Genomic DNA, 57,546 nt, shown 5'->3' on the forward strand with positions numbered 1-57,546 from the left:
GCCATGACTGCCATCGGTAAAACCGCCAGCGTGACCGAGGGCAGAATGTAGCTTTTCCAGGAGGTTGCGCCGAGCAACGGCAGCCAGCCGAGATTGACCGAGAAGGTATTCATCGCCATCAGCCCCAGCCAGAAGTTGGCGACAGACGCACCGGCAATCGCCAGTAACATCACGCCGAAATCAGGCCAGCGGTTACGGTAAACTGCGCCTATCATGCCCGCCGGAACGCCCACCGCCACAGCCAGAAAATATGCCAGCACCGCCAGCATCAGGGTATAAGGCATCCGTTCAGCAATTTCCTGCGTGACCGGCTGCTGCGACTGCAACGAGACGCCGAGATTGCCGTGCAACACGTCACCGGCAAAATGCAGATATTGCGCCACCAGCGGCTGATCCAGACCGAGGCGAACGCGCATAGCATCCACCGCTTCCTGCGTGGCTTCAGGCCCGGCCATCAGACGCGCCGGATCGCCCGGCAGCGCACGGATGGACACAAAAATCAGCATCGACACGCCGATCAGGATGACCGGGAAGGCGATGAGTTTTTTGGCAAGATAGGCTTTCATGGCGCTTTTCCACTGTAAATGCCGGGGTTATTTTTTCTGTGCATCTTTCACCACAATCTGACCACCGGGGATCATCGTGACGCCTGAGATATTCGTACCGGTGGCGTACAAATCATTCTGGTAATACAACAGTACCTGCGGTGCCTGCTGGTTAATCTCTTTCTGCGCATCAACGTAAATCGCGTTGCGGGTGTTTTCATCCAGCGCAGAGGCGGCTTTGTCTAACATGTCGTCCAGTTTCGGATCACTGAAGAAGCCCAGATTTGCGCCGCCGGGGGCAAAGCTTTTGCTGTAGTACAGCGGACGGAGCTGCAGGTCTGCGCCGTTCGCACCGGAAGACCAGGAGGCCAGAACTGCGCCGGTGTTATCGGCTTTTTTCCCGGCCTGATCGGCAAATGCAGCCTTGGTCCACACGCCGCTTTCCATAATCCGTACGTCAAGTTTCACGCCGATTTTTGCCCACATGCTTTGCAGCACCTGACCGATACGGGCGTCCTGACCCTGTACGGCAATCGACATCGTGAAACCATCGGCCACACCGGCTTCTTTGAGCAGGGCTTTGGCTTTTGCCAGATCCAGCGGATACGGGTTCAGTGTTTTGTCATAACCGGCGGTCACCGGTGCCAGCGGAGAATTCGCCGGTTGGGCGAACCCGGACATGATGGCGCGCACCAGTCCGTCGCGGTCGGTGGCGTAGTTCAGCGCCTGACGGACACGGACGTCACTCAGGGGTTTAAGGTCGGTATTAAGCGCCACCCAGAAAACGGCAGCACCCGGACTTTCATGCAGACTGAATTTAGGATTGTTTTTCAGTACGCGGGCAAATTGCGGCGGCACCGGGTTGATGACGTCGGTTTCACCGGCCTGCAACGCCATGTTCATCACAGAAGGCTCAGCGCTCCAGGTCCATTTGATGTCGTCCGGTCCGGCGGCTTTATCGCCCCAGTAACCTGGATATTTTTCTTCCAGCACGAATTCGCCGGTTTTGTACTGAACCATTTTGTACGGGCCGGTGCCGACCGCTTTGCTGTCGAGCGTACCGGTTTTATCTGCCGCCGGGCTGACCATCAGACAGGCGCCGGTTGTCAGTAAATTGAGGAAGGCCGGATAGGGTTTTTTCAGTTTGAACACGACAGTGGAATCGTCGGTTTTGGTCACGCTGTCGAGGAAAGTGCGCAGACGTCCGCTGGCGGCCAGCCCGCGTCTGGTGTCGAGATGACGGGCAAAGTTGGCCACGACGGCGTCGGCGTTAAATGGCGTACCGTCGTGGAATGTGACGCCGCTGCGCAGTTTGAATGTCCACACCAGACCGCTTTCATCGCTGCTCCATGACGTTGCCAGTGCCGCTTCGGGTTTGAGTTGCGGCGACATGCGCAACAGGCCTTCATACATCGGATCGAGGACCGTGCCGGTAAAGGTCGCAGTCTGGTTGCCCGGGTCCATGCTGCGCGGTGCTTCGTTTTGCATCACGTTCAGCGTGGCGGCAAAAACCGGCAGCGAAAACGCGGCGAGAAGTGCGCTGCTCAGCAGCGATAACTGCACGGGACGCCGGATGTAACGGGTAATCTTCATGTTCTGCCCTCTGCGTGAAAAATCGGATTAAGTGGCTCTGGCTCAGTCTGCCGGTTCAGTAAAACGCCGGTGTTAATGACAGTTTGTTTTAACAAAGAGATTTAACAAATAGTTCATATGAAATACTTATATGCGAACATTTAGTTTAATTTGTGAACTAATTGGCATTGATATATCCATTTCTACCGTTTAATGTCAATGCAGATGAGCGAAAACTGAGAGCACCAAAACGAATATGCTAACAACTTTGCAACGTCAGATTTTAGGTGCAGTGAATGCTTCGGGCGGTTTAAGCCGTACCGAACTGGCGCAGTTCTCAGGAATGAGTAAAGCGGCTATCGGCGGTGTGGTGCGTGAAATGATCGAGGCCGGTTTTCTGCATGAAGCGGAAACGGTACCGGGCAACGGACAGGGAAGACCTTCCGTTCGCCTGATGGTGCATCCTGACGGCGCGTGGTTTGCCGGTGTTTCTTTGCTGCAAAATCCGGCACAGATGGCGCTGATCAATCTGCATGGCGAAATCCTTTCGCGGGTGTCATTTGCCACCGATACGGATCCGCAACAACTGGCGGCAAATATCGCCAGTGCATTACCGGCATTGCTCGAGCCTCATCCCGAGGCGGCGAAAAAGCTGGTCGGGCTGGGTGTGACGCTATCGGGCCTTATCGATGAACATCAGTCGACCTGCGTGCAGTCAGCACTGCTTGGCTGGCGCGATGTGCCGCTGGCGAAGCTGATTTCTCAGGCGACCGGTATGGAAGTGGCCATTGAAAATGACGCCAAAGCGCTGGCGGTGAGCGAGAAAAGTTTTGGTCAGGCGCGGGATCTGAGCAGCTTTACGCTGGTCAGCCACGGCGCGGGGATTGGCAGCGCACATTTCATCGCCGGGCAGTTGCATCGTGGTTTACACGGCGGTGCAGGGGAAATCGCGCACTGTACACTGGAGCTAAACGGTTCCCCCTGTCGCTGCGGCAAACGCGGTTGCCTCGATACGCTGGCCTCACTTAATGCCATTGCGGAAATGGCCAAAGCCGGGGGGCTGAACGCCACCACCATCGGCGGGCTGGAGCAACTGGCGATGCAGGGCCAGACGGCGGCAATTCGTATTTTGCACCGGGCCGGTTCGGCACTCGGCCTGGCGATATCGCACCTGATTCAAATCAATGACCCGGATCTGATCCTGATCGCGCATCAGGACGCCGATTTTTCCGGACTGTTCGGCACTGTCGTGCATCAGTCCGTAGAAGCCAACGTGTTGCCGGGTAATGCCGGTAAAACGCCGGTTCGCACTTTTACCCTAAACGACGACACCTGGGCGCGCGCGGCGGCGAGCATTGCCGCACACCGCTTTCTGGTGGGTCTGAAGCCTGTCTGAGGAATGAGCAACATGCGTATAGCGGTCAGCGGTATCCATATTGAATGCAGCACTTATAATCCGGTGCTTAATGAGGAAAAGGATTTCACCGTGGTGCGTGATGCGCAGTTACTGGCATCACCGCGTTTTCGTTTTTTGCAGGACTATCCTGCGACGTTTTTACCGACAATTCACGCCCGTGCTATTGCCGGTGGTCCGGTAGCGCGTGCGACGTACGATAAATTCAAAGCGGAAATGCTGGCAGGGCTGGAAGCGCAAAAACCGTTTGATGGTTTATACCTGGCGATGCATGGCGCGATGTATGTCGAAGGATTAGAAGATGCCGAAGGCGACTGGATCGCGGCTGCGCGCAAAGCTGTCGGGCCGGATTGTCCGATCAGTGTCAGTTACGATCTGCACGGTAATGTTTCGCAGCGCATTATTGACGCCATTGATATGTTTTCGACTTACCGCACCGCGCCGCATATTGATGTGGAAGAAACCATGCGCCGTTCTGTCGCCATGCTGGTGAAGCATCTGCAAACCGGCGTGAAACCGACGTTGCTGTGGGTGCCGGTGCCGGTAGTGTTACCGGGTGAGCGTACCAGTACGGAAGATGAACCGGCGAAAAGTTTATACGCCCGCCTGCCGGAAATGGACGAAGTGGAAGGAGTCTGGGACAGTTCGCTGATGGTCGGGTACGTATGGGCAGATGAGCCGCGTGCGACAGCCGCCGTGATCATGACCGGCACCGACCGCACCGTGCTGGAACAGCAGGCCAGACAACTGGCACAGGCTTACTGGGACGCGCGCGAGGACTTTGTGTTTGGCTGTGAAACCGACACTGTTGAAGCCTGTGTGAAAAAAGCGATTGCCAGTGAAACGCGGCCGGTGGTACTGGCGGATTCCGGCGATAATCCGACCGGCGGCGGTGTCGGCGACCGGGCGGACGTATTACAGGAGCTGATCAGACAGTATGCGCAGAATACCATCGTTGCTGGTATTGCCGATGCACCGGCAACCGACGCGGCATTCAATGCCGGTGTCGGGTCAACACTGACGCTGACACTTGGCGCGTCGCTTGATCATTCCAGCCCGCAGGTGAAAGGTGAATTTGAGGTCGTCTTCCTGCTCGACGCACTGGCACCGGCTGATCGTCAGGCGGTACTGCGCACTGGCGGCATTGATGTGGTCGTTTCGGCGCGTCGTCGTCCGTATCACAACATCAGCGATTTCACCGCGCTGGAACTGGATCCGCATACCGCCGATATTGTCGTCGTGAAATCCGGCTATCTGTCGCCGGAGCTGGCACCGATTGCCAGCCCGAACCTGATGGCGTTGTCTAATGGCGTGGTCGATCAGTTTGTCGAACGCCTGCCGCGCCTGCGCAAACCGCGCAAAACCTTCCCGTTTGACCGTGACTTCAGCTACGCGCCGCAGGTGCAGCTTTCTTCCAGGAGCAAATGAAATGAACCCGACCCCCGGACAACCGGAAAACCATCAGCCCGTGCTGAGCGTGAAACATCTCACTACCTCGTTTCGCGGCGAAGACGACTGGCTGCCGGTGGTACGTGATTTGTCGTTTGATGTCTATCCCGGCGAAACGCTGGCGATCGTCGGCGAATCCGGTTCGGGAAAAAGCGTGACGTCGCTGTCGGTGATGCGTTTGCTTAAAGCGCAGGGCAGCAAAATTGAAGGCGAAGTCTGGCTGAATCAGCGCAGTTTGCTGGCGCTTTCGGACAAGCAGATGCGTGATATTCGCGGCAACGACATGGCGATGATTTTCCAGGAGCCGATGACGTCGCTCAATCCGACTTTCAGTATCGGCAGGCAGATTGCCGAGAGCCTGAAGCGGCACCGGGGGATGTCATCCGCTCAGGCACGGGCGGAAACCCTGCGCTTGCTGGAGAAAGTCCGCATCCCGAATGCCAGCGCGCGTTTCGACGAGTATCCGCATCAGTTTTCCGGCGGGATGCGTCAGCGCGTAATGATTGCCATGGCACTGGCGCTGAAACCTAAATTACTGATTGCGGACGAACCCACGACCGCGCTGGACGTGACCATTCAGGGGCAGATTCTGGACCTGATTAAAACGTTGCAGGAAGAAGAAGGAATGGCGGTGTTGTTTATCACGCACGATATGGGCGTGGTGGCAGAAATCGCTGACCGCACGCTGGTGATGTATCGTGGTGAAGCGGTGGAAAGCGGGGCGACGGAGGATATTTTCCATCGCCCGCAACATCCTTATACCCGCGCTTTGCTGGCCGCCGTGCCGAAACTCGGGTCGATGCAGGGGCGTGCATGGCCGTTGCGTTTTCCGCAAATCAATCTGCAAACCGGTGAGGCAAGCGAGCCGGGGGAAGTGGCAGGAACGGTCGGTTCGGGGCTGACGCCATTGCTCTCGGTGAAAAATCTCAGTGCACGTTTCCCGGTGTATGGCGGCATATTCAGCCGTCAGGTTGGCGCGGTACATGCGGTAGAAAACATTAGCTTTGATTTATTCCAGGGGGAAACGCTGTCGCTGGTAGGGGAATCTGGCTGTGGAAAATCCACCACCGGCCGCGCGGTAACGCGACTGCTGAAACCACACAGCGGTGCGATTGATTTCGATGGTTTTGATGTGATGAATCTGGGGAGGCGCGATATTTTACAGATGCGTCAGCGTATCCAGATGATTTTTCAGGATCCATTTGCCAGCCTGAATCCGCGCATGCGAATTGGCGACGCGCTGATTGAACCGATGTTGCAACATAAACTGCATAACCGCAGCGATGCAAAAGAGAAAGCCGCGTCGTTGCTGCAAAAAGTCGGACTGTCGCCGGACATGCTGCGCCGTTTTCCACACGAGTTTTCCGGTGGTCAGCGCCAGCGAATTTGTATTGCGCGCGCCCTGACGCTTGATCCGAAAGTGATTGTCGCCGATGAATCGGTATCTGCGCTGGATGTGTCGGTGAAAGCGCAGGTGGTGAATTTGCTGCTCGATTTGCAGGAAAGCATGAATCTGTCGTACCTGTTTATTTCGCACGATATGGCGGTGGTCGAGCGGGTGAGTCATCGCGTGGCGGTGATGTATCTGGGCGAGATTGTGGAGATAGGCCCGCGCGCGGCGATATTTGACAATCCACAGCATGCGTATACACGAAAACTGATGGCCTCAGTGCCGGTACCGGATCCGTCGCGCAGAATGCTGAAACGGCAAATGCAGGTCGATGAGCTGAAAAGCCCGGTGCGTGATAACGGCTATATTCCGCCGCAACGGCAATATCAGGAAGTGTCAGCAGGACATTTTGTTCAGGTTTGATAGTTAACGGCTCAAACCTTCGGGTCGAAGGTTCTCTATCCTTCCCAGTCTGTGTTTTATTTGATTTTTGATGTTGTTGGGAAGTGAGGTGACGTCTTGAAGATGGTGGTGGGGGAAGGATTCGAACCTTCGAAGTCGATGACGGCAGATTTACAGTCTGCTCCCTTTGGCCGCTCGGGAACCCCACCACAACTTTTGTGGCATTTACTACATACTTCTTGGCCAAAACCATCATGTGCTACATGGATGATTTTTGTCGCTGCAGCGGTTAGCTGCGAACGGGGCGCATAATACCAAATGATTCGAAGGTGTAAAGCGCTGAAAGCGATAATAAAGTTCGTTTGCGGTTTTTTTGCCCTTAACGGTGTTTCTCTGAGCGAAAAACACCGTCAGGACGCGGATTACAGAATGACAGTACGGTTTCCGTAAACGAAGACACGCTGCGCCAGCACGCGGTATAACGCCCGGCTGAGCACATTTTTTTCAACGTCGCGCCCGGCGCGCATCATATCTTCTGCCGTATAAGTGTGATCGACGTTAATCACGTCCTGCATGATGATCGGACCTTCATCCAGGTTGTCGTTCACGTAGTGCGCCGTAGCACCAATCAGTTTCACGCCGCGCTCATACGCCTGATGATACGGGCGGGCACCAATAAATGCCGGCAGGAAGGAGTGGTGAATGTTGATCACCTGATGCGGATAATGCTGCACAAAGCCCGGCGTCAGAACGCGCATGTATTTAGCCAGCACCACATAATCAGGCTGATACTGGTCGATTTGCGCAATCATCGCGCTGTCGTGCTGTTCGCGGGTCAGACCGTCATGGCTGACCAGATGGAACGGAATATCAAAGCGTTCCACCAACGTTTGCAGGGTGTCGTGGTTACCGATCACTGCGGCGATTTCGACATCCAGACCGCCGTAAGCGGCTTTCATCAGCAGATCGCCCAGGCAATGCGCTTCTTTGGTCACCAGGATCACGATACGGCGGCGACCGGTGCTGTTCAGTTCGCGCACGGAACCCGCTGGCAGTGCGCTGTCGAGATCGGCCAGCAGCGTGGTGTCGTTGAAAATCCCTTCCAGCTCGGTACGCATAAAGAAGCGTCCGGTGCGGTGATCGACGAATTCGTTGTTTTGCACGATATTCAGTTCGTGCTTGTAACAAATGTTGGTGATTTTGGCGATCAGCCCTTTTGCATCAGGGCAAATGGTGCGTAATACCTTGGTTTGTACGTTCTGTTGCGGCATGAGGGTGTGGATCCTGTCCAAGACTTAAAATAGTACGGTTGAATTATTTACCGCAGCACTTCTTATATTTTTTACCCGATCCGCACGGGCAGGCGTCATTGCGACCTGTCTGCGGTTTAATTCCGTCGATATAGTACCAGCGTTCGTTCAAACGAAGAAATCGCGAACGTTCATGGATCAGCTGAATGTGTTCGTCGCCGGTTTCTGTGAATCGCGCGGCAAACTCAACAAAACCTTCATCAGCATTGCGTCCGTCTGACTGGGCGATCACCTGTAGGCCTTGCCAGTGCGTACTGGCAAAGCCGTCCTGTAAACTGTTGCGCCATTGCTCGGGGTGACAATCCGGGTGCCAGGTGGCGATCAGATAACTCGCATTTTTCAGGACGTAGGCGGTATAGCGTGAGCGCATCAGCGCAGACGGTGTCGGCGCTACTTTACGCTCAGCGATGTATGGCTGGCAGCACTCTTCGAAAGAAAGGTTGCTGCAACATGGGCAAAGTTCTGACACGGAAACTCCTGAATTGCAGGGCTTATACATTGAACAACGCAGGTTACGCTATTGAATGCACCAAACCGATATGTTACCTAACAAACTCGCCGGGTGACAACGCGCTTGCCCGCTGATTCTAACGCTATGCGCAATATAAGGTCATCAGATGAGCAGAAAAGTCACCATTGGTCTTGCCCTTGGCTCGGGAGCCGCGAAAGGGTGGGCGCACATTGGTGTGATTAATGCCCTGAAAGAAATGGATATCGAGGTCGATGTCGTCGCCGGTTGTTCGGTCGGCGCACTGGTCGGCGCGGCCTACGTCAGTAACAGATTACCGGCAATAGAAACCTGGGTCCGCTCGTTCAGTTACTGGGATGTGCTGCGGCTGATGGATTTTTCGTGGAAGCGCGGAGGATTGCTGCGCGGAGAGCGTGTGTTCAATGCCGTGGGGCAGTTGATCCGCATTGATGAGTTTGAAAAGTGCTCGAAGAAGTTTGGCGCAGTTGCCACCAATCTGAGTACCGGTCGCGAATTGTGGCTGACAGAAGGGGATTTGCATGAGGCTATCCGCGCCTCGTGCAGCATGCCCGGCCTGCTGGCACCGGTCTGGCACAACGGTTACTGGCTGGTTGACGGGGCGGTGGTGAATCCGGTGCCCATTTCGCTAACCCGCGCACTTGGTGCAGATATCGTTATCGCCGTCGATCTCCAGCACGACGCGCATCTGATGCAGCAGGATTTGCTGACAGTACAACCGACGGGGGAAGCACTGGATACTGAGAAAGAAGTGAGCTGGCGTGACAGAATACGCCAGCGTTTAACCCGGCCAAATGCCCGAAAACCCAACGTCAGCCCCTCGGCGATGGAAATTATGTCAACGTCCATTCAGGTGCTGGAAAACCGCCTCAAGCGTAACCGTATGGCAGGCGATCCGCCGGATGTGCTGATCCAGCCTTATTGTCCGCAAATCTCGACACTGGATTTCCATCGGGCAGAAGAAGCGATCGAGGCGGGCCGTCTTGCCGTTGAAAAACAGAGAGAGCAATTGCTGCCCCTGATTAAAAATAGACAGTTCTGAATGGCTTAAAATGTGTTTGGCCTAATCTGACAATTCTGCCAAGCAAAAACAGGCTTTATGAGCCACTATTAGAATAAGAAATTCTGGGGGACCCTGATGGACAAGCCACTTACAAGCAAGCATATTCTCATCGTTGAAGACGAAGCCGTTTTCCGATCCATACTTGCCGGCTATGTGAGTTCCCTGGGTGCGACATTTACTGAAGCCGAAAATGGCCTTGAGGCTTTGTCTCTGGTTGAAGATTACCCGCCTGACCTGATCCTCTGTGATTTAGCCATGCCTGAGATGGGTGGGATGGAATTTGTTGAAAACTTGCGATTACAGGGGAATAAAATCCCTGTTCTGGTGATTTCCGCCACTGATAAAATGACCGACGTTGCGTCAATGCTGCGTCTTGGCGTGGAAGATGTTCTCCTCAAACCGATCACTGATCTCAACCGGTTACGCGAGGCGCTGCTTTCTTCTTTATACCCAAAGCTTTTTTCATCACAGGCGATGGAGGAAAGTTCGCTGGTTCAGGACTGGGAAGCGCTGTGCCGTAATCCTAATGAAGCACAGCGTTTGTTGCAGGAATTACAGCCACCGGTTCAGCAGAGGCTGGCGCATTGTCGCATTAACTACCGGCAACTGACGTCAGCGGAAAGTCCGGGGCTGGTGCTGGATATCGCTGCGCTTTCCTCCAAAGATCTCGGTTTTTATTGTCTGGATGTCACCCGGGCCAACGAAAATGGCGTACTGGCTGCGCTATTGCTGCGGGCTATTTTTAACAGCTTATTACGTGAGCATTTAAGTAATCAGCATCAGCGGTTGCCGCAAATGTCGACACTGCTTAAACAAGTCAATCATTTATTCAAGCAGGCAAATCTTGACGGACAATTCCCTTTGCTGTTGGGTTATTATCATGCCGAGTATAAGAATCTCATTCTGGTTTCTGCGGGATTACATGCCAATGTGAATACCGGAACCAATATGATCCAGCTTAGCAATGGTGTGCCGCTCGGCACCACCGGCGCAACTTACTCCAATCAAATCAGTCAGAAATGTGATGCCTGGCAATGTCAGGTCTGGGGTTCGGGTGGACGTCTGAGATTAATGCTGTCTGTTGATTGAGCAAATTTATTACTATTGATAATAATTTATTAATAATCCTGAGCATTTTTTCTGCACGATTTTTTGTCTTCATACTTTATTTCAATCTTCTAAGACGTATCTCAATGCAAAATATGCCTTTGCAGGCGCACTTGCGGCTGAAACTGGTATAATCCGTTCCGGTAAATTTGGCTGTCTATTTTACATTGTTTAAAATAACAAATAGGAATTCGCTGATGAAAGTAACAGTTTTTGGTATCGGTTACGTCGGACTTGTTCAGGCGGCGGTTCTTGCTGAAGTTGGGCATGAAGTTTTGTGTATCGATGTAGATGCAAAGAAAGTAGAAAACCTGAAAAACGGGCTGATCCCAATTTTTGAGCCGGGCCTGACGCCTCTGGTTCAGAGCAACTATGAAGCAGGGCGCTTGCTGTTCAGCACCAATGCGGCTGAAGGTGTAGCGCATGCAACGGTACAATTCATCGCGGTGGGTACTCCTCCGGATGAAGATGGTTCCGCTGATTTGAAATATGTGACTGCCGTTGCCCGTACGATCGCTGAGCACATGACCGGGCCGAAAGTGGTCATTGATAAATCTACCGTTCCGGTCGGCACGGCGGACAAAGTCCGTGCCGTGATGACAGAGAAACTCAAAGAACGCGGTGTGGATATCAGCTTCGATGTCGTATCAAACCCTGAATTCCTCAAAGAAGGTGCGGCAGTCGCGGACTGTATGCGACCTGAACGTATCGTCATCGGTACTGACAATCCGGACGCCATCGATCCGATCCGTGAACTTTACGAACCTTTCAATCGTAATCACGATCGTATGATCCTGATGGATATCCGCAGTGCCGAGCTGACCAAATATGCCGCCAACTGTATGCTGGCGACCAAAATCAGTTTCATGAATGAAATGTCTAATCTGGCAGAAATGCTGGGTGCGGATATCGAAAAAGTCCGTCAGGGCATCGGTTCTGATTCACGTATTGGTTACCACTTTATCTACCCGGGCTGCGGCTACGGCGGTTCCTGTTTCCCTAAAGACGTCCAGGCGCTAATCCGCACTGCTGAGCACATTGGCTATCAGCCGAAATTGTTGCAGGCCGTGGAACAGGTCAATTACCAGCAAAAATATAAGTTGCCTGCTTTCATTCAGCGTCATTTCGGCGATAACCTGGAAGGGAAGACCTTTGCACTGTGGGGACTGTCATTCAAGCCAAATACCGATGACATGCGTGAAGCTTCGAGTCGCGTATTAATGGAACAACTTTGGGCTGCGGGTGCGAAAATCAAAGCTTATGATCCGGAAGCCATGAATGAAACGCAGCGCATCTACGGTCACCGTGATGATCTGGAGTTGATGGGAACCAAAGAATCAGCACTACATAATGCTGATGCGTTGATTATTTGTACGGAATGGCAGAATTTCCGTGCGCCGGATTTTGATGTGATCAAAAAAGCATTAAAAGAGCCGGTGATCTTTGATGGTCGTAATTTATTCGATCCTGAACGTTTGGAGAAACGCGGATTTACTTACTACGGCATAGGCCGTGGCGCATCAATCAATCCGGTTCTGTAAGGAGTTTTCATGAAATATCTGGTCACTGGCGCAGCGGGCTTTATTGGCTTCTATGTGTCACAACGTTTGTTGGCTGCAGGTCATTGCGTTATCGGCATCGATAATCTGAATGACTACTACGACGTCAATCTGAAACTTGCCCGCCTTGCTCAACTGGAAAATAAAGACGGCTTTGAATTTATTAAGCTGGATTTAGCTGATCGTGAGGGCATGTCCGCATTGTTTGCGGAACAACGGTTTGAACGCGTTATCCATTTAGCCGCGCAGGCCGGTGTCCGATATTCAATCGAAAATCCCCTGGCTTATGCTGATTCCAACCTCATAGGATTTGTTAACATTCTGGAAGGTTGTCGTCATAATAAAGTCGGGCATTTGCTTTATGCTTCCTCCAGTTCAGTTTATGGTCTGAACAAAAAACAGCCTTTTTCAACGGATGATTCTGTCGATCATCCTGTTTCGCTGTATGCTGCAACGAAAAAGGCCAATGAATTAATGGCTCATACCTACTCACATCTTTATAAAATTCCTACCACCGGATTACGTTTCTTTACCGTATATGGTCCGTGGGGACGCCCGGACATGGCATTGTTTAAGTTCACCAAAGCAATACTGGCCGGGCAGAACATAGATGTTTATAACCATGGTGAAATGCGTCGTGATTTTACTTATATCGACGATATCACCGAAGCCATTGTTCGTTTACAAGACGTGATACCACACGCGGATCCGGACTGGACTGTAGAAAACGGCTCTCCTGCCAGCAGTTCTGCACCTTATTGCGTTTATAATATTGGCAACAGCAATCCGGTGAAGCTGATGACATATATAAGTGCGCTGGAAAAGGCGTTAGGAAGGGTTGCGGGAAAAAATATGCTGCCAATGCAGCCGGGCGATGTACACGAGACCAGCGCCGATACATTACCGCTGCAGAAAGCTATTGGCTTCAAACCTGAGACGCCTGTGGAACAGGGTGTCCTGCGCTTTGTGGACTGGTATCGCGACTTTTATCAGGTCTGATGTGGTATTGTGCTGCTAAAGGCTGCTCAGGCGGCCTTTTTTATGGAATCAGTTAAATCTTATGGATATTTATACAACAGGCTGTGCCGGTTTTGTATTAACCGTATGACTGTTACCCCCTAATAAAAACAAAAAGCCCATCAGAGTGATGGGCTTTTTAGCATTAACAGTTACGTTAATTGATGCAATTACAGCAGGAAATCGTCCAGTGATTTACCTTGCTCTTCGATTGCTTTCTTGATTACAGCTGGAGTACGACCCTGGCCAGTCCAGGTTTTGTTTTCGCCGTTCTCATCAACGTATTTGTATTTAGCCGGACGTGCTGCACGTTTTGCTTTACCGGTCGCTTTAGTCGCAGCCATCGTTTGCAGCAATTCGTTAGGATCAATACCGTCAGCAATCAGCATTTCGCGGTATTGTTGCAGTTTACGGGTGCGCTCTTCAATCTCAGCAGCTGCCTGAGAATCTTCTTCGCGACGCTCGTTCACAACAACTTCTAATTTTTCCAGCATCTCTTCCAGAGTTTCCAGAGTGCATTCTCTTGCTTGCGCACGCAGAGTACGGATGTTGTTCAGAATCTTTAATGCTTCGCTCATTATACTAGTCTCGAATTATATTGGTGGGGGGCGTTTGGCTAATAATAGAATGCTCTTCTGTATTCTGCAATAGCGAATTTGTTTGCTTGACCTTAATTTACGCATTTAAAGCAAATAATGTTTATCCACTGAGAAATATAGCCAGGCCGCTTAGCGGTATTTATCTGGGGGTGATAACCCTAATTTCAATACTCTGTTGAGGATGGTTGATGCTTTGTGTAAGTAGTTTTTTAAGCCAGCGATTGTTCACAAAATTAAAGGATCTGTGAAGTCAAGTAATGTAAGGATATGGAAAAAGAGAGGGTATGAAGCACAAACTCAGGAAAATGATTGTTTGCGGGTAGCATTTCAATTGCCTTTTTTAATGTATAGACAAACTCTTGCTCTACGCAGCAGAGATATAAACTGCGCTTTCATTGCGGGTATTCTTGCCTTGTTAGCAGGGAATAATTATCTCATGCCGTTATAATTTTTCATTGTAAGTTTCTGTGATTTTTACCGGGATTGAATGTCTCGCCGTGCCAGATATCAGCGCTACTGCGCTGTTGTTATGGTCTGGCAGGCATGTGATACAATACATGCCGAAAATTTATGCCATCCATTACATTATGGGGTTACTCCTTTATGGCTCAGCTTTATTTCTATTACTCGGCGATGAATGCCGGTAAGTCTACCTCGTTGCTGCAATCTTCATATAATTATCAAGAACGTGGTATGCGTACACTGGTGTTAACGGCAGAACTCGACAACCGATATGGCTTGGGTAAAGTCAGCTCGCGAATCGGCTTGTCGTCGCCCGCAGAGCTTTACAACAGAGAGACAGAACTCTTTAATCTGGTGGCTCAGGAGAACCGCAAACAGCGTTTGAGCTGCGTTCTGATTGATGAGTGCCAGTTTCTCACTAAAGCTCAGGTAACGCAGCTGACGGACGTTGTGGACGATCTGGATGTGCCTGTACTTTGTTACGGTCTGAGAACGGATTTTCGCGGAGAACTTTTCGAAGGCAGTGAATATTTACTGGCGTGGGCGGATAAACTGGTTGAGCTTAAAACCATCTGCCATTGTGGCCGCAAGGCCAACCGCAACCTGAGACTGGATGAGAACGGTAACGCCTTACATGATGGCGCCCAGGTGGTTATTGGCGGTGATGAAAGTTATGTTTCGGTCTGCCGTAAGCATTACAAAGAAGCGATGGCTGCGTTTGATGTCAGGGACGAAAGTAAGCCTAAGCTTCTCTGAGTCCTGGGCGTTGACTAAGGCCTGCGAGTGATTGTTGAACGATAAATCGCAAATTCGGACTATAAAAAAACCCGCCTTTCAGCGGGTTTTTTACTATCAGCATCTCAGCAAGTTATTTTTTGCTGGTTTTCTTTTCAGCTTTTAGCGCTGGAGCAGCAACTTCTTCTGCTACGTCTTCACTGAATTCACGGCCGTAGTAAGTATCCATCAGAATCTGTTTCAGTTCGGCGATCAGCGGGTAACGCGGGTTAGCACCGGTACACTGGTCATCAAACGCATCTTCAGACAGTTTGTCTACTTTAGCCAGGAAGTCAGCTTCCTGAACGCCTGCTTCACGGATAGAGGTTGGGATACCCAGCTCTGCTTTGATTTCATCCAACCAGGTCAGCAGTTTCTGAATTTTCTGTGCAGTACGGTCACCAGGAGCACCCAGACCTAAATGGTCGGCAATTTCTGCGTAACGACGACGCGCTTGCGGGCGGTCATACTGACTGAAAGCCGTCTGTTTAGTTGGGTTATCGTTGGCGTTATAACGGATAACGTTTGAAATCAGCATGGCGTTAGCCAGACCGTGTGGAATGTGGAACTCTGAACCCAATTTATGAGCCATTGAGTGACAAACCCCAAGGAAGGCGTTAGCAAACGCAATGCCCGCGATAGTCGCCGCATTGTGAACGCGTTCACGGGCAACCGGGTTTTTAGCGCCATCTTTGTAGCTGGCTGGCAGGTTTTCTTTCAGCAGTTTCAATGCCTGCAGAGCCTGACCATCGGAATATTCGTTCGCCAGTACAGAAACGTAAGCTTCCAGTGCGTGAGTGACGGCATCCAGACCACCGAAGGCACACAGTGATTTCGGCATGTTCATGACGAGATTGGCATCAACGATAGCCATGTCAGGTGTCAGAGCATAGTCAGCCAGTGGGTATTTCTGACCAGTCGCATCGTCAGTAACAACCGCGAATGGTGTTACTTCTGAACCGGTACCGGAGGTAGTGGTGACGGCGATCATTTTCGCTTTCACACCCATTTTCGGGAATTTGTAGATACGTTTACGGATATCCATAAAACGCAGCGCCAAATCTTCGAACTGAGTATCCGGGTGTTCATACAGAACCCACATGATTTTCGCAGCATCCATCGGTGAACCACCACCCAGCGCGATGATAACGTCTGGTTTGAAGGAGTTCATCTGCTCAGCACCTTTACGAACAATGCTCAGTGTTGGATCAGCTTCAACTTCGAAGAACACTTCAGTTTCAATACCATGACCTTTCAGCACGCTGGTGATCTGGTCGGCATAGCCGTTATTGAACAGGTAGCGGTCAGTGACGATGAAGGCGCGTTTTGCTCCATCGGTCGCCACTTCTTCCAGTGCGATTGGCAGTGAGCCACGACGGAAGTAGATAGATTTCGGAAGTTTATGCCACAACATGTTTTCTGCTCGCTTCGCTACAGTCTTCTTGTTGATCAAGTGTTTAGGACCGACGTTTTCAGAGATGGAGTTACCACCCCATGAACCGCAACCCAGCGTCAGAGACGGAGCAAGCTTGAAGTTGTAGAGGTCACCGATACCGCCCTGTGAAGCCGGGGTGTTAATCAGAATACGGGCGGTTTTCATTTTGTTGCCAAAATAATTCACACGTTCTGGTTGGTTGTCCTGGTCTGTATAGAGGCAAGAGGTATGGCCGATACCACCCATTTCTACCAGTTTCTCTGCTTTAGCGACGGCGTCTTCGAAATTCTTAGCGCGGTACATAGCGAGGGTAGGGGACAGTTTTTCATGTGCAAATGGTTCTGATTCATCAACAACGCTGACTTCACCGATGAGCACTTTAGTATTTGCTGGCACTTTGATGCCGGCCATTTCAGCAATTTTCACTGCTGGCTGACCTACGATAGCGGCGTTGAGGCCACCATTTTTCAGAATGATATCTGAAACGGCTTTCAGTTCTTTACCCTGCAGCATGTAGCCGCCGTGAGAAGCGAAACGTTCACGCACTGCGTTATAGGCTGAATCAACCACGATAATGGACTGTTCAGAAGCACAGATGACACCGTTATCGAAGGTTTTAGACATCAGAACGGAAGCCACAACACGTTTGATATCTGCAGTTTCATCGACTACAACTGGAGTATTACCGGCACCTACACCAATGGCGGGTTTACCGGAGCTATAAGCTGCTTTAACCATGCCAGGACCACCTGTTGCCAGAATCAGGTTCAGATCCGGGTGGTGCATCAGTTGGTTGGAAAGCTCTACGCTGGGTTCATCAATCCAGCCAATGATATCTTTTGGCGCGCCGGCAGCGATAGCCGCTTGCAGAACGATATCCGCAGCCTTGTTCGTTGCATTCTTGGCACGTGGATGTGGAGAGAAGATAATACCGTTACGTGTTTTCAGGCTGATAAGCGCCTTGAAAATCGCAGTAGAAGTTGGGTTGGTAGTCGGAACGATACCGCAAATCAGACCAATCGGCTCAGCGATGGTGATGGTACCGAAAGTGTCATCCTGACCCAGGATGCCACAGGTTTTTTCATCTTTGTAAGCGTTGTAAATGTATTCAGAAGCGAAGTGGTTTTTGATCACTTTGTCTTCAACAATACCCATTCCGGATTCTTCAACAGCCAGTTTTGCCAGCAGAATTCGAGAATCGGCAGCAGCCAGAGCGGCGGCAGCGAAAATCTTATCTACCTGCTCTTGACTGAAGTTGGCATATTCGCGCTGTGCCTTCTTGACTCGAGCAACGAGTGCGTTTAGTTCAGCGACATTTGTTACAGCCATAATGCTCTCCTGATAAAGTTAAACTCTTTTAGTAAATAATCCGCCAAAGACTAGTATAGACCTGCTGTCAGTCACCGTGAGAAACTAATTAAATCTAATATTCTCAATGTGTTGTCTTTGTCTCTTTATTTGCTCAAAGAGCTTTCAGTTGTGAAGCACCGGATAAAGCAGATAACGTTTAATGCACCTTCATCACCGGACGTTTTATCTTGCCAGTAACGCTGAGTGACTATGCACAAAGATTACCTATTTGTAGGCAGTGTTCATTTGATCTGGATCACTAAATACTGATGCTGACACCTTTCAGCAACTTGATCTTGAGAATGATTATCAAAGTTGACCCTGCATAATACAGTTTTGTATGTAAAGTTATCAATAAAAAAACTGTTTTTTAACAAAAGTCGTATTCACTACTTTTATTTAGAAATCTGGTGATAAAAACTATGAAACGGCGTGGCGCCTTTACGGGGATTCCAGTACATTAGCGCCCATCAAAACCTTCATCTGCTGGCATAATTGTGCGGAGTTCTGCGTGGGCCAATCTTTATTAGATTTTTCAGGGTATATCAAATTTTTCGTCGGGCTGTTTGCGCTGGTCAACCCTGTGGGGATCTTACCGGTTTTCATCAGTATGACCAGCTATCAGGCGGCAGCGGGACGTAATAAAACCAATATGACGGCGAACCTGTCGGTTGCCATTATATTGTCGACCGCACTTTTTCTGGGTGATGCTATCTTACATCTGTTTGGTATCTCGATTGATTCATTCCGAATTGCGGGTGGGATCCTGGTGGTCACCATTGCAATGTCGATGATCAGCGGGAAACTGGGTGAAGATAAACAGAACAAGCAGGAAAAATCAGAAACAGCGATACGTGAAAATGTGGGTGTGGTTCCGCTTGCGCTCCCCCTGATGGCCGGGCCGGGTGCAATCAGTTCGACTATTGTATGGAGTTCACGTTATCACAGCTGGCCGAATCTGCTGGGGCTGACGCTTGCTATCATCTTCTTTGCATTTTGTTGCTGGTTACTGTTCAGAGCGGCACCTTTGCTGGTGCGCTTACTGGGGCAAACCGGGATTAACGTGATTACCCGTATCATGGGGCTTTTACTGATGTCTCTGGGTATCGAATTTATTGTGACAGGCATTAAAGCTATTTTCCCCGGCCTGCTTTAATCTTTTAGTCACCGAATTATCACGGAAACACTGATGAGTTTTCGTGATAATTATTACCTATCCTTATAATGCAATGCATTAATATAGTGCAGCTAATGACTTAATTAAGAGCGTTTGCACTCAAATGTGGCGTAAAGCCTCGTCTCATACTTCTTTTTAATCCAAGTCTCCATTTCTTCTAATAAACTTAGCGAATTTTTAGCTAAATACACATCTTTACTGCCCGTTTTGACGCTAATTTACCCACATCATTCTGTAAGGCTTGTGCATGCTGTATCGAGATGTTATTAGTGTTAACACCGCAGTTAACAGGTGTTTATCCTTGAAAACATCTTAATGTTAACGGATTGTGTCAGGTGAGTTCTTAAGCAGCAGGTAGCGTAAATTTCGCGACGAAAATTATCGTAATTGGCTGAAAAATAAAACGTTAATCAGCGCCCCGAAGCGCATCCTTGCGGAAGGCTCATCGAGCTTGTAACGAGTAAAAGAGAATTGCGTAACAAATTTGCAAAATTTATTGGCGCCTGTATCAGGCTTCTGATAATTTTCAAATCGCCTTCAAAAATGGAATTTTGTTAAGCGGAATGCTTTGAGTGAGAACGAATCTTGCTAGAGACAGAAAGGTTCAAGCCATTTTATTTGTTTTTGGAGAGTGTCGTGCCGCAATGCGTACCACAAAATTATCCTCAGTTGCTTTCTGCGAAAAGAAAGCCGGGCATGCGGCTGGCGAGATCACACTGTCTTTTGTTGAGTCTGCCGGTTCAGCAAAACAAACCTTCAGATCTTCTTCTTATAAACTGAATTAATTCTGGCGCTTAACTGCGAAGGACTTTCTATCGCCGTCCGTAAGGCGAATAAGAAAATAATATTGTTAAGGTTAGGAATAACAGTATGTGATTGTCTGGTGTGACGCAAAACCTTGTTTTGTTGTGCACGGGGTCAATCAAATGGGGTGGGATCATCCTTAAGGATCCCGGAAACCGTACGGCGAACCATAGCCTGGCGTTTCCAAAGTTATCGGGTAACACATGCAGTAATAGGGGACAGCCATCTGCGGGTGGTAACTACATGGGGGCCTTTCTTGAGCAATTCGTTCCTGCTTTTGAAACCCATTGACCCAGCAAGGGTTTATCTTGCACCCGGGCGTGCAAGTTCATAATAAAAACTGGAGTTGAATAAAAATGACCAACATCACAAAAAAAAATCTGCTCGCTGCCTGCATTCTGGCCGCAGTAGGATCTGTTTCAATCAATAATGCATTCGCAGCCACCGTGCCAGCAGGCGTGACTCTGGCCGCCAAACAAGAGCTGGTGCGTAACAACGGTTCTGAAGTTCAGTCCCTCGACCCGCATAAAGTCGAAGGTGTGCCGGAATCAAACGTTATCCGTGATTTGCTGGAAGGCCTGGTGAACACTGACAGCAAAAATGGCAGTGTTATTCCTGGCGTCGCTACCAGCTGGGAAAACAAAGATTTTAAAGTCTGGACCTTCCACCTGCGTCCGGAAGCTAAATGGTCTAACGGTGACCCTGTAACGGCCGAAGATTTCGTCTACAGCTGGCAACGTCTGGCAGATCCGAAAACCGCATCTCCTTACGAAAGCTACCTGCAATACGGTCATATCGAAAACATTGATGACATCATCAGCGGTAAGAAAAGCCCTGATACTTTGGGTGTGAAAGCGCTTGACGACCATACCCTGCAAGTCACGCTGACCGAGCCTGTTCCGTATTTCGTTAAAATGCTGTCTCACACCGCGATGAAGCCGGTGAACAAAAAAACAGTTGAGAAATTTGGCGACAAATGGACTCAGCCTGAAAACTACGTGAGCAACGGCGCATATACCCTGAAAACCTGGACCGTTAACGAACGTATTGTTCTGGAACGCAGCCCGACTTATTGGGATAACGCGAAAACTGTTATTAATCAGGTCACTTACCTGCCAATCTCTTCTGAAGTGACTGACGTTAACCGTTACCGTAGCGGCGAAATCGACATGACTTATAACAACATGCCGATCGAACTGTTCCAGAAACTGAAAAAAGAAATCCCTGCCGAAGTCCACGTTGACCCGTATCTGTGTACTTATTACTACGAAATCAACAACCAGAAAGCCCCATTCACGGATTCACGCGTTCGTGAAGCGCTGAAACTGGGTCTTGATCGCGACATCATCGTGAACAAAGTGAAAGCGCAGGGCGACCTGCCAGCTTATGGCTATACACCTCCTTACACTGACGGTGCAAAACTGACAGCGCCAGCCTGGTTCAAAGAGACTCAGGCACAGCGTAATGAGCAGGCTAAAAAACTGCTGGCTGAAGCGGGTTATACCCCTGCTAAGCCGCTGACGTTCGAGCTGTTGTACAACACCTCTGATTTGCACAAAAAACTGGCTATCGCCGCTGCCGCTATCTGGAAGAAAAACCTGGGTGTTGACGTGAAACTCGTTAACCAGGAATGGAAAACCTTCCTGGACAGCCGTCATCAGGGCAATTTCGATATCGCGCGTGCAGGCTGGTGCTCCGATTACAACGAACCTTCTTCCTTCCTGAATACCATGCTGTCTGACAGCAGCAACAACACGGCTCACTATAAGAGCCCGGCGTTTGATAAAGACATCGCGGACACGCTGACCGCGAAAACTGACGAAGAACGTGCAGCGCTGTATCAGAAAGCTGAAACCCAGCTGGATAAAGATTCTGCGATTGTCCCTGTTTATTACTATGTGAACGCGCGTCTGGTGAAACCATACGTTGGTGGTTACACCGGTAAGGATCCACAGGACAACGTCTACGTTAAAGACTTATACATCATCAAACACTAATTAATCAGTGTCAGAGCAAGGCATCCCCGAGCTGCCTTGCTCCTTCTTTATTGATGAAGGTAATGTTTTAGTGCCGGTTTTCGGTGCTTAAGCAAAGAGCCACCACGGCGGCCATCACCCGATAGCCGTCGTGACCAAGCCAAAACTATCAAGCTGTAGTGACAGGCTTAGAAACAGGTACGGGCAATGTTAAAGTTTATTTTACGCCGCTGTCTGGAAGCGATTCCGACGCTATTCATTCTGATCACCATTTCGTTTTTTATGATGCGTCTTGCACCTGGCAGCCCTTTTACGGGTGAGCGTAATCTTCCGCCAGAAGTGATGGCGAACATTGAGGCGAAATATCACCTCAATGACCCGATGTATAAGCAATATTTCCATTATTTAGAACAGCTGGCGAAAGGCGATTTTGGCCCGTCGTTCAAATATAAGGATTACACCGTTAATGATCTGGTTGCGGCCTCTTTCCCGGTTTCAGCGAAACTCGGTCTGGCGGCATTTATCATGGCGATTGTGTTTGGGGTGAGCGCAGGCGTTATTGCGGCACTGAACCAGAACACAAAATGGGATTACACGGTGATGGGTGTTGCGATGACCGGGGTAGTCATACCCAGTTTCGTGGTTGCGCCGTTACTGGTGCTGATATTTGCCATCACGCTTAAATGGTTGCCTGGCGGCGGCTGGAATGGCGGGGGGGCTAAATATATGATCCTGCCGATGGTGGCATTGTCACTGGCTTATATTGCCAGTATTGCGCGTATCACCCGCGGTTCAATGATCGAAATTCTGCATTCCAACTTCATCCGCACAGCACGTGCTAAAGGGTTACCGCTGCGTCGTATCATTTTGCGTCACGCGCTGAAACCCGCACTGCTGCCGGTATTGTCATACATGGGACCGGCCTTCGTTGGGATCATCACCGGTTCGATGGTCATCGAGAGCATTTTCGGATTGCCGGGCATTGGCCAGCTGTTTGTTAACGGTGCATTAAACCGTGACTACTCACTGGTACTGAGCCTGACCATTTTAGTGGGCGCATTGACCATTCTGTTCAATGCGATCGTCGACGTGCTTTATGCCGTCATCGACCCGAAAATCCGTTATTAATGCCGGAGTACGTCAATGATGTTAAGTAAGAAAAATAGCGACGTCGTGGAAAACTTCAGCGAAAAACTTGAAGTTGAAGGCCGCAGCCTGTGGCAGGATGCACGACGCCGTTTTATGCACAACCGTGCGGCGGTCACCAGCCTGGTCGTGCTGGCATTTATCGCCTTATTTGTGGCGTTTGCACCGATGTTATCCCAGTTTTCCTATGATGATACTGACTGGAATATGATGTCGGCCGCCCCTGACTTTGCTTCTCACCATTATTTCGGGACTGACTCTTCAGGTCGTGATTTACTGGTACGTGTAGCGATCGGCGGACGTATTTCCCTGATGGTCGGTGTAGCCGCAGCGTTAGTGGCCGTCATCCTTGGGACGCTTTACGGATCGTTGTCCGGCTATCTGGGCGGTAAAATTGACTCCGCAATGATGCGCCTGCTGGAAATTCTCAACTCCTTCCCGTTCATGTTCTTCGTGATCCTGCTGGTGACCTTCTTTGGACAAAACATCCTGCTGATATTCGTAGCGATCGGGATGGTTTCCTGGCTGGACATGGCGCGTATCGTGCGCGGACAGACTCTCAGCCTCAAGCGTAAAGAATTCATCGAAGCGGCGCTGGTCAGCGGTGTGAGCACGCGAAATATCGTGTTGCGCCACATTGTGCCTAACGTGCTGGGTGTCGTGGTGGTGTATGCCTCACTGCTGGTGCCAAGTATGATCCTGTTTGAATCCTTCCTGAGCTTCTTAGGATTAGGGACACAGGAGCCACTGAGCAGTTGGGGCGCGTTATTAAGCGATGGTGCCAACTCGATGGAAGTTTCACCTTGGTTACTGCTGTTCCCGGCAGGCTTCCTGGTTGTAACTCTGTTTTGTTTCAATTTTATCGGCGATGGCCTGCGTGATGCCCTCGACCCGAAAGATCGTTAAGGAGTGCAATCATGAGCACCATTGAACATTCGACATTTGCAGCATCCGCCGCGGTTGACGGCAAAGTCCCGCCAATCCTGCTTGACGTTCAGGACCTGCGTGTCACCTTCGAAACACCAGACGGTGATGTGACTGCAGTGAATGACCTGAATTTCGATCTGCGTGCCGGTGAAACGCTGGGCATTGTGGGCGAGTCCGGTTCCGGTAAATCACAAACCGCCTTTGCCCTGATGGGACTGCTGGCCAGCAATGGCCGCATCGGCGGTTCGGCGAAATTTAATGGCCGCGAAATCCTCAATCTGCCACAACAACAGCTTAACAAGCTGCGTGCAGAGCAGATTTCGATGATTTTTCAGGATCCAATGACTTCTCTCAACCCGTATATGCGCGTTGGCGAGCAGTTGATGGAAGTTCTTATCCTGCATAAAAAAATGAGCAAGCACGAAGCTTTTGAAGAATCCGTACGCATGCTGGACGCGGTGAAAATGCCGGAAGCCCGCAAGCGTATGAAAATGTTCCCGCATGAATTCTCCGGGGGGATGCGTCAGCGTGTGATGATTGCCATGGCGTTGCTGTGCCGTCCAAAATTGCTGATTGCCGATGAGCCTACCACGGCACTGGACGTTACCGTTCAGGCGCAAATCATGACATTACTCAATGAACTGAAGTCAGAGTTCAACACAGCAATCATTATGATTACGCATGACCTTGGCGTGGTGGCCGGTATCTGCGACAAAGTGCTGGTCATGTACGCCGGGCGCACCATGGAATATGGCCGTGCACGCGATGTGTTTTATGAACCTTGCCATCCTTATTCCATCGGCCTGCTCAATGCGGTTCCTCGCCTTGATGCCGAAGGTGGCGCGATGCTGACCATTCCGGGTAACCCGCCAAACTTGCTGCGTCTGCCAAAAGGCTGTCCGTTCCAGCCGCGCTGTCCGCATGCGATGGATATCTGCTCCTCGGCACCGCCGCTCGAGCGTTTCGGTGATGGCCGTTTGCGTGCATGCTACAAGCCGCTGGAGGAACTGGTATGACAGACAACACAATCATGAACAGTGCGGCAATGAATACCCATGCGCCTGAGAAAAAAGTGCTGCTTGAAGTGGCCGATCTGAAAGTCCATTTCGACATTAAAGACGGCAAACAGTGGTTCTGGCAGCCATCGAAAACTCTGAAAGCTGTCGACGGTGTGACCCTGCGTCTGTACGAAGGAGAAACACTGGGTGTGGTGGGGGAATCCGGTTGCGGTAAATCGACTTTTGCCCGTGCGCTGATTGGGCTGGTGAAAGCCACGGATGGTCGTGTTGCATGGCTGGGTAAAGACTTGCTGAATATGTCGGACAGCGAGTGGCGCCATACGCGCAGCGATATCCAGATGATTTTCCAGGATCCGCTGGCTTCCCTGAACCCGCGTATGACCATCGGTGAAATCATTGCCGAACCCTTGAAAACCTATAATCCGAAAATGCCTCGTCTTGAGGTGAAGGAAAAAGTGAAGGCAATGATGTTAAAGGTCGGGCTGCTGCCCAATCTGATTAACCGTTATCCTCACGAATTCTCCGGTGGTCAGTGTCAGCGTATCGGTATCGCGCGTGCGCTGATCCTTGAACCGAAACTGATTATCTGCGATGAACCGGTATCTGCACTGGATGTGTCTATCCAGGCGCAGGTGGTTAACCTGCTTCAGCAGTTGCAGCGCGAAATGGGCTTGTCGCTGATTTTTATCGCGCATGATCTGGCTGTGGTGAAGCACATCTCTGACCGTGTTCTGGTTATGTACCTCGGGCATGCCGTTGAGCTGGGGACTTATGATGAGGTATATAATAACCCTCAGCATCCGTATACCCGTGCCCTGATGTCTGCGGTGCCGGTGCCGGATCCGGACAAAGAGCGCAACAAAGTCATTCAGTTGCTGGAAGGGGAATTACCTTCGCCCATTAATCCGCCGTCAGGCTGCGTGTTCCGCACCCGCTGTCCGATTGCCGGACCAGAATGTGCGATAACCCGTCCGTTGCTGGAAGGCAGCTTCCGCCACGCAGTTTCCTGCCTGAAAGTCGATCCGCTCTGATCAGTCTTCTCAGACGGAAAGCATAAAAAAAACCTGCCAATGGCAGGTTTTTTTTCGTCTTCGTATCCTTCTGCTAAGTCACTCTTTCCACAAAATGTGGCAGAGTTTATGATCTTTTTCGCGGCACAGCAGAACACGGGCGAAAATATCATTAATAGGCTGGTCTTCAGCGTCAGCCAGACCAATCACCACTTCAGCAAAAAAGTCCGGATTTATGTCGAAATCCACATGCTCAACCCAGTCTTCAGCCGGGTCATATAATTCAGCGCCGCCACGTTCTTCAAATTGCAGATTGAAGATCAGGATATCTGCCGGATCAAGGTTATCTCCGGCCAGTTCCAGAAAGATGTCGTAGGCTTGTTCAAGCGTTTCGTCTTCGGTCAGGCGATTATTCAGGTCCATATCATTCTCGTTTACAGATGAGTGTATTCAGGCTGTTTCAGGCCGATATTGCGCGTATTACATCATGCCCGGCGCGGCTTTTACAGCAGCGGACTGAAAAAGTAGAACAAACGTTCGACGATGCGGTGCCAGAAAGGACGTTTAAGCCAGGCTTCCACATCCAGTAAATGCGAGCGGGCAATATAATCTTCCTGCACGCGGCCCAAGTCATCGCCAAATCCGGCGTCATCTATCACCAGCGTTATCTCAAAATTGAGCCACAGGCTGCGCATATCCAGATTCACGGTGCCGACCAGACTGAGCTGGCCGTCGACCAGAATACTTTTGGTATGCAGCAGACCGTCTTCGAACTGGTAAATTTTGACACCGGCTTCCAGCAATTCACCAAAGAATGCCTTACTTGCCCAGGCTACCATCATCGAATCGTTCTTCATCGGCAGAATAATACTGACATCCACTCCGCGCTGCGCCGCTGTGCAAATTGCATGCAGCAGATCGTCACTTGGCACAAGATAGGGCGTCGTCATAACCAGTTGTTCGCGTGCTGAATAGGTCGCGGTCAGCAGCGCCTGGTGGATCATATCCTCAGGAAAGCCAGGACCGGAAGCGATCACCTGAATGGTATGGCCGCTTTCCTGCTCGAACGGCATCTGGTTGAGATCCGGCTCCGGAGGCAGAATGCGTTTACCGGTTTCAATTTCCCAGTCGCAGGAATACACAATGCCCATCGTGGTGGCAACAGGGCCTTCCATGCGCGCCATCAAATCTATCCACTGACCGACACCTGAATCCTGTTTGAAGAAACGCGGATCGACCATATTCATGCTGCCGGTATAAGCGACATAGTTGTCGATCAGTACGACTTTACGGTGCTGGCGCAGATCCATACGGCGCAGGAACACACGGAACAGATTCACCTGCAACGCTTCAACGACTTCGATACCGGCGTTGCGCATCATTGCCGGATAAGGGCTGCGGAAAAAAGCCACGCTGCCAGCGGAATCCAGCATCAGACGGCAATGAATACCACGGCGTGAGGCTGCCATCAGGGATTCCGCGACCTGATCAACCAGACCGCCCGGCTGCCAGATATAGAACACCATTTCGATGTTGCTGCGCGCCAGCCCGATATCGCGCATCATTGCGTGAAGCACGTCATCGCTGGTCGTCAGCAGTTGCAACTGATTGCCTTTTACACCGGCAATACCCTGACGGCGCTCGCAGAGCTGGAAAAGTGAGGCGGCAATTTCACTGTTTTCAGTGGCGAAAATACGCTTACAGTCTTTGAGATCATTCAGCCAGCGGGCGGTGGAAGGCCACATGGCTTTTGCCCGCTCCGCGCGGCGTTTGCCTAAGTGCAGTTCTCCAAACGAGAGATAGGCAATAATACCGACCAGCGGAATGATGTAGATGATCAGCAGCCATGCCATGGCGGACGGAACTGCCCGGCGCTTCATCAGAATGCGCAAGGTGACGCCGGCAATCAGTAACCAGTAACCGAAAACCAGAAGACCGCTGATTACCGTATAAAATGTTGTCATAAAGGCGAAAAGTCCTGTTCGCAAGCCATCGGCATGAGTGTACGTGAAAGGGGAAACCTTTTAACTAACTTTATCCTGCTAATCAATCAGCTACCTCTGTTATCTGTATCAGGTTAATAAAACAGTCATCGCCCTGACATCAAGGTTAGCTGATAACGTGGAGCAAGGGGGAAAACAAGACTTGGATCACAACGTCATCGGCCTATAATGTCCCGCAGTTTTTCCGCTTAAGACACTTTCTGTAAAAGAAGCAGCCACGGGCTTACGGGACATAAGTGAATGAAACGCAGTAAAAATGAAGTTGGCCGCTGGCGGATGTTACGCCAGACTCAGCGCCGCAGAAGCCGCTGGCTGGAAGGACAGTCAAGGCGCTATCGCCACATTTACCGTATCCGTCAAATCCATCATCAGCAGCACCAGCGCCTTTCGCTGTATGCCGTGAACTACGAATGGAATGCCTGATTAGCGGGATTTAGGCTGAAAAAGCGCGCCACATTTTTTGCAGACCAGCGTGGAGTTTTTGCGCACTTTCGCGCTCATCTGTTCTGAAACATAACCGCATTCCGGGCAGGTGACCTTCGTAGTTGTGCTGGTTAGAAACTTCAGTCCGTCGAAGAATGACATAATGCTTACCTCATGGGCAGGGGTAAGCATTCTAACACAGAAGCGATGAATGCAATGTGACGGCATTCGGGGAATCACGCCATGAGGTGTGATGTCATGGCGCGGGATAGCAGAAATCAGTCGAAAAGCTCTGAAAGGAAGCTCTTCTTTTTATAGGGTTTTTGAGACGAGTAATGGCCGCGGTTGTCGTAATTGCCTTGTGGCCGATGATCATCCCGACGTTCACGTTCTTCATAGCGTGCCGTTGCAGGCCGTTCTGCGGTCTGTGACGCGGCAGATTTTTCGATGATTTTATCCAGCTCACCACGATCCAGCCATACACCACGACAGTCAGGACAATAATCGATTTCAATGCCCTGACGTTCGGACATCACTAACTGACTTTCTTTGCATACCGGACATTGCATATCAGGTTCTCCGCTCGGTTGTTAAAGGGAAAGGGCGCAGGTAATAGTTTGAGTAACCGGATATTTAGACAATCAACTGACGTAAGCAAAAGTAAAGTTGATTAAAGGCAGGGCAGGAAGGTGAGGAGAACAACGGGCAGCCCGAAAAACTGCCCATAAAACATCAAAATACGCGTTTGAATGGTTTGACGGTCACGGTTTTATACACCCCAGCTTTCACGTACGGATCTTCATCCGCCCACACTTTGGCGTCTTCGAGTGTTTCGAATTCGACAATCAGTACGGAGCCGGTCATTCCTGCCGCCCCCGGATCTTCACTGTCAATGGCCGGGGTCGGGCCTGCAATCAATACGCGGCCTTGTTCATGCAATTTTTTCAGGCGTTCGATGTGAGCAGGGCGGGCGGCGGCACGTTTATCCAGCGAGCCGGAAACATCTTCGGAATAAATAACGTAGAGCATGAGTCACCTTTAATGGGGGTTTATTGAGCAATTTCAGGCAGCAAGACGCTGCCTGACTATTTTGCACAATTAACATAGCTAAACCTGAAGTCCGGTGAAAGTGCTTTGCGTAGGATCAAACCAGGCGTTATTTGAGAATAGTTGTCATCTCGGTGTTGAATATGATTGCTATTTACATTTAAACTTGCGGCTTCACGGGGAAAATGAATCATTATGCCGCTAAAAAAGTTTAGATTTATCCGCAAGGTGACGGTGCCGCTCGTGCTTGCTGTCAGTTTACATGTCGCAGTCATTGCGGGCGTGTTGTATATGACGGTGGGCGAGTCAATTAAATTGCCAAGCCAGGATCAGAAGGTGATGAGTGTAACGATGGTCAATCCGGCCGACTTTGCACCCCCGCCGCCACCGCCACAACCTGAACCGACACCGCCGGCCCCTGAGCCGGAGCCGGAAGTCGTGCCAGAACCACCGCCACCGCCTGAAGCTGTTGTTATCCCGGAGCCCCCAAAGCCCAAGCCTAAACCGGTGAAAAAGCCTGTCGTTAAACCGAAGGTGAAACCGGTTGAACGCCGGGTCGAAAAACCGACGCAAACGGTTCAAAATGCGCCCGTCACCAGCAATCAGCCGGTCACGAAACCCGTTAGCCAGCCGTCAGCGTCTACCAATGCGCAGAGCAATACCGGCCCGCGGCCTCTGCAACGTGGCGAACCTGCTTATCCGGCGCGTGCTCTGGCTTTACGTATCGAAGGGCGTGTCCGTGTGCAGTTTGATGTAGACAGCGATGGCCGTGTGCAAAACATACGTGTTCTGTCAGCTGAGCCGCGCAACATGTTTGAGCGTGAAGTGAAACAGGCGATGAACAAATGGCGCTATGAACCGAAGGCTGCCAGCAATCTTGTTGTGAACCTGGTGTTCCGAATCAAAGGCGGTTCTGCTGTCGAATAAGCCAGTATCTCGCATTACCTGTGATTTCCACGCAAAAAAGGTCGCCCTGAGAGGCGACCTTTTTATTGTGAGTTTTTTACTTTCAATAAGGCAGAACCGGCTTAGTCCTGAGAAACACCGTCGGCATCGACGCTGAAATTGCTGCGCCCGTCAGGCAACTGACGTGATTTCCCTTCATCATCCACGGCAACGTAAGTAAACACGGCTTCAGTGGCTCTGTAACGTTGCCCGATGGGCTCAGAAGAGACTTTTTTCACCCATACTTCCACGTTGATGGTGATCGAACTGTTACCGGTACGAATGCAGCGCGCGTAACAGCACACGACATCACCGACAGCCACCGGTTTAAGAAACGTCATGCCGTCAACGCGTACGGTCACTACGCGACCTTTGGCGATTTCCTTCGCCTGAATCGCACCGCCCATATCCATCTGCGACATCAACCATCCGCCAAAGATATCGCCGTTCGCATTGGTGTCAGCTGGCATCGCCAGCGTACGCAACACCATTTCACCATTGGGTAAGCTATGTTTCTCGTTCATACGATAGGCTTCACACAGTTCAACAATTGGAAAAAGTAAGGCCTTTCAAAGAAAGGCCCGTGCAGAAGAATGTTTATTTTTTTTCGTCATCCGGCATATGCCGGTAAATGTAAACACCGCTTAACAGCGTAAAGACCAGCGTCAGCACGGTCAGTCCGAATACCTTAAAGTTAACCCAGATATTTTGTGGTAACCAGAAGGCTACATAGATATTGGCCAGCCCGCACAGCAGGAAAAAAATGGCCCAGCTGACGTTCAGTTTATTCCATACGTGATCCGGCAATGTCAGTTCTTTGCCCAACATGCGCTGGATTAATGGCTTTTTCAGTACCAACTGGCTAATCAGTAATGCGCCGGAAAACAGCACATAAATGACCGTCACTTTCCATTTAATGAATTCATCATTATGGAAAACCAGAGTCAGGGTGCCGAAAACAGCGACCATCGCGAAGGTGATTAAGGTCATCTTCTCGATTTTGCGATACAGGATCCAGGTAATGACTAACGCTAACGCGGTGGCAGCAATTAACGCGCCAGATGCGACAAAAATGTCGTAAAGCTTATAAACCACAAAAAAGACAATCAGGGGAAGAAAATCGAGGAGCTGCTTCATACTTCATTCCATGTTTTATGTATGTAATGACTATACCGGAATCATTTCGCGGACAAAAGAAAAGGGCGCCGGAGCGCCCCTGAAAAAGTTGTGTCTATATTATGCATGTAATTTCATGTAAAGACGGAACAGATAAATCAGCATAAAAGCACTGATTATATTGCTCAGTGCGCCGAGAATGACGGCGCCAATCATCGGATTTAATGCGCTCAGCACGCCAACAAACAGCATCAGCACGACCTGCGCCACAATCCACAGCATCACGGCCGGGGTAACCAGACGCACATTGCTGAAGGCCAGACGGGTGCTCAGGCGCATTGCTTTGAACACGCCGGCATTCTCTTTACAGGAAATCACCGGTGACATTGACCACGCAATCGCAATCAGGAAGGCCGGAACAAACAGCAGGGCGAGGCCGATACGGAACATGATGCTGTAAATAAACAGCAAAATAGCCAGACGCGGCAAGACAGGCAATGACGCACTTATGATTTGCGTGATACTGGCGCGAACGCCCTGGGAAACCAGCTGAATCAACGTCAGAACGCCGCCAACCAGAATCACGTTTCCGGCAAGCGTCGACAGCAGAGCGGCCAGGCTGTAACGGAAAATTGCGCTTTGCTGCTCCGGAGTAATCTGCTGCTCAATATATCCCATCATATCGCTGACGCTCATGCCGGTCATATTGCTCATCAGTTGCCCGATAGACTCGACCTGCTCAGCGGAAGGACTTAAAACCCAGCTCAATATGACGGTGATTAATGCGGCCAGAACCGAGAGCGCCAAAACGCTACTCATCTGATTACGCATAAAATTATAACTGTCACGGTACAACGTACTGGCCGTGATAGACATGGACGCTCCTTGGCAAAAAGCAAAAATCAATAAGGCGGGGATTGTACCCTTTAAATGCCTCCCGCCGATAGTTTTGCGCTGATTTCCTATCAGACCCGCCGCTGAATCTCTGCTCAGACGCAACTGAGGTGACTGAGATCAATCGTCGGTAAATCGACATCCAGAGGGGGCAGACCATACTTTGCACGGGCACGATCGCAGGCGTCATTGGCGATGCCATTCAATCCTGACTGATCGAATTCGCGGCACGGTGTCGGACGGTTGGTGTAAACAGAACAGGAAACCGCGTGTCCTACTTCCCCCTTAAGGGCAACACAGCGCGGCGTTTTACTGTTAGTACCTTGCATGCAACTCAGAAAAGGGGTGACTTGCTCTGTCAGTGCCTGCGGAACACACCCGCCAGCCTCTTCAGATTCAGCCCAATAAAATGAAACGCGGAAATAAGCGCAGCATGCGCCACAGGTCATACAAGGATTGTTAATTTCGCCCATCTTGGAAGTTACCGACTCCTTACGGCACCAAACCAAAACCCACTATGAGTATGCAAATTACGCAGCGCCATTTTTTTTAGCAACTGAAATATCACCTGTTAACAAAACAACAGAATCTCCTCATTTTTGATGCAGATCAATTCCTTTGTTTTTATAGATTTAGATCGCTTTGCGGAAGATGCATTTTCTTACTTTTTGTTTTAAAGATGTGATCCCGCATTGATCAAACCATACCAAAGAGTAGGTATCATTCGCGCGGTTGATAACTAATCCACACAAAGGGAAGGGACAATGAAAGCAGCATATTGGGCATTAGTGGCAGCAGCGGCATTTCCGGCAGTCTCGAGCGCACATCAGGCCGGGGATGTGATTTTTCGCGTAGGGACCGCCACGGTTCGTCCGACAGAAGGTTCGGACAACGTGCTGGGTCTGGGTTCTTTTAATATCAATAACAACACGCAGATGGGATTAACCCTCGGCTACATGTTCACTGACAATATCGGGATGGAGTTGCTGGCCGCCACACCGTTCCAGCACAAAGTCGGTCTGCAAAGTACCGGGACTATCGCAGAAGTGAAACAGTTACCGCCGTCCCTGATGGCACAATATTACTTTGGTGACCGGCAGGACAAATTGCGTCCGTACCTCGGTGTGGGTATCAACTACACCACATTCTATGACGCAGATTTTAACCAGACCGGGCGTGATGCCGGGCTTTCAGATTTAAGCGTCAAAGATTCCTGGGGCGTGGCAACGCAGGCCGGTCTGGATTACAACCTGGACGATAACTGGTTGATTAACATGTCTGTCTGGTGGATGGATATTGATACTGAAGTCAAATTCAAAGCCGGTGGTGAGCAGCAAAACATCAACACCCGGATCGACCCATGGGTCTTTATGTTTGGCGCCGGCTATCGTTTCTGATTTTTCTGGCAACGCATAAAAAAAGAGGCGCTTCTGCGCCTCTTCAGTCATTCACCCGTTCTGTTCCAGGCTATTTCAGCCGCATGTCATTCTCAATCGAGCGCACACCAGATACGCCGCGAGTCACTTCAACTGCACGGTTTGCATCCGCCGTTGACGTCACAAAACCACTCAACTGCACGCGGCCTTTAAAGGTTTCGACGCTGATCTCAGTGGATTTAATGCTCTTATCTGCCAGCAGGGCAGATTTAACTTTTGTGGTGATGACAGTGTCATCGATGTAACCACCGGTTCCTTCTGATTTTTTCGTCGGCGCACAAGCGGCAACAGCCATGACCACAACCGCAGCCATGCAGAATGCGGACAATGTTTTGAATAGCTTCATAAATAACACTCCATGATTTGTTATAAAACCAAAAGAAACAAACTCTTAACCGACCACGTGATATTAATATCGCGCACAATATCATTGATCTGCAGAGTCATTTTAGTTTGGATTATTGAAAGGGGTAATACAAATTAAGCGGGGTAAAAAAATAGTAAGAAATTAAAAGAAACAGAACCTTAGTCACTTTTCGGCTGAGGTTCTGTCTGAGAACAACTACTGAGCGCGTGTAGCCGCTTTCATTTCGCTGACGAAACGGGAAAGCTGGGCCAGCATTTCAGAAGGTTGATGCAGATTGTTTTCGATAATGCGCACCGTCGCTGAACCGGAAATAGCTCCGGCTGCGCCTGCGGCCAGCGTTTCTTTCACCTGTGAAGGTTCGGAAATACCGAAGCCCTGCAAAGGCGGTGCCGCATTGTATTCGCGAAGTTTATCCACCAGATGATTCAGCGGCGTCAGCGCGCGTTTTTCTGTGCCCGTCACACCAGCACGTGACAGCAAATAGGTGTAGCCACGGCCATGAGACGAAATCTCACGCAGTAAATCGTCAGAGGCATTTGGCGGACAGATGAAAATAGGGGCGATGCCGTGGCGTAAGGCAGCCGCACGGAATGGCGCAGATTCTTCAAATGGCACATCGGCGACCAGTACCGAATCGACCCCCACTTCAGCACAACGCTGATAGAAAGTTTCAATGCCGTTGTGGAACACCAGATTGGCGTACATGAGCAGGCCAATCGGGATATCCGGATGCTTTTCCCGGATGCGCGCCAGCATATTGAAGCAGTGCGTTGGCGTTACACCCGCAGCAAAAGCACGAAGGTTTGCATTCTGAATCGTCGGGCCATCGGCCAGAGGATCGGAGAACGGGATACCCAGTTCCAGTGCGTCGGCACCGGCTTCAATCAGCGTATCGATGATTGACAGTGACAGCTCAACGCCCGGATCGCCCAGCGTGACAAAAGGAACAAAAGCCCCTTCTTTTTTGCTTTCCAGACGCTTGAATAATTGCTGATAACGTTCCATTAAATCTCTCCCCGGGCAGTCAGGATGTCGTGTACGGTGAAAATGTCTTTATCGCCGCGGCCGGACAGGTTCACGACCAGAATCTGTTCTTTTTCTGGTGTTTCCTTGATCAGTTTCAGCGCGTAAGCCAGCGCATGAGAGGATTCCAGCGCCGGAATAATCCCTTCATTGCGGGACAACTCTTTAAAGGCTTCCAGCGCCTCATCATCGGTAATGGAGACATATTCTGCACGGCCAATGCTGTTGAGGAAGGCGTGTTGCGGGCCTACAGACGGGAAATCCAGACCGGCAGAAATGGAATACGATTCTTCGATCTGACCTTCAGAGGTCTGCATCATCGGCGCTTTCATGCCGAAGTAAATGCCAACGTGACCATGTTTCAGTGGTGCGCCGTGTTGTCCGGTTTCGATGCCCAGACCGCCAGGTTCAACGCCGATCAGTTTCACACTGGTGTCGTCGATGAAATCGGCAAACATACCGATCGCATTGGAGCCGCCACCGACGCAGGCAATAACGGCATCCGGCAGACAGCCTTCGCGTTCCTGCATCTGTGCTTTAGTTTCTTCGCCGATCATACGCTGGAATTCACGCACGATGGTCGGATAAGGATGCGGGCCCGCCGCCGTGCCCAGCATATAGTGGGCTTTTTCATAGCTGCCGGACCAGTCGCGCAGTGCCTCATTACAGGCATCTTTCAGCGTAGAAGAACCGCTGTGTACAGGAATGACTTCAGCCCCCATCAGACGCATACGGAACACGTTTGGCGACTGACGTTCAATGTCTTTTGCGCCCATATAAATGCGGCATTTCAGGCCGAGCAGGGCACAGGCCAGTGCCGATGCCACGCCATGCTGCCCCGCGCCGGTTTCGGCGATAATTTCAGTTTTGCCCATACGTTTGGCAAGCAATGCCTGACCCAACACCTGGTTAGTTTTGTGCGCGCCGCCGTGCAGCAAATCTTCACGTTTAAGATACAGCCTGGTTTTGGTTCCGACGGTCAGGTTTTTGCACAGCGTCAGTGCTGTCGGGCGGCCGGCATAGTTTTTCAGCAGATCAATGAATTCAGCCTGAAACTCAGGGTCGCGCTGCGCGCTGACAAAAGCCTCTTCGAGCTGGGCCAGCGCAGGCATCAGAATTTGCGGAACATACTGGCCGCCAAATTCGCCGAAGTAGGGATTAAGTAAAGTCATGTTATTCCGTCCTGTCTGTCAATTTTTGCGACATTGCGTGCGGCTTAATACGCCCGCAATGTCTGGAATACGGCGGTAATTTTTTCGGCATCTTTGATGCCAGGCTCGCTTTCAACACCGGAGTTGAAATCCAGCCCTGCGCAACCGAGCTGTGCGGCCTGGACGCAATTATCTGCGCTCAGCCCACCGGCCAGCAGCACATTGCTGAGATCCTGCCCGGCCAGCGTGCTCCAGTCGAAACGATAACCCGTGCCGCCTTTGCCGTTGTCCAGCACGTAGCGGTCAACGTGATTCAGATTGCGCAGCGGCAGGGTGTCTTTGACACTCAGTGCTTTCCAGATCTGAATGGCTCCCGGCAGCGTTGCGCGCAATTGATCGATATACGCCTGACTTTCATCTCCGTGAAGTTGCACGGCAGTCAGATTCAGTGTCTGCGCAGTTTCTGCCACGTTGCTGACGGGCTCATCACGGAATACGCCGACATATTTAAGCGGCGCGCCGTTCTGCACTTCCTTCGCCCGCGTTTGTGTCACGAAACGTGGTGAGGTTTCGACAAATATCAGCCCGCCATAAATAGCGCCAGCCAGGTGCGCGGCTTTAGCATCCTGCGGGCGTGTCAGGCCACAGACCTTGTTTTCACCGAGCAGCACACGGCGCACGGCACTGCTCAGATCTTGTTCCGACATCAGGGCGCTGCCAATCAGGAAACCATTGGCGAAGCGGCTCAGTTCACGGATTTGTCCGTAAGTATTAATACCTGATTCACTGATGACCGTGACGCCATGCGGTACGCGCGGTGCCAGCTCACGGGTGCGGTTCAGGTCGATAGATAAATCGCGCAAATCGCGGTTATTGATACCGACAACTTTGGCTTTCAGTTTCACGGCGCGATCCAGTTCTTCTTCATTACTGGCTTCCGTCAGCACGCCCATATTCAGGCTGTGCGCCACGGCCGCCAGCTGAACGTACTGATCGTCATTGAGCACGGAGAGCATCAGTAAAATGGCATCGGCCTGATAGAAACGGGCCAGATGGATCTGATACGGGTCGATAATAAAATCTTTGCACAGCACCGGTTGCGTGACGGTTTTGCTCACCAGCGGCAGGAAATCAAAACTGCCCTGGAAGTATTTCTCGTCCGTTAATACGGAGATAGCGGAGGCGTAGTCTTTATAAACGCTGGCAATTTCTACCGGATCGAAATTCTCGCGGATCTTGCCTTTCGACGGAGAAGCTTGTTTGCACTCCAGAATGAAGGCTGTTCTCGCGCCTTGCAGGGCATGGTAGAAACTGCGCTGGCTCTGGGTGATTTCGTTCTGAAAGCTGGCCAGTGGTTGTTGTTCTTTGCGTGCCGCGACCCAAATTTCCTTATCGCGAACAATTTTGTGGAGCACGGTTTCCTGCTGCATCACTTATCCTCTTGCTGCCAATGCTACCACGCGCTGGTAGGGTTCACCGCTGCGCATGGCGGCCAAAGCCTGTTGTGCGTTTTGCTTTAAATCTTCCTGACCGAACAGACGCAGTAACATCGCCACATTGGCGGCCACCGCGGCTTCATGGGCCGGATCTCCTTTACCTTGTAATAAGCGTGCCAGAATGTCACGGTTTTCTTCCGGCTCGCCGCCCAGCAGGGATTCAATCGGATAATTATCCAGACCGAAGTCCTGCGGCGTCAGTTCGTAAGTGGTTATTTGACCGTCTTTCAGCTCCGCAACCTGCGTTGCCGCGTGGATTGCCACTTCATCCATACCACCGCCGTGAACCACCGCAGCACGCTCATAACCCAGCGCCCGTAATGTCTCCGCAATCGGCTGTACCAGTTCCGGGCTGTACACGCCAATCAGTGCCAGCGGCGGACGTGCCGGATTAATCAGCGGTCCCAGCACATTAAACAGTGTGCGGGTCTTCAGCGATTTACGCACCGGCATCGCATGGCGGAAACCGGTGTGGTATTGCGGCGCGAACAGGAAACACACACCCAGATCGTCGAGCGCGGCCCGGGATCCTTCCGCAGGCATATCCAGACGGATGTCAAACGCGGCCAGTAAATCCGATGACCCCGAACGGCTGGATACACTGCGGTTGCCGTGTTTTGCCACCCGTACGCCACAGGCCGCAGCCACAAAGGCGCTGGCAGTGGAAATATTGATGCTGTTGGTGCCGTCGCCGCCGGTGCCGACGATGTCCGCGAACGGATAGTCCGGACGCGGGAACGGCTCGGCGTGTGCCAGTAGCGCTCTGGCGGCGCCGGCGATTTCAGCCGGTTGCTCACCGCGTACTTTCATGCTGATTAAGGCACCTGCCAGTTGTGCTGGCTCCAGTTCGCCATTCACGATGGCGGTAAATAACTGCTGGCTTTCTTCCTGAGTCATCGTCTGAGCGCGAAACAGATTGTCGAGAATGCCGGGAATAGTTTGCGTTTGCATGACCGTTCTCCTTACGCCAAAGCCCAGGCCAGTGTCTGCTCAAGCAGACGGGCGCCCTGTGAAGTTAAAATGGATTCCGGGTGGAACTGGAAACCACAAACGCGATCTTCTTCGTGACGTACTGCCATTACCATATCGCCGTAACGGGCGTTGACGGTCAGCCCGTCAGGGATCTGGCTGCCCACCAGCGAGTGATAACGTGCTACCGGCAGCGGATTGTTCATGCCAGCAAACATGGCTTCATTATCATGCGTAATTGCCGAGGCTTTGCCGTGCAGGATTTCACCGGCCTGGCCGACGAAACCGCCGTAGGTTTCCACAATCGCCTGATGACCGAGACAGATGCCGATAATCGGCAACTGACCGCGCAGGCGTTTGAGCAGTTCAGGCATACACCCGGCTTCTGACGGCGTACCCGGTCCCGGAGAAAGCACCAGCACCGGTTTTTCCAGCTGGCTGAGTTTTTCGATAATCACGTCAGCCGGGATCTGATTGCGGTAAATCACCACGTTGTGACCGCTTGAGCGCAGTTGATCGACGAGGTTGTAAGTAAAGGAATCGACGTTATCGATAAGTAAAATATCGGCCATCTTAAAATACCTCTTTCGCATTGTGGGCGGTGGCGATGGCACGCAGCACTGCACGGGCTTTATTTCGGGTTTCGTCGGCTTCGGCTTGCGGCACGGAGTCCAGCACCACGCCGCCGCCTGCCTGCACGGTGGCGATGCCGTCTTCCACGTAAGCGGAGCGGATCACGATGCAGGTATCCAGATCACCCTGGGCAGTGAAGTAACCCACCGCGCCGCCGTAACTGCCGCGACGGGTTTGTTCGGAGGCTGAAATCAGTTGCATGGCGCGCACTTTCGGTGCGCCGGTCAGCGTGCCCATGTTCATCACCGCCTGATAGGCGTGCAGCACGTCGAGGTCATGACGCAGTGTGCCTACCACGCGGGATACCAGATGCATCACGAAGGAATAACGGTCAACTTTAGTCAGGTCGGCCACGTAACGGCTGCCCGGTTCGCAGATACGCGCCAGATCATTACGCGCCAAATCCACCAGCATCAGATGTTCCGCCAGCTCTTTATGGTCGGTCCGCATCTCCAGTTCGATACGGCTGTCGAGATCTAAATCCAGTGAACCGTCAGCACGGCGACCACGAGGGCGTGTACCGGCAATCGGATAGATTTCAATCTGGCGATTGGTCGCGTCATATTTCAGAGCGCTTTCCGGTGATGCGCCGAACAACGTGAAATCGTTATCCTGCATGAAGAACATGTACGGGCTCGGGTTGTTATTTTTCAGTGTTTCATAAGCGGCCAGCGGAGCAGGGCACGGCAGTGAGAAGCGACGTGAAGGGACGACCTGGAAAATCTCACCGGCGCGGATGGCTACTTTCATTTTCTCCACCACGGCACCAAACTCTTCATCGCTCTGATTTATGCTCAGTTGCATCGCCAGCACGCTCTGGTGCGGAATGGCATGCGGTGGTAATTGTAACTGGTATTGCAACTGTTCAAGACGTGTACCCAGGCGCTGTTTCTCTTGCGGTGACGGCGTAAACAGACTGGCCTGCAAACGGCATGTACGGTTCTGGTGGTCGAGCACCAGCAGAGTTTCTGCCAGATAGAAGCAGAAATCCGGGCAACGCTGGTCAGATGCTAATGTCGGTAAGTCTTCAAAACCGGCGACCAGATCGTAAGCAAACAGACCGCCGAGGAACATCGCTTCGCGCTCCTCGGCGGGTGCTTCAACCGAGGTCAGGATGCTGCGCAGCGCATCAAACACGGAGCGTGAACGCAGACGGGCGTCTTCGTCCTGCATCTGGTCGATGGACGGGAAGCTCAGTTCGCGGCCGTTGGGACGCACATCATTGCGAATTTCAGCCGGTAACGCGGCATCAATCAGTGAGAGTAATGACGCGCCGTTTGGTGTCAGTGCCTGAATTGAAACCCGGGAACCCAGCGCTGTGATGCGCAGGGCGCTGTCGACAATCAACAGGCTCTTCAGGTTCTCTTTACTGGTCACCTCGGAGGACTCCAGCAGCAGGGTCGCCGGACGGGCGCCGCACAACTGATGGAAAATGGCCGTCGGGTCGCCGCGGTAACATCCTTCTGCGGTTAGCAATTCTAAACGTGGTTTCTGAATAGTCATTTTGCTTCCTGAAATTTTCTCAACGTTTGTGTTAAACGGATTTCAAACTGACGGCCACAAAAAAGCCCGCATTATGCGGGCTTCGGAAATCTTGCAGCGTCTGATGACAGCTATGCGTGATTACTCCGCCCGCCAGGGAGAAGTACGCCAACCGCTGAGAACCGCCATCATGTGAGTTTTCATCATCAGACACCCTTGTTTGCTTATGAAGTTTTCGTCTTTAAAACGTAAACTTTCCGAATCGGTTTGTCACGTCGTTCATTTCTGAACTGCCCCGTGAACTTGCGTACTAGTAAACTAGTTCACAGATGTAATGTCAACCCTCTTTTTCCTGTCAATCCCACCTTTAGTGCGACTGCATTGTGCAGAAAGTGTTATCGCACCGTAACAGTGCGTAACGGCCGGGTGAAATCATTCCTGACGTGTTCGCCCCTGACGCGTTATGATATGCACTGCATTCAGAAACAGGTTAACCCTCCACGTGACGATGACTTTACCAATCCATACTTCGCCTTCAGCAGACGACCAGACCACCAGCACCGCCTTTACTGTTTACGATCTTCACAGTCACACCACCGCATCCGACGGCTATTTAACACCGGAAGCGCTGGTGGCGCGTGCGGTTGAAATGCGTGTCGGCGTGCTGGCCATCACCGATCACGACAGCACGGAAGGCCTGGCGCGGGCGGCGCGGGCGATTGTTGACAATCAACTGCCATTGCAACTGGTGAACGGTGTCGAGATTTCAACACTGTGGGAAAATCATGAGATCCATATTGTCGGGCTGGGCATCGACCCGGCGCATCCGGCGATGGTGGAATTACTGAAAGTGCAGGCGGATTTACGTCAGCAGCGCGCACAGGAAATGGGCCGTCGTCTGGCAAAAGCACGCATTGAAGGTGCCTGGGAAGGCGCATTACGTCTGGCCGATGGCGGAGCCGTTACGCGTGCGCATTTTGCCCGCTATCTGGTGGAATTTGGCGTGGCCGACAACATTGCGCAGGTATTCAAAAAATACCTCGCCAGGGGCAAGACCGGCTACGTTCCGCCACAGTGGTGTACAATAGAACAAGCGATTGATGCGATTCATCAGTCTGGCGGACAGGCGGTAGTCGCCCATCCGGGACGTTATGACCTGTCCACAAAATGGCTGAAACGCTTACTGGCGTTCTTTGCAGAACAGGGCGGCGATGCCATGGAAGTTGCGCAGTGCCAGCAGGCACCGAACGAACGCGCACAACTGGCGGCTTACGCCCGTGATTATCAATTGCTCGCCTCACAAGGTTCTGATTTCCATCAGCCTTGTTCGTGGATTGAGCTGGGGCGCAAACTTTGGCTTCCCGCAGGCGTGGAACCGGTATGGCAACACTGGCCGGTCGCCGGGAAACAGCCTGAAATTGAACCGGTCTGAAGCCCGACCGCAGAAGAAGAATTAAGAGGGAACAATGAGTCAATATTTTTATATTCATCCGGAAAACCCGCAGCCCCGCCTGATTAATCAGGCCGTAGAATTGCTGCGCAAAGGACAGGTTATCGTGTATCCGACAGATTCCGGTTACGCGCTGGGTTGCCGTCTGGAAGAGAAAAACGCCATGGAGCGTATTTGCCGTATTCGTCAACTGGACAGCAACCATAACTTCACCCTGGTGTGCCGCGATTTGTCTGAGTTGTCGACTTACGCGCATGTCGATAACGCGGCTTTCCGCCTGATGAAAAACAATACACCGGGCAATTACACTTTCATTCTGAAAGCCACCAAAGAAGTACCGCGCCGCCTGATGAGCGAAAAACGTAAAACGATTGGTCTGCGCGTGCCGTCCAATCCGATTGCGATTGCCTTGCTGGAAGCGCTGGGTGAGCCACTGATGTCCACCACGCTGATGCTGCCGGGCAATGACTTTGCAGAATCCGATCCGGAAGATATTAAAGATCATCTGGGCAAAGTGGTGGATCTGGTGATTGACGGCGGATCACTCGGTCAGCAGCCTACCACGGTGGTTGACCTGACCGAAGCCGCACCGGAAGTGGTGCGCGAAGGGGCGGGCGATCCGACACCGTTCCTCTGAGATTTGTTTAAAAAATAATCATCCCGATAATTTTACAGGATACAAATTGCCTGTAAATGTGTATAATGGCGGGCTGACTTTTTTATAAGCCGTTGTAATAATACGCAATAACTGAATTTTGGCGGGCAGACGAGGATTAACATCGTGCTGCCGGCTCCCCCCGACGCCTGTGAAGGCGACAAATGAGGCTGCTCAATGAGCGAGAAGTATAATTCCCAGAAGCACACCAGCGACAAAACCAAAGCGTCACGTCCATCTGGTGACAAGCCAAAAAGTGGCAGAAATTCCGGCGCAGCCAAAAGCCGTCCGGAACCGTCACGGGCTGAAAAACGCGGCGAAAAGCCACGTAATGACAAACCACGCAGCGACAAGCCACGTTCAGACAAGCCACGCTCTGATGCAGGTCGCGGCGATTCACGCATTGAAAACTCACGTATAGAAAAACCGCGCACCGGCAAACCGGGTCGTCCGGAAAATGCACGCGGTGAAAAGCCACGTGCGCCGCTGAAACCGCGTGGCACCAAACCGAAAGCGGAAGCACTGTTTGATGAAAACGGTGACGAAGAAGAAGTGAAATACCAGAAGCCGAAGAACGCACTGGACAGCACCGAAGGACAAAGCGAAAAGCTGCAAAAAGTCCTGGCGCGCGCCGGTCACGGTTCACGTCGCGAAGTGGAAGCGATGATTCAGGCTGGCCGCGTCAGTGTTGACGGTAAAATCTCAACACTGGGCGATCGCGTTGAAGTGACCGCAGGCACCAAAATCCGTCTTGATGGTCATATTCTCTCGGTGATGGAATCTCAGGACACCGTCTGCCGCGTGCTGGCGTACTACAAGCCGGAAGGTGAGTTATGTACACGCAGCGATCCTGAAGGCCGTCCGACTGTCTTTGACCGTCTGCCAAAAATGCGCGGTTCCCGCTGGATCGCCGTCGGTCGTCTGGATGTTAACACCTCAGGTCTGCTGTTGTTTACCACCGACGGTGAACTGGCTAACCGCCTGATGCACCCGAGCCGTGAAGTTGAGCGCGAATATGCCGTGCGCGTTTTCGGTCAGGTTGATGATGAAAAAATCAAACAACTGAGCCGTGGCGTGCAGCTGGAAGACGGTCCTGCGGCATTCCGCTCGATCAAATTCCAGGGCGGCGAAGGCCTGAACCAGTGGTACAACGTGACCCTTACAGAAGGGCGTAACCGTGAAGTTCGTCGTCTGTGGGAAGCCGTTGGCGTACAGGTCAGCCGTCTGATCCGCGTGCGTTACGGTGATCTGAATCTGCCTAAAGGCCTGCCTCGCGGCGGCTATAAAGAGCTGGATTTGCCGGACATCAACTATCTGCGCACTTTGGTCGACATGACCGAAGAAACCGTCAGTAAGCTGCCGGTTGAGCGTGACCGTCGTCGTGTGAAAGCCAACCAGATCCGTCGTGCTGTTAAGCGCCACACTCAGGTTGCACCGGCGCGCCGGACTACCGGCCCGGCAAAACGGGGTTAATCGCTGACAAGCGACGGACTTCCAACTATGCTCATAAGCCGCAGTCAGTGACTGCGGTTTTTTTTGCTCAAATTTCAGGGCATAACGTCATTTCTGACCCCTGTTACATGAACATACAGAGAGTAAGGAGCCGATTATGATGCTGATTACCGGCGGTGCCCGCAGCGGCAAGAGCCGTTTTGCCGAACAGGTGGCACAAAACCGTGGCGGCGACGTGCTGTATATCGCCACGTCCGTGGTGACCGATGCCGAAATGGCGGATCGCATCCGTTATCACCAGCAGCAACGTCCGGCTCACTGGCATACATTTGAAAGCTGGCGTGATCTGGGTGAAGTGGTGCTTGCGCATCAGGAACAGTTTCCGACCATTATTATCGAATGCATCACGACGATGATTACTAATCTGTTGTTTGATATAGCCGGTGAATCCCAACCGGAAGAGATGGATTTTGACGCCATTGAGCAGCATATCTTTGCGCAAACCGCGCAGTTGCTGGAAGCGGCACAACATCCTGAATCGGAAGTGATTATCGTCACTAACGAAGTGGGGATGGGCATTGTGCCGGATAACATGCTGGCGCGACGTTTTCGTGATATTGCGGGGCGGGTGAATCAGCAACTTGCCGCTGCGGCAGATGATGTGTACCTGATCGTATCCGGTATTCCGGTACCGGTAAAAACATCAGAATAAAACGACTCAGAAAAGGGAGTTTATTATGGCTTTCTGGCGGCTGTTTCTGGCGACGTTACAGTTTCTCACCCGCATCCCGGTCAGGGAGCGCTGGTGTGATGGCATTGAACTGAAAGCGTATTCACGTGGCATTGTCTGCTTTCCGCTGGTCGGGCTGGTTATTGGTTTACTGACCGCACTGGTGTGGCTGATTTTGCTGCCGCATGTCGGCGTCCTGGTCGCGGCGATAGCCGTCGTTATCACGCACATTATGCTGACCGGTGGTTTGCATCTCGACGGGCTGGCTGACAGCTTTGACGGCTTATTTTCGGTGCGCAGCCGGGAACGTATCCTCGAGATTATGCGCGACAGCCGCATCGGTACCAACGGCGCACTGGCACTGATTGTCGACATTCTGCTGCGCACTGCACTGATTTATCAGATTAGCGCTGACGGATTGCCGGTGCTGACATTTCTCATCGTCACGCCGGTTGTGGGGCGGGGCATGATGGCGGTGATGATGTACCGTCAGGCTTATGCCCGCGAGTCGGGAATGGGCAATTTGTTTATCGGTAAAATCAGTGAAAGGGGTTTTTATATCACCCTGCTGCTGATGGCAGTTCTGACGCTGATTATTGGCGGGATCTCTACACTGCCGGCATTGCTGATCACACTGATATGCGTGCTGGGCTTGCGGCGTTTTATTGCCCGGCGTATCGGCGGCCAGACCGGCGATACGCTGGGAGCGGCATGCGAATTGAGTGAGCTGATCTTTCTGGTTTTCCTGTTATGGCGCTGAGAGAAAGGACTAAATTATGAAACTGTATCTGATACGGCACGGACAAACTCAGGCTAATGTTAACGGCGTTTTTTGCGGCAGCAGCGACATTGCGCTGACGGCTGAGGGCGAGAGACAGGCGCAGCATGTGGCTCGTCAGCTGGCTTCTACGCCGCTTGATGCAATCATCCACACGGATATGCGCCGCAGCCGCGATACGGCTGGCATTATTGCTTACGGGCGTGAACTGGTGATGGAAACTCAGCCACTGTTGCAGGAAATGGCGTTTGGCGAGTGGGAAATGCGCCATCACAATGAACTCGAAGCCTCAGAAGCGGAAGGCTATCAGGCCTGGTGTCAGGACTGGCAAAAGGCCGAGGTGCCGCAGGGCGAATCATTTACGGCATTCACCCAACGCATCCGTCAGGCGTTGCAGCAGTTGCATTTGCGTCCGCAGGAAAGCAGGCTGGCAATCGTCGCACATCAGGGTTCGCTCAGTCTTTTGCTGGCAATGATGCTTAAACTGGCGCCTGCCGACATGTGGCGTTTCCCGTTTAAGCAGGGCTGCCTGTGTGAAATCGATCTGAGTCACGGCGCTTGTGTGATCCAGCGGTTTAACGACAGCGGTATTTAACTTTTTAAACAGGTAAGGACAACACGATGGCTTCGCTGGCAAATATTCTCCGTCAGATTGCTGAACCCGATGCACAGGCCGCTCAGAGGGCGGCAGAACGGCTCGACAGTCTGGTAAAACCCTTAGGCAGCCTTGGCCGTCTGGAACAACTGGCGATACAGCTGGCTTCAATTCGTGGCAATCAGCCTTTGCATTTTCCAAGTAAAGAAGTGCTGGTCATGGCGGCGGATCATGGCGTGTGGCAGGAGGGTGTCACGCCCTCCCCGCAGGGAGTAACGGCGATTCAGGCGGTGAATATTGTGCAGGGGAAAGCCGGCGTTTCAGTGCTGGCACGGATGGCCGGTGCGCAGGTTACATTGATTGACTGCGGGATCATTGGCCCGGAGATTCCCGGCACGCTGAATCATAAAGTTGCGCAGGGAACCGGCAACATTGCCACCGGCCCGGCCATGACGCGCGAACAGGCGGAATCTTTACTGGTCTGGAGTGCGGAACGGGTGATCGCGAAAGCGGAAAGCGGTTTATCCCTGCTGGCAGTCGGTGAGCTCGGGATGGCAAATACCACTCCGGCTGCGGCGATGGTGGCGGTATTGACCGGCGCTGCGCCTGCGCAAACTGTCGGGCTGGGGGCGAATCTTCCTCCGGACAGACTGGCGCATAAAATCCGCGTGGTGGAAAAAGCCATCGCGGTGAATCAGCCTGATCCGTCAGATGCCCTTGATGTGATGGCAAAAGTCGGCGGGTTCGAACTGGTCGCCATGGCGGGGGCGATGATTGGCGCGGCGGCGGCGGGTATTCCGCTGGTGCTGGATGGCTTCCTGTCTTACGCGTCGGCGCTGGCGGCATGTCAGATAGCGCCTGCGCTGAAACCCTATCTTATTCCTTCACATATTTCAGCAGAACAGGGCGCAACGCTGGCGCTGGAAGCACTGGGGCTGCAACCGTATTTCGATCTGAATTTACGACTGGGCGAGGGCAGCGGCGCAGCGCTTGCGTTACCGCTGATTGATGCCGCCTGCGCCGTCCATAATGAAATGGCGACACTGGCGGAGTGTCAGATAGTGCTTTAAAAGAGAAAGCGGGGTGTTACCAGTCGATGCCCTGCTGCGCCATAATTCCGGCGTCAAACGCATGTTTCACCGGACGAAGTTCGCTGACGGTATCGGCCATTTCCAGCAGATCACGATGGCAGCCACGCCCGGTGATAATCACCGTCTGATGCGCCGGACGGGCGTTAAGGGCGTCCACCACTTCCTGCAAATCCAGATAGCCGAAACTGACCATATACGTCAGTTCATCAAGCACCACGAGATCTAATGATGCATCGGACAGCATGCGTTTACCGTGCTGCCAGACGGCCTGACAGGCTTCAGTATCCGTTTCTTTATTCTGCGTTTCCCAGGTAAAACCGGTGGCCATCACCTGAAATTCCACGCCGTGAGGCTCGAGCAGATTTTTCTCGCCGTTAGGCCATTCACCTTTAATGAACTGGATCACTGCCGCGCGCATACCATGCCCGACGGCGCGGGTTACCGTGCCAAATGCCGCTGTAGTTTTGCCCTTGCCGTTACCGGTAAATACGATCAGTATTCCTCGTTGTTCTTTGGCGGCGTCGATGCGCGCATCAACCTGTTCTTTCAGCTTTTGCTGGCGTTGTTTATGGCGATCTTCGGTCATCAGAGGCTCCGTGATTATTCTGCCGGACCGGCTTTGCGGCCCGGCTGGGCATCGAAACTGATCCCGGTTTTACGGCGGCTGTCGTCGCCCATCAGGTACAGATACAGCGGCATAATATCAGCCGGTGTTTTGAGTTTGTCTTTGTTTTCATCCGGGAAGGCCGATGCCCGCATGCCGGTTCGCGTACCGCCAGGATTGATGCAGTTTACGCGCAGGCCGGTATGTTTATGCTCTTCGGCAAGCACCTGCATCATACCTTCGGTGGCGAATTTGGACACGGCGTAGGCGCCCCAGCCACTGCGGCCTTCACGTCCGACGCTGGAGGTGGTGAACACCAGCGAGGAACTGGCAGATTTCAGCATCAGCGGCAGTAAGGACTGGGTCAGCATAAACGTGGCGTTCACATTCACCTGCATGACGTTCATCCAGTCCTGCAATTTAATCTCCGCCATTGGCGTGATCTCAGTCAGCAATCCGGCGTTGTGCAAAACGCCGTCGAGATGCGGTACCCATGCAGTGATTTGATCTGCGGCGCGCTGGCAATCCTGCTGACTGGCGGTCAGTAAATCCAGGGCATAAATGAAAGCCGGGCGCAGATTACGGGCCGCAATTTCCTGCTGCACACTGGCCAGTTTACTCTCGGTACGGCCCAGCAAAATCACCTGCGCGCCGAAACGGGCATACGTCAGTGCAGCTTCGCGGCCGATACCGTCGCCAGCGCCGGTGACCAGAATGATACGGTTATTCAGCAAATCGGATTTAGGATGATAATGCACGGTCAGTCCTCTTAAGGGGGGCAGCGATGTGGCGGCAAATGGCCGTCTTCACATCAGGCGCTCTTAATATCAAAAATGGCGGAAACAGGAGATATTGCGCTCAACCAGAGTCCGGCATTTTGGCGAAAATTTTAGGCTTTTCGGGTGTGATCACCGCTTATATGCCTCAAATGGGCATGAGTTTCAACGATTAACCGAAAAACGGGCAGCTCTTTTGTAACAAAATTGGAACACAGACGCACTCAGTTTTACGTCTGCGTGATGATGTCATCTTCGAACAAGACGTCAGTGCGGCGATTGTTTAGAATGTTTAACATCTTTCTTACCACGGTTTTATTACCACGTTGAAAAGGCGGTATGTGTGGATTTACTTTCTCTTTATGGATTGTTTTTGGCCAAAGTCGTGACCGTAGTGATCGCCATCGGGGCGCTGGTCGTGCTGTTTGTCGGCCTTCGTCAGCGTAAATCTCACGGCAAAGGTGAGTTACAGCTGGTCGATTTAGGTGAACAGTACCGCGAAATGCAGCGGGAAATGCGCAGTGCACGCATGAATCCTGCGGAACTTAAAATTCGCAGCAAGGAACTGAAGAAAAAGGATAAAGCCGAAGCAAAACAGAAAAAACTGCAAGCCAAAACCGGGGGTTCTAAAAGCAAGCCTTGCCTTTATGTCCTCGATTTTAAAGGCAGCATGGACGCCCACGAAGTGACGTCGCTGCGGGAAGAAATCTCGGCAGTGCTGGCCGTCGCAACGCCGGAAGACGAAGTGTTGTTGCGCCTTGAAAGCCCGGGTGGGGTGGTGCACGGTTACGGTCTGGCAGCATCACAGCTGGTGCGCTTGCGTCAGAGCGGCATTCGCCTGACGGTCGCGGTAGATAAAGTCGCGGCCAGTGGCGGTTACATGATGGCCTGTGTGGCGGACAGGATTGTCGCCGCGCCGTTTGCCATCATCGGCTCGATCGGTGTGGTGGCCCAGATCCCTAACTTTAACCGTCTGCTGAAACGAAATGACATTGATATTGAATTGCACACTGCGGGCGAGTTTAAACGTACGCTGACGTTGCTGGGTGAAAATACGGAAGAAGGACGTGAAAAATTCCGTGAAGATCTGAATGAAACACACGTGCTGTTTAAAGAGTTTGTCCATCAGAACCGGCCGTCGCTGGACATTGATGCGGTCGCCACCGGTGAGCACTGGTTCGGTACTCAGGCGCGTGAAAATGGCCTGATTGATGCTATTGGCACCAGTGATGATTTGCTGATTGCAGAAATGAAAAATCATGAAGTGATTGCGGTGCGTTACAGCCGTCGTAAACGCATGATGGATCGCTTCACCGGCAGCGCGGCCGAGAGTGCTGATCGCCTGTTCCTGCGCTGGTTACAACGCAGTCAGAAACCGCTGCTGTAAGCCATTTTTTTCGATAAACATAAAAGAAAAGGGACATTCGTCCCTTTTTTAATGCACCGGATTTAGTCTCGCGGTGAAGGGGTTATGTACACCTTTATTAGCGATTCTTTTATCTCAATCTTCGAGATGGTATTTTTCTGAAAAAAGATGAGCCAGATGTTTAAACATATTAAATACCGCAGTGGTTTTTCTGGTCGGTAAACCGTCTTCATCCATGAAAAACTCCCCGCGGAAAACCAGTACATTGCCTTTCTGCTCAACCTCTGTCGCCAGCATTCCGTGTATGTAATCTTCGTGCTCACGGATAACCTTATTTGCTTCGACCAGTAAAGCTTCGCGACTAATTGCCGATGTATTTTCGTGCATGATATTTACTCCCCACTATAATTGCTGACGTTATTGTAATCCTGACGTTGATAAAACCGCAAATCTGCTGGGGGTAATCTGCTTAATCGGATTGGTTATAATTTGAGCTCTCATATAAAAGCTGGCGCGATTTGGCGAAAAGGGCCTTTCCGTGTTAATTAGTTTGCGTGACGATTTTTATCAGGTAGAGTGTGGGATTTTGTGGCTTCAGGTGGAATGTTTTGTTTACGCTTGGTTAATATTTGACTTAAAAACGGGCGCATTCCGCTGAGCCCTGTCTGGTTAATCCCTCGCAGAATCAGTGTTTTGAACCTCTGGAAGTCAGTTCGCTCCTTCTTTTAAAGAAATCAGTTGACGTTCTGACTCACTGCCGCAATATAAAAAAAGACGTGAAATTGTGCCGCGGCATAACTAAGCAAAATCTTCTTCAGATGATGAAGAATCATTCAGGTAAAGGTAATTATGGGCAAAGCTCTCGTAATAGTTGAGTCCCCGGCAAAAGCCAAAACGATTAATAAATATTTAGGAAATGACTACGTGGTTAAGTCCAGCGTCGGTCATATCCGTGATTTACCGACCAGTGGATCCGCTGCTAAAAAGACCGCCGACTCAACCGAAGAAAAAACAAAGAAAAAAGTAAAAAAGGATGAGAAAACCGCGCTGGTTAATCGCATGGGCGTCGATCCGTATCACGGTTGGGCAGCACAATACGAAATACTTCCGGGTAAAGAAAAAGTTGTCGCCGAGTTAAAAGCGTTAGCGGAAAAAGCTGACCACATCTATCTCGCAACCGACCTTGACCGCGAAGGAGAGGCGATTGCCTGGCATTTGCGGGAAGTGATTGGCGGTGATGACAAACGTTTCAGCCGCGTTGTATTTAACGAAATTACCAAGAACGCGATTCAGAATGCCTTTAAAGAACCCGGCGAACTGAATATCGATCGTGTTAACGCTCAGCAGGCGCGTCGTTTCATGGACCGCGTGGTGGGGTATATGGTTTCTCCGCTGTTGTGGAAGAAGATTGCCCGCGGTTTATCCGCAGGTCGTGTTCAGTCCGTGGCGGTGCGTCTGGTGGTAGAGCGCGAGAAAGAAATCAAAGCGTTCGTGCCGGAAGAATACTGGGAATTGCATGCGGATTTGCTGGCGAAGAAAGAAACCGCGCTGCAAATGGAAGTCACGCATCATCTCGAAAAACCGTTCAAACCGGTTAATAAAGAACAAACTCACGCGGCCGTTTCACTGCTTGAGAAAGCGCGTTACACCGTGGTGGATCGTGAAGACAAACCGACCAGCAGCAAGCCAGGTGCGCCTTTCATTACTTCCACGCTGCAACAGGCGGCCAGTACGCGTTTGAGCTTTGGCGTGAAGAAAACCATGATGATGGCCCAGCGTCTTTACGAAGCCGGTCACATTACCTATATGCGTACTGATTCCACTAACCTGAGTCAGGATGCCGTGGAAATGGTGCGGGGGTATATTGGCGAGAATTTCGGTGATAAATATCTGCCGAAAGCCCCGCTGCAATACAGCAACAAAGAGAACTCTCAGGAAGCGCACGAAGCGATTCGTCCTTCTGACGTGGCCGTGACTTCAGAACAACTGAAAGATATGGAAGCGGATGCGCAGCGTCTGTACCAGTTGATCTGGCGTCAGTTCGTGGCCTGTCAGATGACACCGGCTCAGTACGATTCCACTACGCTGACAGTGAAAGCCGGCGATTATTCTTTGCGCGCCAAAGGCCGTACGCTGCGTTTTGATGGCTGGACCAAAGTGATGCCGGCGTTGCGCAAAGGCGACGAAGACAGAACCTTGCCTGCCATCGAAGTGGGAACCGATCTTGAACTGCAACAACTGTTGCCAACTCAGCATTTCACCAAGCCGCCTGCGCGTTTCAGCGAAGCGTCACTGGTGAAAGAACTGGAAAAACGTGGCATTGGCCGCCCGTCTACTTATGCGTCGATCATTTCGACCATTCAGGACAGGGGTTATGTCCATGTTGAGAACCGTCGCTTCTACGCGGAAAAAATGGGTGAAATTGTTACCGATCGTCTGGAAGATAATTTCCGCGAACTGATGAATTACGATTTCACCGCACGTATGGAAGACGGGCTGGATCAGGTCGCCAACAACAAGGCGGAATGGAAAGCTGTTCTGGACGAATTCTTCACTGAATTCAGCAAGCAACTGGAAACCGCTGAGAAAGACCCGGAAGAAGGCGGTATGCGCCCGAATCAGATGGTGTTGACCAGTATTGAATGCCCGACCTGTGGGCGTCCGATGGGGATCCGTACCGCCAGTACCGGCGTGTTCCTCGGGTGTTCCGGTTATGCCCTGCCGCCGAAAGAACGCTGCAAAACCACCATCAACCTGATTGCTGACGCCGAAGTGCTGAACATTCTGGAAGGTGATGAAGCCGAAACCAATGCGCTGCGTGCGAAACGCCGTTGCGTCAAATGCGGCACAGCGATGGACAGCTATCTCATCGATAATCAGCGTAAATTGCATGTCTGCGGTAACAACCCGGAATGTGATGGTTATGAAATCGAAGAAGGTGAGTTCCGTATCAAGGGGTACGACGGCCCGATCGTTGAGTGCGAGAAATGTGGTTCTGAAATGCACCTGAAAATGGGGCGTTTCGGCAAATACATGGGCTGTACCAACGACGAGTGCAAAAATACCCGTAAGATTTTGCGAAACGGTGATGTGGCACCGCCGAAAGAAGATCCGGTTCCGCTGCCGGAATTGCCGTGTGAGAAATCAGACGCGTATTTCGTGTTGCGTGACGGTGCGGCAGGGGTATTCCTGGCTGCCAACACTTTCCCTAAATCGCGCGAAACCCGTGCGCCGCTGGTGGAAGAACTGAAGCGCTTCAAAGATCGTTTACCGGAAAAACTGAGTTATCTGGCCGATGCGCCGGTGGCGGATCCGGAAGGCAATAAATCGATGGTGCGTTTCAGCCGTAAAACCAAGCAGCAGTATGTGTCTTCAGAAAAAGACGGCAAAGCCACTGGCTGGACCGCCTTCTTTGTCGACGGTAAGTGGGTCGAAGGCAAAAAATAATTATCGCCGTCATACATTAAGCTGTTAAGCCGTTGTAAAAAACCAGTCCTCCGGGCTGGTTTTTTTATTGCATTAAGATCTATCATCGACCAGTTCTTGCTGTTTTTCTTATCAGGGCAGGTTTGCCCCCATTTTCGTTATGTTCTCTGGCTATACATGACGTTAATAATTGATATAATTCTTATATAGAATTTATTCTTATGCGATTAAGTAATAAGTTAATGTGTCTGGGGCATAAAACGGTGCGTTCACAGACTTCCGGTATTCGATAAAAAATCATTTCCAGACTGTTCAGCCTTTGGATGAACAGGGATGGCGACAGGGTTTGAAACCAGGGTGGTATGAGATATGAAATTGCAGCAACTGCGCTACATCGTAGAGGTTGTTAATCACAATCTGAACGTCAGTTCGACGGCAGAAGGCCTGTACACGTCGCAGCCTGGGATCAGCAAGCAAGTGCGGATGCTGGAAGATGAACTTGGGATCCAGATTTTTTCCCGCAGTGGTAAGCATCTGACACAGGTCACGCCGGCAGGACAGGAAATCATCCGTATCGCCCGCGAAGTATTGTCTAAAGTGGATGCGATCAAAGCCGTTGCCGGTGAGCATACTTATCCGGACAAAGGTTCGCTGTATGTGGCGACGACTCACACGCAGGCGCGTTATGCTTTACCTAATGTGATTAAAGGCTTTATCGAACGTTACCCGCGCGTTTCTTTGCATATGCATCAGGGGTCGCCGACGCAGATTGCTGAAGCCGTTTCAAAGGGCAATGCGGATTTTGCTATCGCTACCGAAGCGCTCCATCTGTATGACGACCTGATCATGCTGCCTTGCTACCACTGGAACCGCGCCGTGGTGGTTCAGCCTGACCATCCGCTGGCAGGTAAAGAGAAAGTCACCATTGAAGAACTGGCGGCTTATCCGATTGTCACGTATACCTTCGGCTTTACCGGCCGTTCTGAGCTGGATACCGCGTTTAACCGCGCCGGTCTGACGCCACGCATTGTATTCACCGCCACCGATGCTGACGTCATCAAAACTTACGTGCGTCTGGGGCTGGGCGTCGGTGTCATCGCCAGTATGGCGGTGGATCCGGTTCAGGATCCGGATCTGGTGACCGTGGATGCAAGTGATATCTTTACCTACAGCACCACCAAAATTGGCTTCCGGCGCAGCACCTTCCTGCGCAGCTACATGTATGATTTCATCCAGCGGTTTGCGCCGCACCTGACGCGTGACGTGGTGGATACCGCTATTGCCCTGCGCTCCAACGAAGACATTGAAGAAATGTTCAAAGACATTAAGCTGCCGACAAAATAAGTTGTCACCTGATATATCCTCTCCCTGATCCCGTTGCATCCTCACCCGATGCGGCGGGATTTTTTTTGCCTGATGAACAGTTTGAGCTGTTATCAAAATGTTAATGATAATTTGTGTTATCTTTAATTATGCACTTATAAGCCAGCGGGTTATTCCTCATAGCCACGCTGAGCGCTAAAGGAGAGGCTATGTCGTCTATTCGCAAGAACAGTCTGGATAAGCTGGCAGTCCGGGAGAAAGAATTTTACTACTACAGCCTGCCACTTGCGGCCAAAACGCTGGGTGATCTTCAGCGTTTGCCAAAATCCCTCAAAGTTTTACTCGAAAATTTACTGCGCCACGTCGATGGTGACACTGTCACAGAAAGCGACTTGCGTGAACTGGTGGAATGGCAAAAAACCGGTCATGCTGAGCGCGAAATTGCTTATCGTCCGGCACGGGTACTGATGCAGGATTTTACGGGGGTGCCCGCCATCGTAGATCTGGCCGCAATGCGTCAGGCGGTAAAACGCCTTGGCGGGAATGTTGAACAGGTGAACCCGCTGTCGCCTGTTGACCTGGTTATCGACCACTCGGTGACGGTCGATGAATTCGGTGATGATGAGGCATTCGGTGAAAACGTCCGTCTCGAAATGGAGCGCAATAACGAGCGCTACCAGTTTCTGCGCTGGGGGCAAAAAGCGTTCAACCGTTTCCGCGTGGTGCCACCGGGGACCGGGATTTGTCATCAGGTCAATCTGGAATACCTCGGACAAACGGTCTGGTACGAAGAGCAGGAAGGGAAAACCGTGGCCTATCCTGACACGCTGGTCGGGACGGATTCCCATACCACAATGATCAACGGTCTGGGGATCCTGGGCTGGGGCTGCGGCGGTATCGAAGCCGAAGCCGCAATGCTCGGGCAGCCGGTTTCCATGCTGATCCCGGACGTTGTGGGTTTCAAACTGACCGGTAAATTGCGCGAAGGTATTACCGCAACGGATCTGGTATTAACGGTCACCCAGATGCTGCGCAAACACGGCGTGGTGGGGAAATTTGTCGAGTTCTACGGCGATGGCCTGGCGGATTTACCCCTGGCTGATCGTGCGACCATTGCCAATATGTCACCGGAATTCGGCGCAACCTGCGGCTTCTTCCCGGTGGATGAGGTGACGCTGAGCTATCTGAAACTCAGTGGTCGCAGCGACGCACAGATCGAACTGGTAAAAGCTTATTCACAGGCTCAGGGCTTATGGCGTAATGCCGGTGACGAGCCTGTATTCACCAGTACGCTGGCGCTGGACATGGGCGAAGTAGAACCGAGCCTTGCAGGGCCGAAACGTCCTCAGGATCGCGTTGCGCTGCCCAATGTGCCAAAAGCGTTCCAGGCAGCGACGGAACTGGAGTTAGGTAACAGCACGCCGGGGCGCAGCGACAAAGAAAGTTTCACGCTCGAAGGCCAGCATTATGCGCTGACCACCGGCGCGGTAGTGATTGCGGCAATCACCTCGTGTACCAACACGTCAAACCCAAGCGTGCTGATGGCCGCCGGTTTGCTGGCGAAGAATGCTGTCGAAAAAGGCCTGACCAGTAAGCCGTGGGTGAAAACCTCTCTGGCACCGGGTTCCAAAGTGGTGACCGATTATCTTAATGCGGCTGGCCTGATGCCGCACCTTGAGAAGCTGGGCTTTAATCTGGTGGGCTATGGCTGTACGACCTGTATCGGTAACTCCGGTCCGTTGCCGGAACCGATTGAGTCAGCGATCAAAGCCGGTGATTTAACCGTCGGGGCGGTACTTTCCGGCAACCGTAACTTCGAAGGGCGTATTCACCCGCTGATCAAAACTAACTGGCTGGCCTCACCGCCACTGGTGGTGGCGTATGCGCTGGCCGGGAATATGAATGTTGATCTGACGACGGATCCGCTGGGTGAGGGGGCTGACGGCAAACCGGTTTACCTGAAAGATATCTGGCCGTCGGCCAATGATATTGCCAATGCGGTCGCGCAGGTGACGACGGATATGTTCCATAAAGAGTACGCTGAGGTGTTTAACGGCGATGCGAGCTGGCAGGCTATCCAGGTTGAAGGTACACCGACCTACACCTGGCAGGAAGAATCGACCTATATCCGCCATCCGCCGTTCTTCAGTGATATGAAGGCGGAGCCTGATGCGCTGGAAGACATCAAAGATGCACGAATTCTGGCGATCCTGGCGGATTCAGTGACGACCGACCACATTTCACCTGCCGGGAATATCAAGGCTGAAAGTCCGGCCGGTTTATACCTGACCCAGCACGGCGTTGAGCCGAAAGCATTCAAC

53 protein-coding genes, 1 tRNA gene, 1 pseudogene and 1 other annotated feature (2 of these 56 cut by a window edge) are annotated in these 57,546 nt (G+C 51.6%); of the genes and pseudogenes, 30 read left to right on the forward strand and 25 right to left on the reverse strand.

Features of this window, described 5'->3' with window-relative positions:
* Positions 1-566 carry the 5' portion of an ABC transporter permease gene (locus RAHAQ2_RS09750; RefSeq protein WP_015697066.1) on the reverse strand. 355 nt of this gene lie to the left of the window's left edge, so only the first 566 of its 921 coding nucleotides appear in the window; its start codon is at positions 564-566; the stop codon falls past the left edge of the window.
* A gap of 27 nt (positions 567-593) precedes the next feature.
* The gene (locus tag RAHAQ2_RS09755) at positions 594-2,138 is read right to left on the reverse strand and encodes an ABC transporter substrate-binding protein (protein ID WP_015697067.1); all 1,545 of its coding nucleotides are present in this window, start codon (positions 2,136-2,138) and stop codon (positions 594-596) included.
* 235 nt (positions 2,139-2,373) lie between these two features.
* Between RAHAQ2_RS09755 and RAHAQ2_RS09760 the strand changes: the two genes are divergently transcribed.
* From RAHAQ2_RS09760 to RAHAQ2_RS09770, 3 genes are read left to right on the forward strand one after another with little or no spacing between them, the layout of a single operon-like run.
* A complete protein-coding gene (locus tag RAHAQ2_RS09760) occupies positions 2,374-3,513 on the forward strand; it encodes an ROK family transcriptional regulator (RefSeq protein ID WP_015697068.1) in 1,140 nt (379 codons plus the stop codon).
* A gap of 12 nt (positions 3,514-3,525) precedes the next feature.
* The gene (locus RAHAQ2_RS09765) at positions 3,526-4,959 is read left to right on the forward strand and encodes a M81 family metallopeptidase (RefSeq protein WP_015697069.1); all 1,434 of its coding nucleotides are present in this window, start codon (positions 3,526-3,528) and stop codon (positions 4,957-4,959) included.
* A gap of 1 nt (position 4,960) precedes the next feature.
* Positions 4,961-6,793 (forward strand): ABC transporter ATP-binding protein, encoded by a 1,833-nt coding sequence (locus RAHAQ2_RS09770; protein WP_015697070.1) that lies wholly within the window; start codon positions 4,961-4,963, stop codon positions 6,791-6,793.
* A 103-nt stretch (positions 6,794-6,896) separates the two neighbouring features.
* Here RAHAQ2_RS09770 and RAHAQ2_RS09775 read toward each other — a convergent pair.
* The 3 genes from RAHAQ2_RS09775 to RAHAQ2_RS09785 all read right to left on the reverse strand — a co-directional run bounded on the left by RAHAQ2_RS09775 (position 6,897) and on the right by RAHAQ2_RS09785 (position 8,551).
* Positions 6,897-6,981, reverse strand: a tRNA-Tyr gene (locus tag RAHAQ2_RS09775).
* Positions 6,982-7,194: 213 nt separating this feature from the next.
* Complete coding sequence (gene purU, locus RAHAQ2_RS09780; protein ID WP_013575956.1) at positions 7,195-8,043, reverse strand: formyltetrahydrofolate deformylase; 849 nt, start codon at positions 8,041-8,043, stop codon at positions 7,195-7,197.
* Between the two features lie 43 nt (positions 8,044-8,086).
* A complete protein-coding gene (locus tag RAHAQ2_RS09785) occupies positions 8,087-8,551 on the reverse strand; it encodes a YchJ family protein (protein ID WP_015697071.1) in 465 nt (154 codons plus the stop codon).
* Between the two features lie 148 nt (positions 8,552-8,699).
* On the opposite strand from RAHAQ2_RS09785, the gene rssA reads away from it, so the two are divergent.
* The 4 genes from rssA (at position 8,700) to RAHAQ2_RS09805 (ending at position 13,297) form a co-directional block, all read left to right on the forward strand.
* A complete protein-coding gene (gene rssA / locus RAHAQ2_RS09790) occupies positions 8,700-9,611 on the forward strand; it encodes a patatin-like phospholipase RssA (RefSeq protein WP_015697072.1) in 912 nt (303 codons plus the stop codon).
* Positions 9,612-9,707: 96 nt separating this feature from the next.
* Positions 9,708-10,721, forward strand: coding sequence for a two-component system response regulator RssB (gene rssB / locus RAHAQ2_RS09795; protein WP_015697073.1), 1,014 nt, complete (start codon positions 9,708-9,710; stop codon positions 10,719-10,721).
* Positions 10,722-10,936: 215 nt separating this feature from the next.
* Positions 10,937-12,280 (forward strand): UDP-glucose dehydrogenase family protein, encoded by a 1,344-nt coding sequence (locus RAHAQ2_RS09800; protein WP_015697074.1) that lies wholly within the window; start codon positions 10,937-10,939, stop codon positions 12,278-12,280.
* Positions 12,281-12,289: 9 nt separating this feature from the next.
* A complete protein-coding gene (locus RAHAQ2_RS09805) occupies positions 12,290-13,297 on the forward strand; it encodes an NAD-dependent epimerase (protein ID WP_015697075.1) in 1,008 nt (335 codons plus the stop codon).
* Between the two features lie 188 nt (positions 13,298-13,485).
* Here RAHAQ2_RS09805 and hns read toward each other — a convergent pair whose 3' ends face one another.
* A complete protein-coding gene (gene hns, locus RAHAQ2_RS09810; protein WP_013575950.1) occupies positions 13,486-13,893 on the reverse strand; it encodes a histone-like nucleoid-structuring protein H-NS in 408 nt (135 codons plus the stop codon).
* Positions 13,894-14,517: 624 nt separating this feature from the next.
* Here hns and RAHAQ2_RS09815 point away from each other — a divergent pair.
* Positions 14,518-15,132 carry a thymidine kinase gene (locus tag RAHAQ2_RS09815; RefSeq protein ID WP_015697076.1) on the forward strand — a complete coding sequence of 205 codons (615 nt, stop codon included), beginning with the start codon at positions 14,518-14,520 and terminating at the stop codon, positions 15,130-15,132.
* Between the two features lie 112 nt (positions 15,133-15,244).
* Here the strand turns inward: RAHAQ2_RS09815 and adhE are convergent, their stop codons facing one another.
* Positions 15,245-17,914 (reverse strand): bifunctional acetaldehyde-CoA/alcohol dehydrogenase, encoded by a 2,670-nt coding sequence (adhE, locus tag RAHAQ2_RS09820; protein ID WP_015697077.1) that lies wholly within the window; start codon positions 17,912-17,914, stop codon positions 15,245-15,247.
* A gap of 532 nt (positions 17,915-18,446) precedes the next feature.
* Between adhE and RAHAQ2_RS09825 the strand changes: the two genes are divergently transcribed.
* From RAHAQ2_RS09825 to oppF, 7 genes are all read left to right on the forward strand, one after another.
* A complete protein-coding gene (locus tag RAHAQ2_RS09825; protein ID WP_015697078.1) occupies positions 18,447-19,091 on the forward strand; it encodes a YchE family NAAT transporter in 645 nt (214 codons plus the stop codon).
* Between the two features lie 593 nt (positions 19,092-19,684).
* Positions 19,685-19,897 (forward strand): hypothetical protein, encoded by a 213-nt coding sequence (locus RAHAQ2_RS25520; RefSeq protein ID WP_148267124.1) that lies wholly within the window; start codon positions 19,685-19,687, stop codon positions 19,895-19,897.
* A 375-nt stretch (positions 19,898-20,272) separates the two neighbouring features.
* Entirely contained in the window at positions 20,273-21,913 is a 1,641-nt protein-coding gene (gene oppA / locus RAHAQ2_RS09830; RefSeq protein ID WP_015697080.1) for an oligopeptide ABC transporter substrate-binding protein OppA, read from the forward strand.
* A gap of 186 nt (positions 21,914-22,099) precedes the next feature.
* The gene (oppB, locus tag RAHAQ2_RS09835; RefSeq protein ID WP_013575945.1) at positions 22,100-23,020 is read left to right on the forward strand and encodes an oligopeptide ABC transporter permease OppB; all 921 of its coding nucleotides are present in this window, start codon (positions 22,100-22,102) and stop codon (positions 23,018-23,020) included.
* A 15-nt stretch (positions 23,021-23,035) separates the two neighbouring features.
* Positions 23,036-23,944, forward strand: a complete 909-nt coding sequence (gene oppC / locus RAHAQ2_RS09840; RefSeq protein ID WP_015697081.1) for an oligopeptide ABC transporter permease OppC — start codon at positions 23,036-23,038, stop codon at positions 23,942-23,944.
* 11 nt (positions 23,945-23,955) lie between these two features.
* The gene (gene oppD, locus RAHAQ2_RS09845; protein WP_015697082.1) at positions 23,956-24,981 is read left to right on the forward strand and encodes an ABC transporter ATP-binding protein; all 1,026 of its coding nucleotides are present in this window, start codon (positions 23,956-23,958) and stop codon (positions 24,979-24,981) included.
* A gap of 29 nt (positions 24,982-25,010) precedes the next feature.
* Positions 25,011-26,015 (forward strand): murein tripeptide/oligopeptide ABC transporter ATP binding protein OppF, encoded by a 1,005-nt coding sequence (gene oppF, locus RAHAQ2_RS09850; RefSeq protein ID WP_015690069.1) that lies wholly within the window; start codon positions 25,011-25,013, stop codon positions 26,013-26,015.
* Positions 26,016-26,093: 78 nt separating this feature from the next.
* Here the strand turns inward: oppF and RAHAQ2_RS09855 are convergent, their stop codons facing one another.
* Together RAHAQ2_RS09855 and cls are read right to left on the reverse strand one after the other, a co-directional pair.
* A complete protein-coding gene (locus RAHAQ2_RS09855) occupies positions 26,094-26,417 on the reverse strand; it encodes an HI1450 family dsDNA-mimic protein (protein ID WP_015697083.1) in 324 nt (107 codons plus the stop codon).
* Positions 26,418-26,497: 80 nt separating this feature from the next.
* Positions 26,498-27,958, reverse strand: a complete 1,461-nt coding sequence (gene cls / locus RAHAQ2_RS09860; protein WP_015697084.1) for a cardiolipin synthase — start codon at positions 27,956-27,958, stop codon at positions 26,498-26,500.
* A 279-nt stretch (positions 27,959-28,237) separates the two neighbouring features.
* Here cls and RAHAQ2_RS09865 point away from each other — a divergent pair, with 279 nt between their 5' ends.
* A complete protein-coding gene (locus tag RAHAQ2_RS09865) occupies positions 28,238-28,420 on the forward strand; it encodes a YciY family protein (RefSeq protein WP_015697085.1) in 183 nt (60 codons plus the stop codon).
* On the opposite strand, the gene RAHAQ2_RS25950 is transcribed toward RAHAQ2_RS09865, so the two are convergent.
* From RAHAQ2_RS25950 to RAHAQ2_RS09875, 3 genes are all read right to left on the reverse strand, one after another.
* Positions 28,421-28,648 (reverse strand): YnfU family zinc-binding protein, encoded by a 228-nt coding sequence (locus tag RAHAQ2_RS25950; protein WP_337999434.1) that lies wholly within the window; start codon positions 28,646-28,648, stop codon positions 28,421-28,423.
* Between the two features lie 50 nt (positions 28,649-28,698).
* The gene (locus tag RAHAQ2_RS09870; protein ID WP_015697087.1) at positions 28,699-28,989 is read right to left on the reverse strand and encodes a TFIIB-type zinc ribbon-containing protein; all 291 of its coding nucleotides are present in this window, start codon (positions 28,987-28,989) and stop codon (positions 28,699-28,701) included.
* A 163-nt stretch (positions 28,990-29,152) separates the two neighbouring features.
* Positions 29,153-29,449 (reverse strand): YciI family protein, encoded by a 297-nt coding sequence (locus RAHAQ2_RS09875; protein ID WP_015697088.1) that lies wholly within the window; start codon positions 29,447-29,449, stop codon positions 29,153-29,155.
* Positions 29,450-29,662: 213 nt separating this feature from the next.
* Between RAHAQ2_RS09875 and RAHAQ2_RS09880 the strand changes: the two genes are divergently transcribed.
* Positions 29,663-30,394, forward strand: a complete 732-nt coding sequence (locus RAHAQ2_RS09880; protein WP_015697089.1) for an energy transducer TonB — start codon at positions 29,663-29,665, stop codon at positions 30,392-30,394.
* A gap of 101 nt (positions 30,395-30,495) precedes the next feature.
* On the opposite strand, the gene yciA is transcribed toward RAHAQ2_RS09880, so the two are convergent.
* From yciA to RAHAQ2_RS09900, 4 genes are all read right to left on the reverse strand, one after another.
* Positions 30,496-30,936 carry an acyl-CoA thioester hydrolase YciA gene (gene yciA, locus RAHAQ2_RS09885; RefSeq protein ID WP_015697090.1) on the reverse strand — a complete coding sequence of 147 codons (441 nt, stop codon included), beginning with the start codon at positions 30,934-30,936 and terminating at the stop codon, positions 30,496-30,498.
* 73 nt (positions 30,937-31,009) lie between these two features.
* Positions 31,010-31,549 carry a septation protein A gene (locus tag RAHAQ2_RS09890; RefSeq protein ID WP_015697091.1) on the reverse strand — a complete coding sequence of 180 codons (540 nt, stop codon included), beginning with the start codon at positions 31,547-31,549 and terminating at the stop codon, positions 31,010-31,012.
* Between the two features lie 99 nt (positions 31,550-31,648).
* Positions 31,649-32,404, reverse strand: a complete 756-nt coding sequence (locus RAHAQ2_RS09895; protein WP_015697092.1) for a YciC family protein — start codon at positions 32,402-32,404, stop codon at positions 31,649-31,651.
* Positions 32,405-32,517: 113 nt separating this feature from the next.
* Complete coding sequence (locus tag RAHAQ2_RS09900) at positions 32,518-32,895, reverse strand: YkgJ family cysteine cluster protein (protein WP_015697093.1); 378 nt, start codon at positions 32,893-32,895, stop codon at positions 32,518-32,520.
* Between the two features lie 291 nt (positions 32,896-33,186).
* Between RAHAQ2_RS09900 and ompW the strand changes: the two genes are divergently transcribed.
* Entirely contained in the window at positions 33,187-33,819 is a 633-nt protein-coding gene (gene ompW, locus RAHAQ2_RS09905) for an outer membrane protein OmpW (RefSeq protein WP_013575931.1), read from the forward strand.
* 70 nt (positions 33,820-33,889) lie between these two features.
* On the opposite strand, the gene RAHAQ2_RS09910 is transcribed toward ompW, so the two are convergent.
* The 6 genes and pseudogenes from RAHAQ2_RS09910 to RAHAQ2_RS09940 form a co-directional block, all read right to left on the reverse strand.
* Positions 33,890-34,204 carry a BON domain-containing protein gene (locus RAHAQ2_RS09910; RefSeq protein ID WP_015697094.1) on the reverse strand — a complete coding sequence of 105 codons (315 nt, stop codon included), beginning with the start codon at positions 34,202-34,204 and terminating at the stop codon, positions 33,890-33,892.
* 216 nt (positions 34,205-34,420) lie between these two features.
* Entirely contained in the window at positions 34,421-35,230 is an 810-nt protein-coding gene (trpA, locus tag RAHAQ2_RS09915) for a tryptophan synthase subunit alpha (protein ID WP_015697095.1), read from the reverse strand.
* Positions 35,230-36,420, reverse strand: coding sequence for a tryptophan synthase subunit beta (gene trpB, locus RAHAQ2_RS09920; protein WP_015697096.1), 1,191 nt, complete (start codon positions 36,418-36,420; stop codon positions 35,230-35,232). The genes trpA and trpB overlap by 1 nt, the downstream gene beginning before the upstream one ends.
* 44 nt (positions 36,421-36,464) lie before the next feature.
* Positions 36,465-37,829, reverse strand: coding sequence for a bifunctional indole-3-glycerol-phosphate synthase TrpC/phosphoribosylanthranilate isomerase TrpF (trpCF, locus tag RAHAQ2_RS09925; protein ID WP_015697097.1), 1,365 nt, complete (start codon positions 37,827-37,829; stop codon positions 36,465-36,467).
* Between the two features lie 3 nt (positions 37,830-37,832).
* Positions 37,833-39,436 (reverse strand): annotated as a pseudogene (gene trpD, locus RAHAQ2_RS25955) (bifunctional anthranilate synthase glutamate amidotransferase component TrpG/anthranilate phosphoribosyltransferase TrpD).
* 1 nt (position 39,437) lies between these two features.
* Positions 39,438-41,000 carry an anthranilate synthase component 1 gene (locus tag RAHAQ2_RS09940; protein WP_015697100.1) on the reverse strand — a complete coding sequence of 521 codons (1,563 nt, stop codon included), beginning with the start codon at positions 40,998-41,000 and terminating at the stop codon, positions 39,438-39,440.
* A gap of 56 nt (positions 41,001-41,056) precedes the next feature.
* Positions 41,057-41,159: a sequence feature (Trp leader region), on the reverse strand.
* A 328-nt stretch (positions 41,160-41,487) separates the two neighbouring features.
* Between RAHAQ2_RS09940 and rnm the strand changes: the two genes are divergently transcribed.
* From rnm to cobT, 7 genes are all read left to right on the forward strand, one after another.
* On the forward strand, positions 41,488-42,411 hold the full coding sequence (gene rnm / locus RAHAQ2_RS09945; protein ID WP_015697101.1) for an RNase RNM: 924 nt from the start codon (positions 41,488-41,490) through the stop codon (positions 42,409-42,411).
* Positions 42,412-42,445: 34 nt separating this feature from the next.
* On the forward strand, positions 42,446-43,066 hold the full coding sequence (locus RAHAQ2_RS09950; protein WP_015697102.1) for an L-threonylcarbamoyladenylate synthase: 621 nt from the start codon (positions 42,446-42,448) through the stop codon (positions 43,064-43,066).
* Between the two features lie 570 nt (positions 43,067-43,636).
* The gene (gene rluB / locus RAHAQ2_RS09955; protein WP_231572427.1) at positions 43,637-44,557 is read left to right on the forward strand and encodes a 23S rRNA pseudouridine(2605) synthase RluB; all 921 of its coding nucleotides are present in this window, start codon (positions 43,637-43,639) and stop codon (positions 44,555-44,557) included.
* A gap of 136 nt (positions 44,558-44,693) precedes the next feature.
* Entirely contained in the window at positions 44,694-45,248 is a 555-nt protein-coding gene (gene cobU, locus RAHAQ2_RS09960; protein ID WP_015697104.1) for a bifunctional adenosylcobinamide kinase/adenosylcobinamide-phosphate guanylyltransferase, read from the forward strand.
* Positions 45,249-45,273: 25 nt separating this feature from the next.
* On the forward strand, positions 45,274-46,026 hold the full coding sequence (cobS, locus tag RAHAQ2_RS09965; protein ID WP_015697105.1) for an adenosylcobinamide-GDP ribazoletransferase: 753 nt from the start codon (positions 45,274-45,276) through the stop codon (positions 46,024-46,026).
* A gap of 16 nt (positions 46,027-46,042) precedes the next feature.
* On the forward strand, positions 46,043-46,639 hold the full coding sequence (gene cobC / locus RAHAQ2_RS09970) for an alpha-ribazole phosphatase (protein ID WP_015697106.1): 597 nt from the start codon (positions 46,043-46,045) through the stop codon (positions 46,637-46,639).
* A gap of 26 nt (positions 46,640-46,665) precedes the next feature.
* On the forward strand, positions 46,666-47,709 hold the full coding sequence (gene cobT, locus RAHAQ2_RS09975) for a nicotinate-nucleotide--dimethylbenzimidazole phosphoribosyltransferase (RefSeq protein WP_015697107.1): 1,044 nt from the start codon (positions 46,666-46,668) through the stop codon (positions 47,707-47,709).
* Positions 47,710-47,725: 16 nt separating this feature from the next.
* On the opposite strand, the gene cobO is transcribed toward cobT, so the two are convergent.
* Positions 47,726-48,316, reverse strand: a complete 591-nt coding sequence (gene cobO, locus RAHAQ2_RS09980; RefSeq protein ID WP_015697108.1) for a cob(I)yrinic acid a,c-diamide adenosyltransferase — start codon at positions 48,314-48,316, stop codon at positions 47,726-47,728.
* Positions 48,317-48,330: 14 nt separating this feature from the next.
* Positions 48,331-49,092 carry a YciK family oxidoreductase gene (locus tag RAHAQ2_RS09985; RefSeq protein ID WP_015697109.1) on the reverse strand — a complete coding sequence of 254 codons (762 nt, stop codon included), beginning with the start codon at positions 49,090-49,092 and terminating at the stop codon, positions 48,331-48,333.
* Between the two features lie 26 nt (positions 49,093-49,118).
* On the opposite strand from RAHAQ2_RS09985, the gene RAHAQ2_RS25695 reads away from it, so the two are divergent.
* Both RAHAQ2_RS25695 and sohB read left to right on the forward strand, forming a co-directional pair.
* Entirely contained in the window at positions 49,119-49,286 is a 168-nt protein-coding gene (locus RAHAQ2_RS25695) for a hypothetical protein (RefSeq protein WP_015697110.1), read from the forward strand.
* A 167-nt stretch (positions 49,287-49,453) separates the two neighbouring features.
* Entirely contained in the window at positions 49,454-50,497 is a 1,044-nt protein-coding gene (gene sohB, locus RAHAQ2_RS09990; RefSeq protein WP_015697111.1) for a protease SohB, read from the forward strand.
* 114 nt (positions 50,498-50,611) lie between these two features.
* Here sohB and RAHAQ2_RS09995 read toward each other — a convergent pair whose 3' ends face one another.
* Positions 50,612-50,863, reverse strand: a complete 252-nt coding sequence (locus RAHAQ2_RS09995; RefSeq protein ID WP_015697112.1) for a YciN family protein — start codon at positions 50,861-50,863, stop codon at positions 50,612-50,614.
* A 462-nt stretch (positions 50,864-51,325) separates the two neighbouring features.
* Here RAHAQ2_RS09995 and topA point away from each other — a divergent pair, with 462 nt between their 5' ends.
* The 3 genes from topA to acnA form a co-directional block, all read left to right on the forward strand.
* Positions 51,326-53,923, forward strand: a complete 2,598-nt coding sequence (gene topA, locus RAHAQ2_RS10000; protein ID WP_015697113.1) for a type I DNA topoisomerase — start codon at positions 51,326-51,328, stop codon at positions 53,921-53,923.
* Between the two features lie 348 nt (positions 53,924-54,271).
* Positions 54,272-55,246, forward strand: coding sequence for an HTH-type transcriptional regulator CysB (gene cysB, locus RAHAQ2_RS10005; RefSeq protein WP_015697114.1), 975 nt, complete (start codon positions 54,272-54,274; stop codon positions 55,244-55,246).
* A 188-nt stretch (positions 55,247-55,434) separates the two neighbouring features.
* On the forward strand, positions 55,435-57,546 hold the 5' portion of the coding sequence (gene acnA, locus RAHAQ2_RS10010) for an aconitate hydratase AcnA (protein WP_015697115.1). Its footprint extends 561 nt past the window's final position; the window shows 2,112 of its 2,673 coding nt (coding positions 1-2,112); it begins with the start codon at positions 55,435-55,437; its stop codon lies off the right edge, out of view.

The organism is Rahnella aquatilis CIP 78.65 = ATCC 33071 (assembly GCF_000241955.1).
Classification (GTDB): Bacteria; Pseudomonadota; Gammaproteobacteria; order Enterobacterales; family Enterobacteriaceae; genus Rahnella; species Rahnella aquatilis.

Excerpts from the sequence above, each read along its gene's own strand:
- RAHAQ2_RS09760 (WP_015697068.1), top strand. The coding sequence starts at position 2,374 with ATGCTAACAACTTTGCAACGTCAGATTTTAGGTGCAGTGAATGCTTCG.
- RAHAQ2_RS09940 (WP_015697100.1), bottom strand. The coding sequence starts at position 41,000 with ATGACTATTCAGAAACCACGTTTAGAATTGCTAACCGCAGAAGGATGT.
- RAHAQ2_RS25695 (WP_015697110.1), top strand. The coding sequence starts at position 49,119 with ATGTGGCGGCAAATGGCCGTCTTCACATCAGGCGCTCTTAATATCAAA.
- oppA (WP_015697080.1), top strand. The coding sequence starts at position 20,273 with ATGACCAACATCACAAAAAAAAATCTGCTCGCTGCCTGCATTCTGGCC.
- RAHAQ2_RS09995 (WP_015697112.1), bottom strand. The coding sequence starts at position 50,863 with ATGCACGAAAATACATCGGCAATTAGTCGCGAAGCTTTACTGGTCGAA.
- RAHAQ2_RS09805 (WP_015697075.1), top strand. The coding sequence starts at position 12,290 with ATGAAATATCTGGTCACTGGCGCAGCGGGCTTTATTGGCTTCTATGTG.
- ompW (WP_013575931.1), top strand. The coding sequence starts at position 33,187 with ATGAAAGCAGCATATTGGGCATTAGTGGCAGCAGCGGCATTTCCGGCA.
- yciA (WP_015697090.1), bottom strand. The coding sequence starts at position 30,936 with ATGAACGAGAAACATAGCTTACCCAATGGTGAAATGGTGTTGCGTACG.
- RAHAQ2_RS09895 (WP_015697092.1), bottom strand. The coding sequence starts at position 32,404 with ATGTCTATCACGGCCAGTACGTTGTACCGTGACAGTTATAATTTTATG.
- cobS (WP_015697105.1), top strand. The coding sequence starts at position 45,274 with ATGGCTTTCTGGCGGCTGTTTCTGGCGACGTTACAGTTTCTCACCCGC.
- adhE (WP_015697077.1), bottom strand. The coding sequence starts at position 17,914 with ATGGCTGTAACAAATGTCGCTGAACTAAACGCACTCGTTGCTCGAGTC.
- RAHAQ2_RS09910 (WP_015697094.1), bottom strand. The coding sequence starts at position 34,204 with ATGAAGCTATTCAAAACATTGTCCGCATTCTGCATGGCTGCGGTTGTG.
- cobU (WP_015697104.1), top strand. The coding sequence starts at position 44,694 with ATGATGCTGATTACCGGCGGTGCCCGCAGCGGCAAGAGCCGTTTTGCC.
- RAHAQ2_RS09755 (WP_015697067.1), bottom strand. The coding sequence starts at position 2,138 with ATGAAGATTACCCGTTACATCCGGCGTCCCGTGCAGTTATCGCTGCTG.
- cobO (WP_015697108.1), bottom strand. The coding sequence starts at position 48,316 with ATGACCGAAGATCGCCATAAACAACGCCAGCAAAAGCTGAAAGAACAG.
- RAHAQ2_RS09950 (WP_015697102.1), top strand. The coding sequence starts at position 42,446 with ATGAGTCAATATTTTTATATTCATCCGGAAAACCCGCAGCCCCGCCTG.
- RAHAQ2_RS09900 (WP_015697093.1), bottom strand. The coding sequence starts at position 32,895 with ATGGGCGAAATTAACAATCCTTGTATGACCTGTGGCGCATGCTGCGCT.
- cls (WP_015697084.1), bottom strand. The coding sequence starts at position 27,958 with ATGACAACATTTTATACGGTAATCAGCGGTCTTCTGGTTTTCGGTTAC.
- oppC (WP_015697081.1), top strand. The coding sequence starts at position 23,036 with ATGATGTTAAGTAAGAAAAATAGCGACGTCGTGGAAAACTTCAGCGAA.
- hns (WP_013575950.1), bottom strand. The coding sequence starts at position 13,893 with ATGAGCGAAGCATTAAAGATTCTGAACAACATCCGTACTCTGCGTGCG.
- rnm (WP_015697101.1), top strand. The coding sequence starts at position 41,488 with ATGACTTTACCAATCCATACTTCGCCTTCAGCAGACGACCAGACCACC.
- topA (WP_015697113.1), top strand. The coding sequence starts at position 51,326 with ATGGGCAAAGCTCTCGTAATAGTTGAGTCCCCGGCAAAAGCCAAAACG.
- RAHAQ2_RS09865 (WP_015697085.1), top strand. The coding sequence starts at position 28,238 with ATGAAACGCAGTAAAAATGAAGTTGGCCGCTGGCGGATGTTACGCCAG.
- RAHAQ2_RS09855 (WP_015697083.1), bottom strand. The coding sequence starts at position 26,417 with ATGGACCTGAATAATCGCCTGACCGAAGACGAAACGCTTGAACAAGCC.
- trpA (WP_015697095.1), bottom strand. The coding sequence starts at position 35,230 with ATGGAACGTTATCAGCAATTATTCAAGCGTCTGGAAAGCAAAAAAGAA.
- oppB (WP_013575945.1), top strand. The coding sequence starts at position 22,100 with ATGTTAAAGTTTATTTTACGCCGCTGTCTGGAAGCGATTCCGACGCTA.
- RAHAQ2_RS09870 (WP_015697087.1), bottom strand. The coding sequence starts at position 28,989 with ATGCAATGTCCGGTATGCAAAGAAAGTCAGTTAGTGATGTCCGAACGT.
- trpB (WP_015697096.1), bottom strand. The coding sequence starts at position 36,420 with ATGACTTTACTTAATCCCTACTTCGGCGAATTTGGCGGCCAGTATGTT.
- cobT (WP_015697107.1), top strand. The coding sequence starts at position 46,666 with ATGGCTTCGCTGGCAAATATTCTCCGTCAGATTGCTGAACCCGATGCA.
- oppD (WP_015697082.1), top strand. The coding sequence starts at position 23,956 with ATGAGCACCATTGAACATTCGACATTTGCAGCATCCGCCGCGGTTGAC.
- trpCF (WP_015697097.1), bottom strand. The coding sequence starts at position 37,829 with ATGCAGCAGGAAACCGTGCTCCACAAAATTGTTCGCGATAAGGAAATT.
- RAHAQ2_RS09770 (WP_015697070.1), top strand. The coding sequence starts at position 4,961 with ATGAACCCGACCCCCGGACAACCGGAAAACCATCAGCCCGTGCTGAGC.
- rssA (WP_015697072.1), top strand. The coding sequence starts at position 8,700 with ATGAGCAGAAAAGTCACCATTGGTCTTGCCCTTGGCTCGGGAGCCGCG.
- RAHAQ2_RS09800 (WP_015697074.1), top strand. The coding sequence starts at position 10,937 with ATGAAAGTAACAGTTTTTGGTATCGGTTACGTCGGACTTGTTCAGGCG.
- oppF (WP_015690069.1), top strand. The coding sequence starts at position 25,011 with ATGAATACCCATGCGCCTGAGAAAAAAGTGCTGCTTGAAGTGGCCGAT.
- RAHAQ2_RS09815 (WP_015697076.1), top strand. The coding sequence starts at position 14,518 with ATGGCTCAGCTTTATTTCTATTACTCGGCGATGAATGCCGGTAAGTCT.
- purU (WP_013575956.1), bottom strand. The coding sequence starts at position 8,043 with ATGCCGCAACAGAACGTACAAACCAAGGTATTACGCACCATTTGCCCT.
- RAHAQ2_RS09765 (WP_015697069.1), top strand. The coding sequence starts at position 3,526 with ATGCGTATAGCGGTCAGCGGTATCCATATTGAATGCAGCACTTATAAT.
- RAHAQ2_RS25950 (WP_337999434.1), bottom strand. The coding sequence starts at position 28,648 with ATGCCGTCACATTGCATTCATCGCTTCTGTGTTAGAATGCTTACCCCT.
- cysB (WP_015697114.1), top strand. The coding sequence starts at position 54,272 with ATGAAATTGCAGCAACTGCGCTACATCGTAGAGGTTGTTAATCACAAT.
- RAHAQ2_RS09875 (WP_015697088.1), bottom strand. The coding sequence starts at position 29,449 with ATGCTCTACGTTATTTATTCCGAAGATGTTTCCGGCTCGCTGGATAAA.
- RAHAQ2_RS09880 (WP_015697089.1), top strand. The coding sequence starts at position 29,663 with ATGCCGCTAAAAAAGTTTAGATTTATCCGCAAGGTGACGGTGCCGCTC.
- cobC (WP_015697106.1), top strand. The coding sequence starts at position 46,043 with ATGAAACTGTATCTGATACGGCACGGACAAACTCAGGCTAATGTTAAC.
- RAHAQ2_RS09890 (WP_015697091.1), bottom strand. The coding sequence starts at position 31,549 with ATGAAGCAGCTCCTCGATTTTCTTCCCCTGATTGTCTTTTTTGTGGTT.
- rssB (WP_015697073.1), top strand. The coding sequence starts at position 9,708 with ATGGACAAGCCACTTACAAGCAAGCATATTCTCATCGTTGAAGACGAA.